Here is a 57671-nt window from a genome sequence, read left to right on the forward strand (position 1 = left end):
ACGAAGGGTATCCGTTAATGGCTTATTAAGCGCGGCGTCTCTATCGATGCCTAGAATCTGACAAGCACTGCGGTTGATAGAGCGCAGCACGCCTTGAGCATCAATACTCAGCACGCCCTCTTTAATCGTGCTCATGGTCACGTCGAGCTCACCATATAAGCGGCCAATCTCTTCTGGTTCGAATCCCAAGATAGCACGTTGGAATTTACGAGAAGCGTAGTTGGAGACAATGGCATTAGCCGCCACCACCGCGAGTGCCATTAGGATCAAGAATGCGAGAAACGGTTCAATGCGGTCTTGCAAACGCTCCAGTAAGTAGCCGACCGACACAACACCGACGATGTTGCCATCCTGATCGACGATCGCCGCTTTACCACGAACGGAATAGCCTAAAGAGCCTTGCGCCGTTGAGATATACGACTTTCCTTCCACCAGCGCTCTTTGGTTGTCACCGCCTTTCATCGGCTTGCCAATACGCTCGTCGATAGGATGAATCAATCGCACGCCATCTTTATCGCCAATCACAATGAATGCCGCGCCAATCGCTTCAGTCATTTCACGAAAACGCACTTGGTATGGCTCGGCGTTTTTCGACTCAATCATCTCTAACACGATGTGCGAAGTAGACAAGAAACGCGCGATACCCAAGGCTTTCTCGCCCATTTCCTGCTCTTGGTCGAATTTGAGGTAAGTAAAACCTGCAGCAACAAGAATGAGCAGCTCGATCAAACCCGACAGCGTCATAATAATAAGCATGCGCTTACGAAAGCTGATCGTTTTCCAACTCATTGGCATCCCTTTTCTCTACTGCTGATCCACGTCACTGTGGTAGTGCCCCTAAATTAACACCGACTTAACAACGACGCTTTTAATAAATGACAATTCTGTGAACGGACGAATTGAACTGATCAACATACGGTTAATTCGTAAACGCTTTGAATAAGTGGCGGCATTGACTCAACATCCAACAAAAATCGCGGTAAAATCTCGCCTACTCTTAAATTCCAAAAGATGACCGATGAGAAAGATCTACGTGACAGAGGGCGATAAGAACGCCAAAAAACAAAAGCTCGCCTACCCGAAGCTTGCATTGTGCGACAAGTGTGTAAAAGAATACGTCATCATCAGCGAAGGTGAACGCACTTATGAAGAGTGTGCGAAATGCGGAGCTGATGACTAACCCAGAGTCACCTCTCTAGATAGATTTGTTTCCAGTTGAGGCAAGCCTCTCTCTTGCCTCATGTTCATGCTCCTCACCACATCAAGTCTTCGACTCTTCGGCTTATTTATAGCTGCAGTGAAATATAAAAAACGCATCCTATCACCCGCTAAATAATGTTGTTATTTATTCAACATCATACATAAATTGCCATCTAAACCTTGAACGCGATCACACCAAATTTAGCGGTTTTTGAGGCGTTTTTAGACTTTCCGTCGTATAATTTTTAGTCAAGAAGCCACCGAGAGCTTTGAACAAAGAAAGCAGCTAATTGGAAGTCTATTTAACGCTCAACACTTGCGTCAGAAAATTTGAAGACACATTGATAAAAATACAAATACTGACCATAGGACAAACACTTAGACACCATCTGCACTGAGATAACTATAAACAGAGGTGCTTTTATAGTTAGAAGGAACACCAAAACATGGAACGCGATACATTTGGAATTTGCCTGAATAAGGCCATGCTGTCAGAGAATATGTATTCAACGTTTACGCACGTCAGAGCTTATGAAAAGAGTGATACGAGCTCCGCAGACCTTAAGGTGCTGTTATCATTCCCACAAATGAGCGGTAAAGACCTACTGAATACGATGCGAGGTTCTCGCCAGCTTGAGTGGAGAGCAGAATTTCACTGCCCTTCCATGAAGTGAATCACTAGAAACAACGTCATAAACGCTGCGCCCAGCTAAGCCACTCTTAATTGGGCGCAACATTTTTCCAACATTTCTTTTCTTCAAGCACTTAACACTTTCCAATGAATACTTTATATTAGAGCTAATACTCTAAAAGCACAGTAGCCACTATGAAAAAAACCGGAAAACTCTGGATTTTGGGCCTTCTCAGCAGCTCGATTTCTCTTGCTTGTCACTCGGCTCCTATCACATTTGATGATGCATGGAATTTGTTGTTAGAAAACAACTATTCCCTTAAAGCACAACGTGCCAACGTTGAAAGCTATGAATACCAACAAAGCGCGACCGATAACCTCAATTTGCCACAAGTCAGTATTGGTGCGAACTACACACGTTTAGACACCGATGTGACGGTTTCTGGTCAGCAATTGCTAGACAGTACTGGCGCGCACATTACGTTGCCTCCTCTTTTTAATGTCACTTCTACCATTACTGAGCGCGACATCTTCTCTTCTTCTATTCGCGCTATCTGGCCAATTTTTACTGGTGGACGAATCAACGCAGCACAAGCCGCAGCGGAAGGTAAAACGGATGAAGCCAAAAGCCAGCTCGCAATGGAGCAGCAAGCGCGCTTTGAAGATCTCTCTAAATACTACTTTTCTGTCGTGCTCGCCAAAGAAGTATTGGCAACGCGTCAAGCGGTAGAAAAAGGCTTAACCAAACACCGCGACTTCGCAATTAAGATGGAAGAACAAGGCCAAATTGCCCGAGTTGAGCGCCTTCAAGCTGAAGCTTCACTAGACAAAGCCAAGGTCGAGACACGTAAAGCGGCCAGTGACCTGAGTATCGCACAAGCGGCTCTTGGCAAAATCTTAGCGCAGAACGATGCCGTCGAACCTTCAGAAACCTTATTTATTAACAACAATCTACCGCCGTTGAGCGCGTTTGTTGACCAAACCCTGCTGACCTATCCAGGCTTAGATTTGTTGGATGCCAAACACAAACAAGCATCGAGCTTAATCAAAGCTGAAAAAGGCAAATACTACCCAGAAGTTTACCTGTACGGTGATTACAGCCTGTATGAAGACGACTCCCTTGCCAGCCAAATGAAACCAGATTGGTTAGTGGGTGTGGGCGTGAACATCCCACTGATCGAATCCACTGGCCGCAGCGAGAAAGTGAAAGCGGCGCAAAGCATGGTCACGCAGGTTGACGCACTCAAATCGCAAGCGAAACAAGACTTGTCACTTCTGGTACAAAAAACCTACCTAGAAGCCCAGCAAGCCATTGATGAAGTGCAAGGTCTGGATTCCAGTATTGCATTGGCCGATGAAAACCTTCGCCTACGCGAGAAAGCGTTCACTCAAGGCTTATCCTCATCTTTAGATGTGGTCGACGCGCAACTGTATGTCGCGAGTGTAGAAACACAGCAATCAGCAGCACGTTTCCGTTATCTGATTTCTTTAACCAAACTATTAGCACTGAGCAGCGAAATGAACAGCTTCGCTCAATACCAACACACTGCTTACGTTCCAGCATCCACATCCAAAGAGGCAAAATAAGTCATGGCAGCAAAATCTCTAAAACCCGCTCTACTATCACTGTGTGCTTTGGGTGTCGCTTCTTGGGTTGGTTATCAGTTCTACCAAGCGTATCAACCGGAACCAGCTCGTTTACAAGGTTTGATTGAAGCGCAGCAATACAGCATCTCTTCTAAAGTCCCAGGTCGTATTGATGAAGTCATGGTGCGCAAAGGTGATGATGTCGAAAAAGGTCAATTGATCTTTACTCTTCACAGCCCAGAAATCGAAGCAAAACTAGAACAAGCCAAGGCGGGTGAAAAAGCCGCTGGCGCCTTGGCGTTAGAAGCAGAAAAAGGCGCGCGTGAGCAACAAATCCAAGCAGCAAAAGACCAATGGTTGAAAGCGAAAGCGGCAGCGGATTTGATGGAAAAGACTTACCAACGTGTAAACAACCTATATAAAGATGGCGTAGTCGCAGAGCAAAAACGCGATGAAGCCATGACGCAATGGCAAGCTTCGAAATACACCGAAAGCGCAGCGTTCCAAATGTACAACATGGCAAAAGAAGGTGCGCGTAGCGAAACTAAAGTCGCAGCAGCAGAAAAAGCGCGCATGGCAGCAGGCGCAGTAGCCGAAGTAGAAGCGTACGCAAAAGACACACAAATCTACAGCTGGTTTGATGGTGAAGTTTCTCAAGTTCTACTGCAAAGTGGCGAACTTGCACCTCAAGGCTTCCCAGTGGTGACGGTGATTGATACTCAAGATTCTTGGGCAACACTGAACGTACGCGAAGATTTGCTCAAACACTTCACCAAAGGCACCACATTCAAAGCTTACCTACCTGCACTGGACAAAGATCTTGAGTTTAAAGTGACTCACGTTGCGGTAATGGGTGATTTTGCAACTTGGCGTGCAACAGACGCATCGAAAGGTTTTGATCTTCGTACCTTCGAAGTCGAAGCTCGCCCTACCCAACCAGAGCTTGAGCTTCGAATGGGCATGAGCGTTGTGGTTGAGCTGTAATCGCGTTGGTTTAGCACTATGACGATTCAAATCTCACAACGACAAATCCTGCGACGTGATAAATGGCTATTCTCTTGCCTGACGTGGGTGCCAATCTTATTAGCCGTCACTATGTGGGGCGTTTTCTCGGCAGGCATTGCCAGAGATCTCCCGATAGGTGTGGCTGATTTGCAGCACTCACAATTGTCGCGCAAGATGATTCAATCTCTTGATGCTTCTTCAACCCTCTCTGTTGATTACCATTACACCAGTGCAACAGAAGCGAAGAACGCGATGATTGAAGGTGACATCTACGCTTACGCCGTGATCCCGCCTCAGTTTGACCAAGACATTCTTTTGCATCGCCAACCGCAGTTATCGGTCTTCTTCAACAGCCAATACATTTTGGTCGCGAAACTGATTAACTCTGCGGTTGCGCAATCTCAAGGCTATTTTGATGCTCAGCTCGAAGCCATGGGTAACTTAGCAAAAGGCAATACCACAACGTTGGCCGCCATTGGTCAAGCAGTGCCAATTTCGACTCAGATTACAGCCTTGTTTAACCGTAACACCAACTACGCTCAGTTTTTGGTGACAGCGATTGTTCCGGCGATCTGGCAGATCTGTGTCGTGGTCAGCACTATTTTGATCCTCGCAGCGCATTTTCGTATTTATGGAAATGGCAACAACAGCTTCGCGTTCTTAGGTGACCGCCCTTTCACTCGATTAAGCAAAATCCTCGGCCAATATATACCGTTATTTATGGCACAAGGCGCACTGTTCTTAATCTGGTTTTATGTACTGCTGGATTGGCCGATGGAAGGCAGCTACTTAGTGATGCTGTTAGCGCAGTTCGTAACGACCATCGCGTGCATCATCATGGGGGCCTTGTTCTTCTTCCTATCGATGGATCCTGCACGCGCGATGAGCTTTGCTGGCGCGTTTACCGCACCTAGCTTCGCGTTTATGGGGATTACTTTCCCGGTTTCAGACATGAATGCTCTCGCTCATGCATGGAGAGGATTGCTGCCAATTACGCATTACATCGAAGTTCAAGTGGACCAAGCAAGCTACGGCGAAAGTGCGGCACAATCTATTGGCTCGCTATGGCCAATGGTTGGGTACATTATCCCGCTCTTAATGACGGCAGCTTTGATGGCAAAACATCGCAACACAGCTTTGTTAAATAGCTCGTCTTCAACAGGTAGCAAACAGGAGGCTGTATGACACTGTGGCAACTGATTAAAACAGAGCTTCGCTCAGTGATGACCAACCCTGTCGTGGTACTGACCGTCTTTGGTGGCGTGGTGTTTTATTCGTTCTTGTACCCGCTCCCGTACGCGCAACAAACGCCGAGAGAACAGCCTATTGCGATTGTGAATCTCGATGGTAGCCAAACCAGCTTGAAGCTTGAACGTATGGTAGATGCGACGCCACAAGTCAAAGTGGTGACTCGCCTACACACCATAGCCGATGCAAAACAAGCGTTCTTAAACCGCGAGATCACGGGCTTCTTGGTTATTCCAGAACACTTCTATAAAGACTTGATGCTTGGTAGCAGCCCTACTTTGGCGTATGCCGCGGATGCTTCTTACTTTTTGGTGTACGGCACTGTAGTAGAAGGCCTTGCCACCGCGGGGGGAACACTTGGCGCAGAAGTAAAAGTGAGCAAGATGGTGATTGATGGTGTGCCACTAAGTATGGCCAGCCATGATTACTCCGCGATTAAGCTGAACATGAAGCCAACCTTCAACCCAACGATGGGCTACATCGAATACGTTGTGCCAGCGGTGTTTGTGTTGATTCTTCAACAAACGTTGATCATGGCAATTGGTTTGCAGACCGGTACTCAACGCCATGGTCGCGGTTATTGGTCGCAAGTACCAACGGGCGCTTTACTGTTCGCCAGAACCTTGGTCTTCGTTGCTATTTACTACCTGCTTAGCGCTTACTATTTTGGCTTTAGCTTCGAACGCTTGAACGTCAATCATATAGCCAACGCAGGTGAGCTACTGACCTTGCTGTTGCCATTCTTACTTGGCTGTTGTGGTTTAGGTTTGTGGCTCGGTTACTTGTTACCAAGACGCGAGCTGGTGACATTGGTCGTGCTGGTTAGCTCAATGCCATTAATCTTCTTAGCAGGCTTTATTTGGCCAGTTGAGTCAATCCCTGCCCCACTGCTTTGGTTTGCAGACTTGAGCCCAAGCACTTGGGCAATCAAAGGGTTTTTAGCACTCAACCAAATGGGCGCAACGTGGCAACAAGTAGCGAAATACTGGAGTGCTCTTTGGGTTCTGACGGTACTTTGGGGCGGCGTTGCTTACTGGATCGCCAAACGCAATACCAAACCAGTAGTAACAGAAAGCTTAGGTTAACGGCTTTTCATCCAATTAAGAAAGGGGCTCACGTAGCCCCTTTTTGTTTGCGTAGATGTTCTAGTGACTGAGTTGAGCGAAAGAGTCACTGGCTCACTTATGTGCACAACGAGTTTTACAGGCTCTTAGGAGACTGCATTGCTGTACAAGTCATCACAACGAAGACAATTTATTTAAATGCACAGCAACTCATTGCTTACCAAGCAAAGCAATTACGTTAAAATGGTTTCGTATAAATCATTGAAGATCAAAAGTATGGAACATCTAGAAGAAATACAAATTAATGATATTTGGCAACACAATGTCAACCTATTGATAGGCTCAGGCGCATCATTTGGGCTTTTCCCTACTCTTGCGACCCAAATGGAAAATGAGTCCATCGAAACACTAGGTAAGTACTTCGAAGATGAAAACAAGCCCCAACTCAAGTCGCTGCTTTTCATGTACTACTACGTCAACTGCATTAAACCCGTTATATCATTCGATATTGAATACACAAAATTATGTGCAGACCTAGACTTAGAAGAAGACCTCAATAAGTTATCGGTCATCAAAAACTATCAAATATTACTTAAAACGCTCAAGACAATTGCCTCTAAAAACAAATCTCAGAAAAAAGCTAACATTTTCACCACAAACTATGATTCGTGTTTCGCCGATGCATATGAAGAACTTTTGCTTGAGGAATCAAATTTAGAGTTTGTACTGAATGACGGCACTAAAGGTTTTCGAAGAAAATTTGTTGAAGCTCGTCACTTTGACACGTCCGAAATCAAACATAGCATATTTGGCAAAAACTGTTTCAGTATCCCACAAGCCAACCTAGTTCACTTACATGGTTCAGCATTCTGGACACTCAATGACAACCGAATAGCAGTCAACTACGAAGATAAAGACTGCAAATTCGAAGATAAATTTTTTGATGGTGTCAAAAGTGAGTTGGAAGACCTAGAGGCAATTCTTAATAATAAGGAAGCCAGACGTGATGATTTTGACACAATCACATTTAATGGGACCTTTTCAGACATAGAAGATATATTCTGGGCTACTTACAAAAAACTTCCAATTGTTAACCCTACCAAATGGAAGTTTCACGAAACTGTTTTTGACGAACATTATTACCAAATGCTTCGCCTAATGAGTTATGAATTGGAAAAACAAGACTCAGCTCTAATTGTATTTGGTTTTTCATTTGCGGATGAACACATCACCAACCTAATAAAACGCTCACTTGGCAATAAATCTCTCACTATGTACCTGTGTTGTTTTGATGATCTCACTATAAACGCAATGGAAGCTCTATTCGGCAGCTTCAATAACGTTAAGCTCGTCAAACCAGATGGTTTTCTAGACTTTGATGCTTTCAATAACAAAGTATTCAAGCTTCCAAGTTAAGGGAATAACATGGCTATTTTAGTGGGTGAAGTTATTGCCGTAAAAGGCGTTAAAATATCAATTAAAGTTTTTGAAGAATCGAACAAAGATACATTATTCTACGACGGTAGAAAGTACAAAGGCGTTTCAATACGCGAGTACGTGCAGATAGAACGTGGTTTTAAAAAGATAATCTGTGTAGTTGAAGGAGAGTACTTAGATGAAAAGTGGATTGATGACGAATTCCATTATATCCGGACTGTAGATCTCAAACCCATTGGTTACTTTGAGTCAGGTCATTTTGTCGAAGGTATCAAGCACCTCCCGTTAATTAAAGACCCAGTTTTCTTACTCGAAGAAGATCGGCTCGCTGACATCTACGGCAAAGCAGGCAGTGATTTTGTAATCGGAAGTCTATTAAAAGAAGAATTTCCAGTTTCTCTGCCATGGCACAAGTTATTCAACTCTCATATTGGGATTTTTGGGAATACGGGGAGTGGTAAGTCAAACACGCTAACCAACTTATACACCACTCTTTTCGATAAGAAAATTGAACAGATAAATGGTAAAAGCCAATTTATCGTTATTGACTTCAATGGCGAATACACAAACGGACAGCTTACTACTGACCAATATAAAAACGTATACAACCTCAACTCTCGCAATGCTGAGCAAAAGTTTCCACTAGCCAAATCAGAGTTCTGGGACACTGATACTTTGAGTTTGCTCTTTCAGGCTACACAAAACACTCAAAAACCATTCATTAATCGAATCGTAAAGGGCAAACTACAATTTGATACCGAAGCTAATTTCTTAAACTACATTAAGACAACCTATGAAAAAGTGTTTACTGCATCTGCACCTCATCCTGAACTACTAGATCTCATCCGTGAAGTCACAAACACACTGGATAATGCAGCAATAAAAGACACATTGAAAACTATATCTTTCAATGGAACCACCAAAGGCTTCTATGTAGCACCTAACTCTTATTTTCGTGCTGACGGGAATTATTACGGAAACATACTAAAACATGATGTCGATGCTATAACTCTCCCTCAAGATCTAAGTGACTTAGACCAATTTAACATTCGCTGCCACATACAACTAATAAGAGACCTGATAAGCGGATATGTTCAGTTCGATTTTATTCAACCACTATTGAAGCGCATAGACTCATCACTATCGAACTTATCCAAAGTCATTCAAGTCAATGAGGCTCCAGTGGCGAACAAAACTGTCACGATTATCTCTCTAAGAAAATGTAATCAAGATATTAAGAAAGTTCTTCCTTTATTGATAGCCAAGCATTATTACAACCCGCATAAAGTAGCTGTGGCCAATCCGCCAGATAAAACTATACATCTTATAATTGATGAGGCTCATAACATACTGTCACAGCAATCCACCCGTGAGAGTGAAAGCTGGAAGGACTATAGACTTGAAACTTTTGAAGAAATCATTAAAGAAGGGCGTAAATTTGGCATGTATCTGACTCTTTCTAGCCAAAGACCAGCAGATATATCACCAACTATCGTGTCCCAAATACACAATTTTTTCATTCATCGCTTGGTCAATGATAGAGATTTGTTCTTGATTGATAACACGATTAGCACATTGGATCACATGTCTAGAAGCATGATTCCCAACTTATCTCGTGGTAGCTGTGTTATTACTGGAACTGCGTTTGATTTACCTATGGTTTTACAGGTGAGGGAATTAGCGAGAGAGAAACAACCAGATAGTGAAGATGTCGATTTAGAAGCACTATGGGCCTAAAAACAGCTAAGACTTACAGTGTCTAGCATTTGGGCCAGAAACGGTTTAGAACAACTGAACTAAACCGTTTCTATCAGGTTAGAAAAAGGTTCTTCAAACCATAAATCGTACAATGAGCCTATCTAACGAAAGCTTGGGATAATCGCTGGAATTCCCGGTAATAGGCCAACCAACGCCATTACACTTGTTAATACAATAAACATAATGCCAGGCAACACCCAACGGCTCATTTTACTGAGTTCCCCACTACGTTCTTTACAGCCGACTAAGCCTAAGTTATCTAGCAGCATGGTGAGAGACCAGCCAAACGCAGGGTTAACAAGCGCTGAAGAAAATACGACAATCGCCGCCGATTGCGTGGTTTTCCCTTCACGTGTCATTTCCATTCCAGCTTCTAGCAATGGAACAAATACCCCAACAATAAGCGCAACACAAAGCACTGGTTGCCATATAGCTAAGTCCATTGGGTAACCCCAAACCGCGGCGATAATACAGAACAGTGCTGTCAGCAAAGCGCCGGCAGGAATAGGGCGTTTAGCGATAGCCGCCGGAACGATGTAAGTCCCCCACGAAGACGTAAAGTTAGTACCACCGAGCAGAGAACCGAACGTCTGACGAATTGACGCAGTGGTCATGGTATCGTCGATGTTCATATGTACTTTTTCTGTACGTGCTGGATAGCTGATTTTTTGGAAAACTTGGTGTCCTAGAAAATCTGGCGACCACATAGCTACGGCCAAAATAGCAAAAGGCAGTACGACCATGAAGTGTTCAATCGTCGGTAAACCTAGCATCCAGCCCGTATCTTCTCCCCACCAATACATAGGGTTCATGTTGGGTAAGCCCGGCTCAGTTTGAAAAGAAAACGGTGCTCCCATGGCAAAAGCTAGCGTGCCGCCTAGCAAGCAACTAAGAGGGACGGCTAGCCAACGCTTACGAAAATGTTCCAGTAGTGCATATAAAATAATGGTGCAAAAGATCACGACAAAAGCGATGTGACTCATCCCTATTCCCTCTGCCCAAGCGAACAGTTTTTTCACTTGAGAGACGGTTCCAACAAAGCCAAGGTAGAGTAATAATCCGCCACACACGCCTTTACTAGTCAGGTTTGCCAGCATACTGCCACCTTTACTGATGGCCAACAGTATGCCAAAAGCACCGATCAGCAAGCCAAAGGCCATTGGGTGCCCACCAGCTGCAACAACGATAGGAATTAATGGAATGAGTGGGCCGTGTGTACCCGCGAGGTTTGCGGTCGGCAATAGAAAGCCTGAAAAAAGAATAATGAAAACTGAGGCGATGAGCAGTTCATAACGAACGTTTTCTAAAATAAAGCCTTCATTCAACCCTAGCGCTCCGGCAAAGGTTGCTGCGATGGCTCCCACCATAACGACTTTACCAATGGTCGCGGCCATTGCTGGAATGGCATCTTCTACCTCGAATCGGTAATCTTTGAACGGCAAATTGGGACGCCAGCGCTTAGGCGCCATGATCTGCAACTCGTGCTCTAAATACTGCTCTCGAGACTCAAATTCCGATCGTGGCTTATGTTGTTGTTCATAAGTGAGTTCAGCCTCATTTGCTTGAGGCTTATCTGTTCGTATCTGTACGGACTCTAAAGTACTGCTCATAGTGATTCCTTTCGTTCACACTCTAAGGTGTGTTTTTCCAACCAACGTTATTTACTCACCAAACGAAGATTAAGCAGTTGATTGCCTATATTCTCTTCTACAAGAACTCGATGACGGATGTTCATGAATCCTTGATTTTCAGTTGCTAGTACCTTATACCAAACGAAAAAATACAAATAGTGTCAGATAGTTAGACATTAGTCGTAGGTTGAGGGCTAACGGTATGAGCGTTGTAATGGAATTTGGTAGGAACAGTTTCACGGTCTTTGGCGAGAGCGAGCGAAAGGAGTGGTAGCGTGGTGAGCCAACCGCAACAAAAAGCGTGGGTTAGCGGCTTGTTATCCAATTAAGAAAGGGGCTCTCATGGCCCCTTTAGTCTGTTGATTCATGTATCGCAATTAGTCTAACAGCGCATCAACTGGATAACCTCTTTCGAAACACCCGCTGCTTCAATGTCTTCCAACGCACCAGCAACAAACCAATGGCGATGAAGATATAAATCGTTGGTTCTGCCACCTCTGACTTCACCGACCAATAGAAGTGAATCGGTGCCAATATCGCCGCTAAGTAAACCCAGTTATGCAGTTTTTGCCATTTAGGGCCCATTTTACGTTGTATGGATTGAGTCGAAGTTACCGCCAGAAGTAACAAGATTACCCACACTGCTGCACCAACGGTCAAATAAGGGCGCTTAACGATTTCGGAGGCAAGTAAACTCCAATCTAATCCTAAATCGAGCACAGCAAACGCAACCAAATGAAGTACCGCCCAGAAAAAGCTGTAGAGTCCGAGTAATCGTCTCAATCTCACTAACAAACCCTGCTTAGTCCAACGCGCAAGCGGAGAAACCAACAAGGTAATAAACAGCGTATTTAGCGCGCTAATCCCCGTGTAATGAATGATGCCTTGAACAGGATCACCGCCTAGGTTGTCGGTATTAATCGCAATAACCAACAGACCTAAGAAACCCAGAGAAACAAGGTGGATCAGGACTTTAAGCGCAACGATGTGTTTTGGCGTCAGCTTTCTCAATAGAACTTCCTCAGATCCATATTCTTATAGAGATGTGCCACTTCTTCTTCGTAGCCGTTGAACATCAATGTTGGCTGTCTGCGAGTGCTGAGTACACTGCCCTCCCCGATGAAACGCTCACTTGCTTGGCTCCAACGTGGATGGTCAACATTTGGGTTCACATTGGCGTAAAAACCGTATTCATTCGGCGCTAAACGATTCCACGTTGTTGGCGGCTCTCGGTCAGTTAAACGAATTCGAACAATAGACTTGATGCTTTTGAAGCCGTACTTCCACGGTACAACTAAGCGAAGTGGCGCACCGTTTTGTGGTGCCAGCGTCTTACCGTATAAGCCTACAGAAATCAGTGCGAGCGGGTTCATTGCTTCATCAAGACGAAGCCCTTCTACGTAAGGATATTCAATGCTGCTGAACGAGCCTTGAGCCGGGAACTGTTTTGGATCGTAGAGGGTTTCAAAAGCCACGTATTTCGCGCTGCTTTTTGGGTCCGCCATTTTGATGATGTCCGCTAAAGGAAAACCAATCCACGGAATGTTCATAGACCACGCTTCCACACAACGTAAGCGGTAGATACGCTCTTCTAGTGTGAATTTACTAAAGATATCGTCGTAGTCGAGCTTGATTGGGTTATTCACCAAGCCGTCGATCTCTACCGTCCATGGGTCAGACACGAACTCAGAAGAGTTTCTCGCAGGATCAGACTTATCGGTACCAAACTCATAGAAGTTATTGTATTTCAGAACCTTGCTTTCAGGAGTAAGAGAAAGATCTGCTTGGTACTGCTGTGGCTTTGCAGCGCTAAGGTCAATTCGATTGTCTGAGACTGGCTTTTCCTTTGACGAGAAGATGTCCAAAATACCCGCTTGCGCATTTGCAGCGAGCGGCATACCGACAACCGCAATGCCAAGCTTTTTCAGTATTTCGCGACGCTCTTTATAGACAGACTCTGGCGTCGCTTCGTTTTCAGATAAAGCCCAACGATGATTCTTCTTAATCCACATAATCTTCCCCGAATGTGTTCATAATTTAGTAAATAGCGAACTGGTAATACGTTGATTAAGAGAGACCGTAGCAATGGCATTTCTATTTCATACAAAACGAAAAGCCGATATTCAGGCGGGTTCGATAATCAACATCAAGGACACTTGAGAGTGAACTAACTCCTCTGCATCAAGTCCAAAGGTTTTTACCAATAACTCGTACCCTTTTATGTCTGTATTATTGCTCTCCACCGCGCTCATCTCCGCAGCCGAATCACCGTTAACCTATCAATTGGAGCAAAACACTGAACGCTCTGATGTGGTCACTGTTAGTGTCGACACGAAACAACTTGGCACATTCCATATCCTACCAGCAAGAACACTCGCAGATGGCACACAGCCTACTTTAACCTGCATTACTACGAGTGGCAGTCGTTCTGATATTAAGTACCAAACGGATATCCAATGTGACCATATCGATTGGCAATTACCGCTTGCTAAAATTGGCCATGACGGCTTTGATATCGCTGATCAAGTCGATAGTTATTCCCCAGATAAAGGATGGCGCTTTATCAGTGAATTCAACTCTCTACCACGATTTTCTAAACACAGTGATGAACCTATCCCAGCTCAAGTCTGCGCTCCAAACAACCAATGTAGCTGGATGCCAGATGAAAGCCAGCCGCCACTATTTATGATCTGGGGCTTAAAGCCTATCGAACTGGATATCAATGGTAAAACAATCACGGTCACCACAGATACTGATGAGATTTTAAAAACCATGTCAGACTGGAAACCTGCGCTTGAGTCTCAGCTGTCATACCTAATTAGTTTGTTTCCGAACAATAAAGTAGAAAAATGGGATATCGCTTTTTTTAGCCGAGATAAACAATCGGGCAGCGTCAGTGGTGCAGCAGGTAGCGATAAAATTCTTGTTAACGCCTTACTAAACAATGGTGAACTAGAAGATGATGCAATGCCGATGCTGCTTAAGATTGCAGCTCACGAGTCCATGCATTTACTCGACACAACTTCGCCAATGTGGGCATCTGAAAGTCTTGCTGAATACTATGGTATTAAGTCTTTAGGAAAGACGCGTTATGACTTTACCGATCCTCAAGCAGAATGGAATGACTTTAAGAAGCGCTTCCCCTTTGCAAGTACCGGGCTATTAGAGGCCAATGACCGCGTGTCAAAAGACCAAATGTACCAGTATTACCCCTTGTTTTACGTTAAGGGCCCTGCATTTTGGCTATTGGTTGATCAGAGTCTAATGGCTAAAGGAAAAAGTTTAGATACGCTATTACCGACTCTGACTTTCAACAAAGATGGGCACCTTTCCGAAGCTTCCATCTCTGACATTACTGATGTCATCGGTAAACAAAAGTGGCATGAACTTGCGAATCTATATTTGTAAGACGCGTTGCGTGTGAGGTTTAGTATCTATAAATAAGTAGACTAAAGAATTGAACCAGTGAGCCGCGTTTTGCCATAGGTTCAGTTCATCTCGCATGTCTGGAGTGACAATGGAATAACGATTTTAAACAGCAAATTTCTACTGCGTTCTTCTCTGATAATGATAAGATCTCCGAACCAGAATTATCGAGAACACCTATGTTTATCCATCATGTAAACGGCATTGACTGGCTGGTGATTACCGCCTTTGAAGAACTGAAGCCTCTATTTATTGAAGACGCTGGTTCGATTCCCGCTTGTTTCTCTATCACCAGTGAATTGAGCCTGATAGATCAAGCCAAGCGCACTTATGGATACTTGCCACCACTCCGCGGCGTAATCACGGATACTGGCACCTTTCAAAGCCAAGATAACGAAGAAGATTTGAATCCACAACTTGCCTGCATAGTTGAAGGGCGTGGCCGAGTGTTTATCTATCACGGTGGCTTTGTCGCTTTTGTGGATGACGAACAAACGTTTATTACCCGATTGGACTGAACATGATTCAGTGAGTTGAAATAGGCGAACTGGCATTCGTAGCTCTGATTCAGACGACAAACGTACACGAAAGGCTTTATATTGAAGCTCGTAATATAGAGCCTTAGATGCCCAATCAACGCGACTTACTTTCTTCGAACGTCGCTCTTTATGTCGTAGCTAATTTGCTTCTCTACGTTCTTTAGTTGAGTTCCTGCCTTATGAAACGCCTTTTGGATTGCTGTAGCAACATGACGTTGGCCCTCTCCGGTTAAAAAGTTTGCTCTGTCTTGGCTTGTTTCAAATACACAGATGATTTTTAAGCTCTGTGGGAAAGAAGAGTAATTGACCGTATGAGTCACCCAAAGAAAGCCTTCATAGCTTTTTAATGTATCTTCACAAACGTCGGTTAACACCTCTCTAATTTGGTTTTCGATCTTCTTATCTGACTTACGCATAAGGCAAACTTCCTATTTAACGCCTTTAAAAAGTGTTCGTTCACATTGATTGTGACTGCAGGGTACCTAAAGTAATTAAGCAGTCAAGCCAATGCAGTGGCACTTTGAAACGGTAAAGTGACACTGCACATTGGTATAACTAACATGTTTAAAAACAAGGCGTTTTCTTACTATTCTGAAAAATTAATCGTTGTTCACGTTTCAGGTCAGAATATTTATTGATACCAGTACTCAAAAAATCAAAAACGTTGAAATGATGAGTTCTACATTTTGATGAAGTGTGTTTATTCGCTCTTCTCAGAATTTTTGATTTTTTTTGCAATCCACTGGTGCATGTGAAGTCCTGTTTTACGCTTAAGTAAAAAGTCAATCCCAGCTAAAATTAATAATCCAATTATTGTTCCCATTATGCTCTCCAATTGCAGTTAAAGTTTGTAAGCCAATCGAATAAGTAAGAGGTAAACCTCAATCAACTCATTGATTTCATCATCTTTTCTATGTTGAGTCCGCCAAGTTCTTCTAGATTTGATTTAACTTCCTCATCTATCGATAACTGACACTCTACTTTCTTAAGTTCCTTCTCGAGGAATTTTTCAACCTCTCGAGACACGTTGAACATCAGCCCCTGCTCACGCGCAGATTTCCTAGCTCGTTTCAAGCGAAAATCTAAATCTGACGAGATTTTAATGTTCAGCGATACTTTGGACTTTTTCTTTTGTAATGACATGGCGCCTCTCCCAACCTGACCCGTAAAACTATAAATTTTTCTACCTTTTTTGCAAGAAAAATATCGTTTATTGTGATCTTGATAAAGATCAGAACACAAGAAAGCTCACCTGATATGGGGCAGAGATTAGCTCAATTGTACGCAAATAGTAGGGTTGTTTTATGAGCAGTTTGCTCAAGCGCTACAGGCTTTCTACTTACAAAGCTGGCTCGTGGTATGGTTCTGTATACTTGACTATCACTGCCAGTGGCAACGGGATTGGCTTTCTGTGGGAAAAATTAGATGCTTATTGTAAGCCGTAGGATCTATTTTTGTGCTGACGGCTCTAACCGTCAGCACATTAGGATTTCAATCGAACAATAGAATTAGAGAAGTAATTATTTCGATGCTATGCAGCAGCTGTGGATCATTTTATGCAATACTAACATCACTAATATTATTCTGATATCATTTCATTAGAAATAAATCTTTCTTTAATTCCGATCTCGCAGCCTATTAACAATGACTCAGATAGTTCTACATTTAAATAATATCGTTCTGGTTGACTCATCGCTTGTTGAAACGCGTTAATACATCTATTTATTCGCTCTGGCTTCGAATAAGGGCTTTCTTGCCATTCAATACGAATCCTCTGATTCGTATGCTTTTCCACCCCACTTAGGCTATGCTGGTTGGAACTTAACTTGTAGGCTGTGACTTTCTCGAAAAAGAAGATTTCATTAGCAAAACATGTATTAGTTGAAAGTAGCGCTAATAATAATAATTTATTTTTCATTATAAATTTACTCTTGGGAGATTTAAGTTAAAAACTTAGACATTAACTATAAAATTCATCACCCCATAAACATGTGGAAATGTAATTTCTTGCTCATTATAAAAAACAACGAATTTCAATCGTCGTATTTTTAGAAGGAATAACTAAAACATCTATTTTTATCTTATGCTAATGAAAAAAAGATTGAATTACTGGTACTACCAACAAATCTGACAATGATCATGTTTAACGTGGTTAGTAATTACAATTAAAACTAAAGTTCCAACTATCAATAGAATACTGGTGCGACATAGATAAAGTAATGTTTTTATCATTAAAATGCCTCCCCTCTTTAAATTATTGTATTTCATCATCCCCTAATGGATTAGGTGTATTAACTTACTGCTATCATCAACATTCACTTTGTAAGAACGCCTTATGCTTTATTGAATTACTCGATTTATAAATCAATCGTATTTTGATAATATTTCCTATTCTCATCCAAACAAACTATATGGAGAATGGTTTTGGGGCTAGATACTGCTTACATCCCTGTTGCAGAAGAGGACATAAAGTACTTCGTTGAAGACGTTTGTAACAACCCTGATTTGGTTGAACAAAGAGTGAATCAACTCACGCCTTCTGAGCAAGAAAGAAAGTTTCTCACTCATACGCTGTATAAAAACCTCTTAGCTCAGACTGAAAACGACCCATTCGACAGTCATTTTGGTTTTACTTCATGCTGTATTTTGGCGTATCTGTCTCCCTATTATTATGACAGAGGGCAATCGCTAGAAAGATTGGCAGATGAGTTCGGTGGTGAACATTCAGAGCACTTATTTTCGCTATTAAGTCGTTTCCAAACCTTCTTTTCGACCGTGCCTCACTGCGGTGATTCAGGCGGCCCTAACTACTGCTCCGGCTACTACGTAAGTAAAGAAAACATAACCCCGCTGCACGATGCGCTCATGCAATTAGATCGCGCTGTCGGCCCTTTGTTTGAAGAAGACAGTGGCCTTATTAGAGCACTCAAATACGCACAAAAGCATCAGACAGGCTTACTTGAAGCCTTCGACATACAAGTCCCATCCAGTGGTGAATTTTTCACGAGTCGTTTCAACTTGCGAGCTTGGTATCTTGACAACTTGGATGATGAAAGGATTGAAAAAGAGTGTATAGACACATCATTCACTATTGGCTTTCCTGTGCCGTCTTCCAGCATTATCGACATGTTTGATACCGGACCTTTGATATTTGACTGGGTCCGCTCTGAAAATCTGTTACCCATCTTTGAAAATGATCCTGATCCCAAGAAAGAACGAGCAGTCAGCGGCCAATTGGAGATCAGACTGATTTTTGAAGAAACGACACCACTGGTTGTAGTGCGAACGACACAAAATACACTGCTGCATGATCCAGAAAACTATGTTGAGAAAATAAGGCTGTCGTTTGAAAAGTACCTTACACAGAATGGGCTAGAGGCGAACTTTTTTGTCTCACTTCATGACTCCGAAAGCATACCAAAAGAGATCAAGTCGTCATCTGATATTGAGGTACGTTATTTTTCAAAACCAAGCTTTATCTTTAGTAGGCACCAATGGCTGTTCACTTTAGATGATGAGAAGTTAACCATGGAGTTTGGATATTCAGGCCGTATGGTGTTGTCCTTAAATGGGGAAAAGATCGATGAGTATCGACTATCGGATAAAGACATCCATAGAACGGTTTATTTCGCTGGGGGGCATTGGTACACCATTAGTGTAGATGCCACACAGTATCGTAATGGTGACTTAGATTTAAAGATTTATAAGGGTGTCCAACCAAAAGCGGAATTTAAGTGTTTCAAAGGCGCAGAGCAATATCCGCTATCTAAAAACCTCGTTTTGATGGCTGGTGAGATGGCGACGATTTTTCTTACCCTCATGACGCTGGCCGCTCGCAAACCAATTCTTATTCCTCCACTACTTTTAATCGGTTTTCTGATGTTTAAGTACAATCAACGTCATCATTACTTTCTTAAGCCCAGTTACGAGTTAGAGGAAGATTCCCAACCGTAGACTTAAAAAAGCCCACCGCGCGGTGGGCTTTGATTTATTTACTTAAATAAACATTCGAACTTTAATAATATAAAACCTATCAATCCGTTGTATTTAAAATCTAACCCTTAATTTTACACATCTCATACGAAGGCGTAGCTTTGCATTTACTACTAAAATATCCTTCAGAAGACCTACTCATGGAACCAGCATACGAAATACAAGTAGCACATAGCGATAAAAATATAACTGTTTTCATTATATATCCTAGGACTTAAATTCATTTCTCATTTTTAATTGATGATGCGAGTCACTTCGTAATTTCCATCTCGGTAAATTACGGCAAAGTTACTGAAAGATGTCCCAGTGGAAGTGTAAGGTTTAGCGGTTACGTTTCCATCAGCCGTAGCAACCGTTGCCGTCACTTTAGTAACTAAACAAAGGCCTCTTTCATCATCGGTCCATTGTTGGCCAGCGTTTGCAACATAGGTACTTTGTAAACAAACAGCAAACTCAACTCTTCCCGACACATGAAACTGAGTGGAATTAGCAACGGTTACAAATGGGTACCCCCAACTGTCCGTGTTCTCATCGTAAGATAGGTTCCCTTCTTCAGCAGACATGGCATTTGCAGACATAAGCAATGAAAAGACTGGTAATAGAGACAACAATTTTCTATTCATAATAAACTTCTTCACGTGTGTAAATTAAAACTAATTTATTAATAAATTTCGCCGACTTCCTCTGGCGGAATCTTATTTACATTATACTTCTATTAATTAAAACACTTGTAAAATTGAAACCAATATATCTTCAAACACCTCCATGGAATAAATAAAAACACGGAAAATTCAACTTTTCCGTAGATGCCAATCTTACGAAGTTTTTATCATGAACATAACTACTGACCTAATAGTCACTCGTTAATTAAAAAAATTTAAAAAGTAAATATAATGAAACTCATGATTTCTTGTGGTTTTAATGACAGATGTAATTTGATGAGTAACTGAGGGGAAAATCGACACAGATAAATTTAAAGGTAGCGGTTTCTATCTGCAATCTAGACTTATAGCTCTAAAATATGTAGTGCGTTGTGTCGTTATTTTTGAGTGATGCTTGGAACAAAGCTGCTGAGGTTTGAGGTCTAGGGGACTCAGGGAGCCCCCTACGTGATTGCTACAAGTAATAATCACTTCACATCCACGCTCAATGTGACGCCGGAAAACGCCGAATACGCGCTGATAAGAATGTAGAGGTCTTGCGATTCCATTCGCGCTTCACAACTCTCGTTGCTGTTGGCACGATAAGGTCGACAATCGTACGTTGATTTATCCGGTCGGCTCCCGGAAAGCGTATACAAATCCGCATCCCCCGCCCCACCAGACATAGACACAACGACGTCTTGTGTTCTCTCAGAAGCGGGTAAAACAAAGATCAATTGGCCATTTTTAGGCTGCTGTAAATCACTGAGCACATCACCAACTGAGATTGTTGGGTATTCCGTTGTTGGAGGCTGCTTACCCATTTTACCTTGAGGCAATTGCCCTCCAAAAACTGGCGCAATTTCTGGCCAAATTCGCTCCATCTTCACCCCTTGGTTTTCGCAACCTCCATAGTGGTGAAGTGCGACAACCTGATGGCTATCCGAGAGAAGAACCGGGGAGCCAGAAGACCCACCAATCGTGTCACAGAAATAACCGGTATCCGTCCCGGTGCCACGGCCGTTTGCACTCGCGACGTCTATCTGACAAAGCCCTGAGCCGTTTTTGTCGCTTTCTATCGCAATCTCTTTTGGATTACCTGCACCATGTTGTGGGATGTAAATACCTGAACCGTATACAGGAGGTGTATCCGTTAGTCCTAGATAACCAAACTGGGCAATGGTGTCGAAGTTGGTCACATTAAACAGAGAGTAATCAAGCGTGTAGTCAGTCTTAATCAGCTCATTACCCATGACTTTCACCACGTCATCTAAACTGCCATTACACGTCATACGTTGGTAGTTGAACCACACTTCTGTATTGCGCAACTTGCCTGACGTTGAAACGCAGTGGTTATTTGTCATCAGATGGTTTTCTGGCCCCACTCGCCAAGCTGTACAAAGACTTCGCCCGTCGATGAGCAATCGCGCGACGGCATGACTCCAACCAAACTCTGTCGGATGGCTTTCTTCCCAACAAGCGGCATCACGTCGCTCATTAACACCGCAGGTAGAAAGCGTACCTACTTGTTGCAACTTGTCTTCACTATAGCCTGCCGTGTAGTAATCAATGGCGAGACTGCCAGACTCAGAAGCACGACGCCATTCAATAGTGACAGCGTCACCAGAAATGGAACGTGCGAACAAGGGCTCATTACTACCTTCGTGATAAGTCACCTTCTCTGCTGAGTTATCAGAGCGCAATGTAACGGAATCACCAACGCCAAGATTGAACTGGGAGAAATGGACTTTGATAAAGCTCGCACCTGAATGATGGAGCTGATATTTGACGGTGTCGTGGTTCTCTTCTGTACTGGTAAATGTATAGGCATGTTCAATTTTGTCCGCCACTTGAATCAACTTTTCCTGCGAAGTCGCCAGCGAAGAAAAGAGCAGCGTCGCTAAGAACAAACCAACCTGTATCCTTGGTATTTTCATGATATTTGTCTCTTTAAGAAGTGCGAATCTGAGCCGCTCAAGTGACTTCAGGTGAAGGAACTCACTGAAAGTACGAGCATTCGTTCGAGGGAAACGATGGAAGTTCGTTGGGAACCAGCAACTCAGAACTATTTGGGATTGAGAGATAAAGCCCACCCGAGAGCGGGCTTAGTGATGAGCGTTAGTAGTTCGCCTGAATCGTCATACCGCTGTAGCTAGAGTATGCATGAATCATGATATGGTAACGTCCACTTTGAGGCGCCGTCACAGTACATGTTTCGTTGTTGCCGTATTTATATGGTCGGCAATCCCAGCTGCTGCGTGTTGGTTTCGAACCAAAGCGAACGTAGAGGTCAGCATCACCACTACCACCAATGGTTTGAACAGTTAGACGTTGGCCTGCCTCTAGGTCAGCATAGAAATAGTCCATCGCACCTGTTGCGCCGCTCAAGCCATTCACTGGAACACCAGAGGTTAGCTTGCCTTCTGGATCTGGCGTTGGATTTGGACCACCACAATCTTGACCACAGTCTGAATCCGCCAAGCTATAGAGCAGCTTGTTTACGCTTCCGCGAGTGTCTGTGACTTTTCCATTGGATGCTCGTTCAGCAATCAGTGCCTCTAGCTGGCTTGGTGATAATGCACTGTTTTCTTGAAGATATAGCGCTGCAACACCGGCTACATGTGGCGTTGCCATTGAGGTGCCACTGATGGTTTTGTAGCCACCATCATACCAAGCAGATTTGATTTGCGAGCCCGGTGCAAACACATCGACACAGCTACCCCAGTTTGAAAAACTCGAACGTGAATCTGAGCTTGTTGTCGAGCCAACGGTCACGCCAGAAGGAACGCGAGCTGGTGAATAGTTACAAGCATCCGCATTGGAGTTGCCGGCCGCCAGTAGGAAACTCACCCCTGATTGAATCGCACTTTGCACTGCGCTATCCAATGCTGTGGATTGTCCGCCTCCCAAACTCATGTTGGCAACAGAAGGTCCGGAAGCGTTAGCAGCCACCCAGTCCACCCCGGCAATGACACCGGATGTCGAACCAGAACCAGAACAGCTAAGTACTCTCACACCAACAATATTCACGTTCTTTGCCACGCCATACTGGCTGCCGCCAATGGTGCCGGCAACGTGCGTACCGTGTCCGTTACAGTCACTTGAGTCTGAATCATTATCGACAAAGTCGTAACCAGAAACCGAACGCCCACCAAACTCGACGTGTGAATTGTTCACACCTGTATCGATGACATAAGCCGTTACCCCTGTACCATCGAAGTTGGCGTTGTAGTTACTATCAAGAGGTAGGCTGCGCTGATCAATTCGATCAAGACCCCAAATCGCATTGCTTTGGTTCGCTTCTACCGAGACTATCGGTTCAAGCGTTAGCATTTTATCTTGTTCGATGTAGTCCACTCGTGGGTCAGAGCGTAACTCATCGAGTTGGTTTGTATTCAATGTTGCAACAAAGCCACTGATGGATCGGTCAAATATGGACTCCACCTGTATCGAATATAAACCGGACATACTGTCCACCGATTGTTGCGTGGACTGTTGAAGATCTAGAGAGTCGCTCGGCATCATTTGCGGCTGCTTAAAGACCACGATATAACGATCAGCGATGGCGACATCGTCCGGAGCGAGCATCAACGCTGCAGGGGCTTGTTGTAAATCAGAAGCACCTGGCAGATCCGTTGATTGAGAGTAAACGGAAGCAGAATGAAAACAGATTGCCGAGGTTATACAACAAGTAAGTAGTTTCTTTGACATAAAATGTTCCTTGAAATCATAGTGTTGTTGATTTTTACCTAGTACCAAACTGTCAACACGAAAACACAGACAATCAGCGTAATACGCTCAATACGTGCTGCAGTGACGTTACACAATTCAACCTAGAACAATGCGCAACCGGATGCGTAACTGATAATAATTCGTATACTCAGAAACATGACCAATTCCAAACCTTTCTTGAAATTGAAATGTAATAATCAACTCAGAGTTAGAGCAAACTCCCTAAAATAGAATAATTCTAAACATCGGACTTGTTGGCTGTTATATGTCCTCTACCAACGTCCTATTCGCGAGATAAAACCTCTACTTTTTCTCCAATCTAGAGACTCCATCTCTCAAATTCATTTAATTGCATAATTGACCTAAATCAACGAACCATTCGTTTATATTCTTTGCACAGTTGTAAACAAAAAGTGATCAGAACCGTGGGAGGCAAGTAAAATCAAATCGTTCAAAGTTTGTTCGCTTTTAACATCGTTTTTTGCCATAAAAACCATCGATTTTTTGCGTTTTATCGAAAAAAACGATTGCTATACCGTGACTTCCAGAGCGTACCAACACGAAGTACGCCGCCCTAGTGAGAGTGAAAAATCACTTAAAAAGGAAGTTATTATGAAAACTCTTATAGCAGTGAGCGTCTTGTCAGCGCTGTCTTTCGGTGCCTATGCAGAGCGCCAATCCTCAGAGCCCATTAAGGTGATTGAGCCTGTAGCAGGGCTTGATGCGAAAAAAGTACAACTAGGTAAAACGCTTTGGTTCGAGCCTCGTTTATCTGCCTCTAACACTATCTCTTGTAACTCTTGCCATAACATCGCAAAAGGCGGCGTCGATAACCTACCAAGCTCCATAGGTCATAAATGGGCGATTGGTCCTATCAACTCACCAACGGTGTTTAACTCGGATTTGAACTTTGTTCAGTTCTGGAATGGACGAGCCAAAGATTTGCAAGAACAGGCAGCAGGTCCAATCGAGAACCCACTCGAAATGGCCTTTAGCCACCAGCTTGCGATCGACACACTTAAGTCAATCCCTCAATACCGAGAGTGGTTTAAACAAGCCTATGGCAGTGAGACGATCACGATTGATAACGTGACTGACGCTATTGCGATCTTTGAGCAAACCTTGCGCACACCAAACGCGCCGTTCGATCTTTGGTTGAAAGGCGACGACAACGCACTAACCACAGCGCAAGTCGAGGGTTATAACCTATTCAAAGCAAAAGGTTGTACGGCATGTCACAGTGGCCCATTGGCTGGTGGGCAAATGTACCAAAAAATGGGCTTAGTGAAGCCGTTTGCAACAGACAACCCTGATGTGGGACGCAAGGCGATCACAGGTAATGACTTCGATAAGTTTGTGTTTAAAGTACCAACACTGCGTAATGTCGAACTCACCTACCCGTACTTCCACGATGGCTCTGTTTGGGATTTAGAAGAAGCAGTAGCAATGATGGCTGACCTTCAACTTGGTCAGAAGCTAACGAAAGAGGAATCGGTGAAAATCACTGAGTTCTTACGCTCGTTAACCGGCGACCAACCAGAGGTAACACTTCCTCATCTACCACCATCAACCCACGAGACGGCACGTCCAAATATCTAACTCGATCGTTCATGAATAACAAAGGAGCCATGGTTGGCTCCTTTGCTGCTTATCAAGCCGCTTCAACAAAGTTTTATCTATCGAATCTATGACTTTTTCAGTCTCACCTTCTTACTGTTATTCCTACCAATTGCATATAACCCCACATGCATAACCTCTGCTTTTATGAAGAAATACAATGTAATTGAATTTTTTGGACTAACTTACAGTAAGATATTGATTAGTAGCGTTAAGTGAGAGGTCTAAGGATAGATCAAGATGGGATTCAAAACCGTTCAAACACAATCACATTATGTCGATGGCATACTCGTCACAGCAGAATATCACCGCCTGTCGACGAGATTTACCTTGCGAATTGGCGAAGAGATCCTCTATTCAAAACGGCTTTTTATTATCGCGTTTAGAAACGCTCCAATTACCGTTAACAATCGGAGCTATCGAGTAAGGATCATTTGGTGCTTTATTTGGCGAGCAAGGTTAACGAAAGACGACACTGTGGTGATAGAAGAACTGATTGACAAACGACGTTCTAAGTCATTATTTACTCTTGTATTCTCCACTATCATGCGAAGTTTAAAATATGTATTCAGTTAAGCAGTTTCAAATAGCGATTAACCGCATTTGAAACTGCATTATCATTGGGCAAATCGATTAAGCAACATTCGCCGACTTATTTGCATCGCTGTCTTGTTCAAAGAACTCTTCATGTAGCGCACAAATCGCTTCCTTATACTCGTCGTCACTCACAACAAACTGTACGTTAACGTTTCTCATTGATGAATGGAGAGCAATGGGTGTCACATCGCGATTCATCAGTGCAAAAACGCCTTTGGCTAACGTTTTATTGGTATCGATTTGGGAGCCGATTGCAGAGATAAGAGCCACCATACGCCCTGTAATAGAGGCTTGCGGATAGCGTTTTTCTACTTTGTAACGTACTTTGTTTAGGCTATCGACACTGCCACCTAGATAATACGTTATGGAGTTCGCATTCATCTCTTTACCGATAAGGTTGACGCGTGCATCGGCAATGATTTCCATCAGTTCGTAACTGACATTGTCCACTTTTCCAACCATGGTTTGATCAAACAAGTGAAGCGCAAACACCTTCTGCTTTCCTGCGATAATTTCAATGCGGTCACTCTCAGGACGGTAATCGGCCGAGATCAGCGTCCCTTTATGCTCAGGTTCAAAGGTATTTTTGATCTGCAATTCAATACCACTTTCTCGTAAACCCGCCGCCGCATTGGGGTGAATCGCTTCCATGCCAAGATTGGCCAATTGGTCGGCAACATCGTAATTGGTAAATCCGATCGGATTAACACTGTCGACTCCCACCACTCTTGGGTCGGCAGAGCTTAAATGATATTCCTTATGAATAATCGCTAAATCCGCTTTGATTGTTGCCGCAATTCGGCTGAAAGTCATCTCACTGTAGCCACGATCATAGGTATGCATTAACCCTTCTTTGCAATACGCATAACCCGTCACGATTGGTAGCTCTTGGGTGACGTCAATATCTACAAAGGCATCAGAGATGGATTCATCCAACGTTTTGGGCTGTTGGTTATCCCAACCGGAAAGGTCGACAAATTTTGCGTTGATTCCCATATTTTTGAGCTTCAACGCGGTGTTATAAGCGCTATGTGCTTCACCAATTGAAGAGAGAAACTCGCGGATCTGCGGCAAATAGTGACGCAGAGAAAACTGTCCATATTGACAAGTTTCTAGGATGTTGGTGACACATGTTTTTGCTTCCGCAATTCGGGAACGAATGAACTTATCCGCTCTCATTCTATTCATCGGATCGGCAAAAATATGTTCGTTTGTCAGCAGCATACGGCTTTCTACGTAGGCTAAAGCGCCTTGCCACGCCTCATCTCGCTTAGCGATAAGCTGATAGACACCGGGCTTACTGGTTTTTTTGCATTCCAATAGAGCGTCGGTCATACCGCCATAAGCAGAAACAACAAAAATACGGTTATATGGGTTTTGTGGACGAAGGAGGATGTTGTCGAGCACAGCATCAAACGCTGTCATCGAAGTACCGCCGATCTTTTCTACGGTAAATGTCATGAGGGGGCCTTAATGATTGGTCATTTGAAAGAAAGGAAAAAGAAAGGGGTGAAACTTCACCCCGTTTCAAGTATTTGAAGAGAACGACTAGTCCACCAGGGGATAAACACCATTCTCATCATGCACTTCCGCCCCGGTGATCGGCGGATTGAACACGCACGCCATTACCATTTCTTTGTTTTTGTAGGCGCGTAGGTAGTGCTCGTCATGCTTGTCTAGGATATACAGCGTACCCGGTTTGATTGGGTAAGTTTCACCGCCAACGACTTCAATTTCCCCTTCTCCACTCATGCAGAATACCGACTCTAGATGGTTCTGATAATGAATGTGTGTTTCGGTGCCTTCGTATATCGTCGTGATATGGAATGAGAAGCCCATATTGTCGTCTTTCAATAACATACGGACACTTTCCCAGTTATCAGACACAACACGTCTTTCGCTATTGCGACACTCGTCGAGTGTTCTAACGATCATAATTCTTTCCTTGCTATGATGCTTGTTTGAAATATTTACTTGCGATGGCTTCTACCGAGCCCTCGAAGATATTAAGCCCTTGAGTGAGTTCGGCTTCAGAAATGGTCAATGGGCAAAAGAACTTCACCACTTCATCATTTGGACCGGCTGTTTCAATCACCATGCCATTGTCGAAACAGGTTTTTGCAATAGCTCCTGAAATCTCGCCATTCTTACACTCAATACCGATCATCATGCCGCGACCTTTACTCTGAACAAACAGTTCAGGGAATCGTTGAACGGAGCGTTGAATGACTTCTTCAACCATGTTTGAACAGCGCTTAATGTGCAGCTCAAAGCGGTCGTTCGACCAGTATGTTTCAAGTGCTTTAGCTGCTGTGACAAACGCGTGATTATTGCCGCGGAATGTGCCGTTATGTTCGCCTGGTTTCCATTTATCCAACGCAGGTTTTAGCAAAACAATTGCCATTGGCAGACCATAACCGCCGATGGATTTCGACAGCGTTACCATATCTGGTTTAATGCCCGACGGTTCAAAGCTAAAGAAAGTGCCTGTGCGGCCGCAGCCTGCTTGAATATCGTCAACAATCAATAAGATATCGTGAGCTTTGCACAGCTTACTGAGTCGTTGCAGCCACTCGTTAGAAGCCACATTCAGACCGCCCTCGCCCTGTACGGTTTCGAGTAAAACCGCCGCTGGCTTGTCCATGCCTGCAGAGTTATCAGTCAGCATGGTTTCAAACAATTTCAAACCATCAATGCCTGCATAGCCTTCAAATGGGATTCGCGTGACATTGTTTAAGCTCGATCCCGCGCCTTGGCGATGGTGTTGATTACCCGTTGCTGCAAGTGCGCCTGCAGTACAGCCATGAAAACCGTTGGTGAAAGCAACAATGCTGCTACGACCCGTTACTTTTTTTGCGAGTTTGATGGCGGCTTCAACGGCGTTGGTTCCCGTTGGGCCTGTGAACTGAACTTTGTAATCCAGTCCTCTTGGTTCAAGAATGTATTGATTTAGTGCTTCAAGAAAGGCAGCTTTGGCTTCTGAATGCATGTCCAAGCCGTGTGTAATGCCATCCATTTCAATGTACTCAAGCAGTGCTTGCTTAAATACTGGGTTGTTATGGCCGTAATTGAGAGATCCCGCTCCAGCAAGAAAGTCGAGGTAACGTTCACCTTGCTCTGTTTCTAACCAGCAACCTTTCGCGCTACGAAAAACGACCGGAAAACTGTTTGAGTATGAACGTACGTTGGATTCCTGCTTTTTAAAAATATCCATGATAAGACCGTTGTTTGATTCCTATTGGTGGGTTTATTTGAGAGGGATACGATACAAATATTCCGTATCGTGCTTGCCTTTAAAGTGTTTGTCTTCGTCCAAGAAGGTACTCACTTCGCCAGCATTGCCATTTTGCGCATCGAGCTTTTTGAATAGCGCCCAAGACGCGTCGTTTGACTTGGTGATCGTGGTTTCAATAGCGTTGATACTCTCGAGGCCTTCTCGGTCGAGTAAGTTACTGAGCATTTTGAAAGCCAACCCGTTACCTCTAAATCTTGGCGCTACGGCGACTTGCCAAATGAATAACACGTTAGTCTCACCAGGCTTCTGGTAACCAGAGATGAAACCGGCAATCTCGCCTTTGTGCTCAACTAAAACACAGGTTTTGCTGAAATGGCTAGATTGAAGGAAATTACAATATGAAGAGTTCATATCGAGCGGAGGACAATCTGCGATCAAACCATAAATATCGTCGCCATCAGACACGACAGGTTCACGAAAAATCCATTTTTTTCTTGGGTCTTCTCCAATCTCTGGATACATCACCCAAGGGGCTGAGGTAATCATGTGTAGATACATATCCTTCGTACACTAATTAAATTTCCTTTTTATTATGCACACTGATAGTGCATAAAAATCAAACAAAGCCGCTCTAAATACCTACTTATTTGATCTAAATCGCATTAAGGCCAAATGAGCATGACTTTAAAAATAGTTTGAGCTCTAATGTATTTATAGGGTAAAAAATTAATCGAAGCCAAATGAGCAAAACATCGTCAGTTTCGCACTGAGGAATTGTTTCGAGCAGGAAGAGAATGGCAGCCGATTGATGACTAAAGATGAAGAATTCAGATAAGAAAACGGCACGCCGAAGCATGCCGTTTTTTCGTTGTTACGAAGAAAGCTTAAATTACGCTTTCGCTTTCTTCATTGATTTTGATGTTGGGCGAGGCTCATCCATCAAACCTTTCACTAGAGAAACCGTTGCAACCAACAGTACGATAGTGAATGGTAGACCAGTTGTTACCGCCATCGCTTGTGCAGCCGCGAGACCACCGCCAAGCATTAGCGCGATTGCAACTAAACCTTCGAATGTACACCAGAATACACGTTGAGGTGTTGGTGCATCTACTTTACCGCCAGCTGCAATCGTATCGATCACAAGCGAACCAGAATCCGCTGATGTGATAAAGAACACCACAACCAGAATAATACCCACGATAGACGTGATCTGAGACAGTGGCATCACATCTAGCATCGCGAACAGTTTAAGTGGAAGCTCTGCGTCAAATACCGCTTGGTAACCGTCGTTCACGTATTGGCTGATCGCCGTACCACCGAATGCCGTCATCCATAGGACACACACGGTTGATGGGATCAGGATAACACACACGATGAACTCACGAACTGTGCGGCCACGAGATACACGCGCAATAAACATACCGACGAATGGTGACCATGAAATCCACCACGCCCAGTAAAACGCAGTCCAACCTTGTGAGTAGTTCACGTCTTCACGACCAAATGGCATCGATAGCGCTGGAACATTCGCAAGGTATGACATGATGTTCTCGAAGAAACCAGTCATGATAGCGACTGTCGGGCCCACGATGATCACGAACAATAGCAATAGTGCCGCTAAGCCCATGTTGATTTCAGACAGACGTTTTACACCGCTATCCAAGCCAGCGACTACCGAAATCAAAGCAAGTGCTGTGATGATCACGATAAGCACAACTTGCGTTGTCTCTGTCATAGGGATACCGAACAGAAAGTTTAGACCTGTAGCTGCTTGTGATGCGCCGTAACCAAGAGAAGTCGCAAGACCAAATACCGTCGCGACTACCGCTAAGATATCAATAATGTGACCAACCCAACCCCAAACTCGCTCGCCAAAAAGAGGATAGAAAATAGAACGCATCGTTAGAGGCAGGCCTTTGTTGAACGAGAAGATCGCCAAACCTAGAGCCAATAGTGCATAAATTGACCATGGGTGAAGTGCCCAGTGGTAAATCGTTGCTGCCATACCAAGTGCAGACGCTGCTGATGTATCACCCTCTGCTGCGCCTAGTGGAGCCCAGTCAGTACGAACACCATTCTCAACGTTCACACCGCCAAGAGCAGCACTGAAGTGAGACATAGGTTCAGATACGCCGAAAAATACCAGACCGATACCCATACCAGCAGCGAATAGCATCGCTAACCAGCCTGCGTAAGTGTAGTCCGGTGTTGCTTCTGTACCGCCGATACGAACGCGACCAAGTGGCGTTACGATCAGGATCAAACACACCACGACAAACACGTTGCCTGCAGATAGGAAGAACCAATCAAGATTTGACACTAGCCAACCACGCAAACCCGCAAAGAACGGTTCTACTTGTTGTCTGAATGTCAGTGTTAACACTACGAACAGGATGATCGACATACCTGAAATAGCAAACACACGGTTGTGAATATCAAGTCCAAAAGGACCTACTTTTAACGCGACGTTGTCCTGACCAATCTGGTAATCAGTATCGATCGGGTTCACCTTACCGTCGGGGCGTTGTATACCGCCATTGTTGTCGGTGCTCACGATTTGTCTCCTTAAAAACGTGGCTATATTTAAGTTCAAATTAAGCTTGATGTAGGAAGCCGAGTGATGACTTTCTTGTGTCACTTGCTGCAAAGCTTATGTGCGATCGTTGTGTCGCTTTTAGAAGGGTTGCTCTACTTTATAATTTTACCTTCAACCGTCCTGATATCGCATTGCATTTTGTTATCAGGACGACCAATAAAATTTATCGCCAATGCATTAACGAGGCGAATAACTCACTGCCAAATCACAGACAACGGCATGTCACCGTCAAAGTGGTATTGCAACTGCGCCTGTAACAACTCAGCGGTAGCAAGAGCATCGGTCAGCGCATGGTGTGGCTGATAAGCAGGCAAATGGTAACGCTCACGCGCATGACCGAGACGTACCGAGCCAGGCTTTTTACCTTTGAGCTTGTTCAACCAACCTTCACACTCTCGACGCTGAATGGCGTATTCGATGTCCAACGTATCAACGACTGGAAATTGAATCCCCTCTCCCAGGCTGTTTAACAATGCGTTATTGAAGAATTGACGCTCGATGTTTTTGTAGTGCACCACCACAATCTTTCCGGCTAACTCATCAAGAATGGCATCTAGAATTTGCTCAAGTTGCGGCGCATTCTTCACTTCGGAATCGGTAATGCCGTGAATCACGACAGACTCTTCATTCAATTCTCGATTTGGATTCACCACCCAATGACGAGATCCGCTGCACTGCACTCGCCCTAGTGTAAATGGCACCAAACCGATGGTGAGAATGGCGTCTTGCTCGGCGTTTAAACCCGTGGTCTCGAAATCGACGGAGACAAACGGTACCTCTTTTAATGGCGTATCACCATTCACAATAGGCGCAGAGTAATAGCGTTTTAATCGAGTATCTTTCGCTTGCTCGGCAAGTTGCTCAAAGAAGATCGGCCAATCGGGTGTCTGGCTGGTATCAAGCAAATCGCGACTGTCTTGCTTTTGTTTCGAAAACCACATCATTTGCCACTTCTCTGGTAACGGAACTTAATGTAGTTCTGAGCATTGCTTAGGATTTGGAATGCGGCTTTTAAGTTACGGCGTTCAAACTCCGACATTTCTTCTGGCTCGATGTTGTTATCCGGCTCTTCCCCATTTTCGATATCCAATGCTTGATGTCGGATTCGCACCATGTAGATCAACTCCATCGCATCTTTTAAGTCCATGCCGCGCCCCTTCGGTAAGATGCCCGCATTGTTGATATCATCTAGACGTTCAAACGAGTTTTGCGAGCGAGAGCCAATCGCCAAAGCGTGGACCCGAATCAGATCCGCCATTGGTGCGGTACCGCGACGCTTCAAGTTAATGGAATTGCGATGACGACCGTCTTTCTCCATCACGAAGTCTTTAAAGAACCCAAGTGGCGGCGTGCGACGAATCGCGTTGTAAGCCATACAAGCTAAGAAGCGGCTATTCTTCTTGGCACGGCGGACAATAAATCCACTCAACTGTTCTGCCCATTTCACACGTCCATGTACACCAAGTAAGTCGAAGAAAATACTGCTGTTCAGAAGTCGCTCTGGTGTTGGCTCATCAATCCAGTTCGCAAAGCACTCTTCCCATTCTGAACGCGTTTTGCGCCATTCTGGGTTGGTCGCCATGATGTCGCCGGTACAGTAGGTGTATCCGCATTCGGCTAATCCATCACAAATGAACTTCGCAAACTGAGCAAAGTACTCATCATGCAGTGCTGGTTCGTAACTGTTATCCAGAATCAGCGCGTTATCTTGGTCTGTGACGATAAGCTGCTCATCACGCGCCATGGAACCCATAGCCAACAAACAATAAGGGATGGGCGCAGGACCTAATTCTTGTTCTGCTAACTCTGCCAGTCTCTGTTTAAAGCTGCTGCCAATCACCGACATTGCCCGCCCAACCATGTGGGCATTTGCATCTTCACTCACCATTCTCACAAAGCAGTCTTTCACTTGTTTAGAAACCGCTTTGAGATCTTCGACTGAGTTTTGTTGGAAGATAGAGCTCACAAGCAACAAGCTGTTTTGCGACTCATAACGGACGATATCCGTCATGCTAATCACACCAATCGGCTTTTTGTCTTTTAAGATTGGCAGATGATGGACGTTGTAACGCAGCATTGTCAGCATGGCTTCAAACACGTAAGCGCTGTAATCGAGCGACACAACGTCGTAGCTCATCACTTCACTGACAGGAATATCACTGTCTCTACCCTCAGCTAAAACGCGAACACACAGATCCTTCTCGGTCAAGATACCAAGCAGTTGGTCATCGTCGTCTTCAGTAATGTCTTCTTGTGCGCGGACAATCAAAAGCGCAGTAACGCCCTCTTCCGCCATCAAGATTGCGGCCTCACGCACCGTTGCAGTGGCTTCTAACGTTACTGGCTCGCGGCTTAAGATCTTGCGCGCTTTCGCTGTAGTGAAGTCATTCCCATCTGACTGGTTTGATACCGCGGTACGCAGCCTGGCGCTGTCTTCCAATTCCATGAAATCGGCAAAGTTCTCAAACTCGTCACATAGCTCAGTGAAAATCTTCTCTGGAATGCAGTAAACCAAGGTGTCTTCGATCGCTTTAGCTGGCATGCGAACACGATTGTTCATCAACAACCCCATTTGTCCAAACAAACCACCAGCGTCGATACGGTTGTACAACTCGCCTTTGCGGCGGAAGATTTCCACCACACCACTGCGGATCATGTACAAATCACGAATGTCATCGCCTTTCTTGAGAATGTCTGTCCCTGCGCGGTAATACGAGACTTCGGCATTCATTGCGATGTTTCTCAGGTGCTCTTCCGGTAAGTCATCAAAAGGTGGGTATTGGCTAATGAAATTCAGTACTTCTAATTGCTCGGCTTCCATTGTTTATTCCATGCATTGCCTAAACTAAGGCGATAAATATCACCAAGAAAATAATCACACAATAAATAAATCGAGAGGTTAGATAAAAAGATTTGTAACCATCGAAAAGCGGAATAATGACTGATTATTATTGAAACGAGCGAGTCTAAAACCACTTGTTTTCATCTAAAAATGAACAGTAAAAAACGCTATAAATTCACAGGACAAATAACTCTTTAAAAACCAAAAGCAATCGTTTTCTTGTGATATAAATTACATATTGAACGCAAGAACAAAAATCCGTATATTGCGCCTGCCTACGCGGCACACCCTACAATGCACAACGCTATCCTGCTTCCACTGGTGCATTGATATTGGTGTTTAACTACATCCATGCAAAACACACCTTCCTCTTTTTCTCGCTTTTTTAAAGAATCGGGAGCTTTGTTACATCTATCGATCCCTATCATTCTGATGCAACTTGCCACTCAGTCAATGGGCTTTATCGATACCACAATGGCAGGCCAAGTGAGCGCTGCCGACCTCGCTGCGATCGCACTTGGCACCAGTTTATGGCTACCCGTTTCGCTTTTGCTTCGCGGCATCATCATGGCATTAACACCCGTTGTGGCTTACCACCGCGGCGCACAAAGTTTGGATAACGTGCGTATCGCGTTTATTCAGATGCTTTGGTTGTCGGCGTTCGTTAGCGCAATTTTGATTGTTTACTTGCTGCTTGGTGAAACCATTCTCGTTGGCCTAGGCGTTGCACCTGAGATCATTCCTATCGCCAGTGACTACGTTGTTGCATTGGCATTTGGTGTTCCGGGCATTGCGCTTTTCTACACCTTGAATGGCTTCTGCGAAGGGATGAACAACACTCGCGCACCCATGCTGATTTCGGTGATTGGTTTGTTGGTAAACATCCCTGTTAACTACATTCTGATTTACGGTAAATTCGGCATGCCTGCATTAGGTGCGGTTGGCTGTGGCTGGGCAACAAGCTTGGTTTACTGGTTAATGTCTGTCCTACTGTTTAGCTACATCAAACGCCATCATCATTACAAAAACATTCTGCACTTCGCTGAGTTAAAACCGATATGGCAAGAGATCAAACAGCTGTTCAAACTCGGCATGCCGATTGGTTTGAACATCGCGGTTTGCGGCAGCATCTTCGCAGTGATTGCTCTATTGATTGGCCGTATTGGTGCTGAGAACGTTGCGGCGGCGCAGATTGCACTGAACATCTCTAGCATGACGTACATGATCCCAATGAGCCTTTCATTTGGTATCACGATTCGTGTTGGTCATGCCTTGGGTGAACAAAAGCTTGAAACAGCTTCACATCGCAGCTTGGTTGGCATTATTACCGCAGCGCTATTGTCGCTGATTTCAGTCGGTTTCTTCCTGCTGTTCCCAGAATGGATCATTCGTTTGTACACCACAGATCCAGTGGTTTCAGCAACAGCGGCTACTCTGCTGATGTTTACTGCGATGTACCAATTCAGCGACGCGCTACAGACCTCTGCGAACGGCGCTCTGCGTGGCTACAAAGATACTAAGATCCCGATGATTCTGGCGATTCTAGCCTACTGGGGCTTGGCGCTTCCACTGGGTATGTTGTTGGGTATCACGGATGAAATCGTTCCTGCAATGGGCGAAGAAGGCTTCTGGATTGGTATCGTAACCGGCTTAACTACAGCAGCAATTGCAATGCTGATTCGCTTGACGCTAGTGATTAAGAAATACAATCAAACCGCAGAAGTGAATACGGCTTCGCAACCTGAGTTAGCGATTCAATAGCGACGAGAGCGTTGATCGTTTCAATTAGAAAGGCTCACTATCGCAGTGAGCCTTTTTTGGTTTCCAGCTTGCTAGCCTTGTTTACTTACCGTTGAGCCACCACCAGCATCGTTGATTCTGTAGCCAAGTTCGGCAACTTTCTGGCGGATTTCGTCAGCTTGTTGGTATTCCTTCTGCTTTTTCATTTGCAAACGCAACTCTACCAATTCCAAGATCTCGCGAGGGATTTCCTCTTCTTCTACTTTATCAAGCTCCAAACCAAACACACGGTCAAAATAGCGCGCCGTTGCCTTTTTATCTGCATCGTTTAATGCACTTCCAAGCAACTCCCACATTAGTGCAATCGCTTGTGGCATGGCTAAATCGTTGTTGATGAGTGACATAAAACGCTCAACAAACGTTTGGTCGACTTTGCCACCTTCTGGTAATGCCGACACTTTCGCTTTCAGGCGCTTTAAAGCGGTTTGTGCAGCGTCTAAGCTCTCCCAAGTAAAGCTCAAATGACTGCGATAATGACTGGTCAATACCAAGTAACGGTAAGCCAGCGGGTCATAGCCTTTCTCGATTAAGGCATCAAGACGAAGTGACGTACCGGATTTGGAGATCTTCTCTTTGTTCAATTGAAGGAAGAAGCCATGCAGCCAGTAATTCGCTTGAACGTGTCCATTCTTTGCTTGGCATTGGGCAATTTCGTTGGTGTGATGAACAGGGATATGGTCTTCCCCACCAACATGAATATCGAACACTTCCCCAAGGTACTTCTCTGCCATCGCAGAACATTCAATGTGCCACCCTGGAAAGCCAACTCCCCAAGGGCTTTCCCATTCCATTTGTCTTGGCGTGTCGCCGCTAAACTTCCAGAGTGCGAAGTCGGTTGGGCTCTTTTTCTCTGCCATTTCGACGCGAATGCCCGCTTCTAAGCCTTCGCGGTCCAGTTTGGCAAGTTTTCCGTAATCTGGAAGCTTGGCCGAATCAAAATAAACGCCATCGGAGGTTTGATAGGTGAAGCCCTTTTGCTCAAGCTCTAGGAGGAATTCAATCTGTTCTTGAATGTGATCGGTAGCGCGACAAATGATGGAAGGCTTAATGATGTTGAGGCTTTTAAGATCATCTAAAAACGCGTCTTCAAAATACTTTGCGATCTCCCAAGCAGACTTGTTCTGTTTTCTCGCGCCCTTCTCCATTTTATCTTCACCGGTATCGGCATCAGACACCAAGTGGCCAACATCCGTGATGTTCATAACGTGGTTTACGTCGTAGCCGTTGAGCTCTAACGTACGTCTTAACACATCCACAAAAAGGTAGGTTCTCAAGTTTCCTGCGTGCGCATAGTCGTACACCGTCGGACCACAAGCGTACAAACCAACCTTACCTGTTTCGATGGTATTGAACGGCTCAAGGGTGCGCCCCAGTGTATTGAATAGTTGTAATTTTGACTGACTCATATTGTTATTCCTTTAAATGCAAAAAGGCCGCGGATGAAAACATCGGCGGCCTTTAATATGTCTGTATGATCTTTTGCTAACTAATAGCTACGCGAAAGCCGCCGCACGTCTTGGGAGGTGCGACAACAACAGTTAGTCGAGATAGAAATAGCTAAATAGTTCATACCCAACACCCTAAATAAGAAATCTATAGAAATCAACCCTGTGATGACGGCTTCCGTTATTGGAATACGGAACGAAGCTCACGCACCCGGCAATTAAACCTATGTAGGACGGTACATATAAAATTAAAAAAGAGCTCAAGTGAGCTCCTTTTTAGCATTACGTTACGCGTACTAAAGCGCCTTGCCGTAAAATTTGATCAGCGATTGCTCTGCAAATACATCTAGCATCTTATTGAATCGCTTCCTCTCATCGGCTTTAACCCACCGAGACTTCACTTGCAACTCAGTTGTCACGGAAAGCTCCGTCGGGGATATCAACTTAACTTGCCTTTTTAAAACACCTAGGGGGTGACGGAGTTCTAACGTAGCTGGAACATGAGTGATCTTCCAAAGTCCGTTAGTATCGTAGTGAAATTTAGACACAATATCGACGCCTTGGAATAGAGCGGGATATATCTCATTCGACATCTTTAGCTCGTCCAATTCATTTTTAATCCAAGCATCGACTTCCTCATAGTTCAAGCCCTCACCAACAACTAGAAACGGGTCAATGACCGACTTTGAACGAACCACCGCTTTACTCGTCATTGAATCAAGATTTTCGATCTCAAACTCTGGTTTGCCAATGGACGAGACGACGTCGGCATATTGATCAGTCAGTTTTTCCAAACGTTCCTTTTCGCTCAACTCATAAAGATTAGAGCGCAGAACAGCAGCGAACTCGCCTGTATATGTGCGCTCTTGAACTTCTTTTTGACCACCAAGTTCATCAAATAAAATCTCGGTTTCCGCTGTCATCTTCCAGCGGTATGGACTTTTTTGAATCGTACCTAGTGACGCACCTTTAGACAGTGGTAAAGCGACTTTATTTTGAATCCACGAAGACGTGTATTTCCAGTTGGTTTGTGTGTCCGTAGGATCTACACAGTAATGCTCGCCTCCGTGGTCAAAGCACACAACAACATGGTTGAAAGCATTCATTGATGGAACTAAAACTCGGCTCGGGTCAGTACGCTTTGTGGAAACCAACACAAGTTCAGGGCTCAAGCCTATTTTCTCAAGTAAACCAATGAGAAGTACGGACTTGTCTTTACAGTCACCAAATCGATTCTCAATGGTTTCGGCAATGTCATGTGGTGTCATCGCATGGCCATATTCCGATCGCGATACATAGCGAATATCACGAGAAACAAAGCTCAAAATACGTTCAATTTTTTCACTGGTACTTGTTGCCCCTTTGGTCAGTTGTAAATACAACCCATCCAAACCGGTGGTGTCGTCAAACGCCTTTCTCATCGTAAAGTTGGCTTTATCCGCCACACTTTGCCATGTCCCTAAAGAACCGATAGCAATACTGTCGACACCATCACGCCATAACACTTGATAATCACCAATATAAGACGGAATGTCTTGGCCCGAACAATGCAATTGGCCAGTACTTTGCGAACACTCAACCTCTCGGCTATTTTCCTGCCAATGAATCGGTGAGTCAGAGCTCCACTCCACGTTTAGTTCATAACGTTCTATCGGGTAATTTTGCTGAGTGAATAACTCTTCAGCCCAATCAGGCTCCATCAGATCTCGTTGGCTGACTATGTCGTACTTCAGCACGGCAATACTGCCTTCTTCTAATCCAGGAATAGCCAGCGAGACTTCTTTATGACTTGAAAAAGTATTGTAGCCACCAGTATTAAGGACTTGTACGTGAGAAGGATTAATTTGCTTCACCTTACCGTCTGGTGAAACCGATGCCGCTGCTTTTATGATGACTTTCTGATAGTTAGGATCGAAATATAAGCCCATGGTGCCATAGGATTCTATATCCACAAATCGCGGGAAATAATTGACGATAGTATAGCTTTCTTTGACAGAATCTTTTTTGACATCAAAGTTCGAGCTTAAAAGTAGCTGCACCATCTCTGAATAAGACTTATCTTGAGAAATGAGAGAAAGCGACTCTTTTAACCCACCTTGAGACAGGCGCCACTCTATTTCTGACTTATCGTTACCAAGGGCGCTATTGGAAACAGACAATGTCGCAACAATAAGCGCACATAAACGGTTTATCTTCATTGTAGTGAAAACTCCCTAGCCATCGCTTCAAACTCTGGCTTTCTCGAACGATAAGTTAATCTAGGTTGAGAAAGAACACCCAATAGCTCGTAGGTTTTATCTCCGGTATTGATCAACGTGACATATCCCGACGCAGGGTCGTTAAATAGCTTTTTGTTACAAACCAGCTCGACTTTCAACGCAAACTCATTACCAACAAAGCTGCGCGATTCTTCACATTCAGACTTCCCAATCTCCTCTTTAATCCAGTCACGACGCAATGCCATATGCTCATTAAGATTTTCGATTTCTTTGTTATCGAACAAAACAAAGTATGCATCGTAGTCTTCACTTTCAAACTCAGCGAGAGCCGTACCATCACTGTAGGTGCCATTCTCGACACGTTGCCACCCCGGACCATGAAAAGTCAGCTGAAAATTATGCTCTGGCTGGGTGTAAATCGAACGGTCCGAGTAACTTTCGAGCTTTTCAACGGACATCGTGGAGCCAATTAAGAAAGCAAACATTGCCAAAATTAGCGGCGTCATGATGAGAACAACACACCACTCGAAAGCATTGTATCCGCGCTCCTTACCTGTAAATTCAACTCCAACGAGTTGACGCTTCAACTCGTTGACTCGAGAAGCAATAGCAGCAAACGATGACGCGGAGACCAACAGCATTAAGAGTTCTAGCCAAAGAGGCGTCGTCCATTTAGAGCTCATTGAAAAATAAACGTTAGCAAGCATAAAACCCGATACGCCTAACCAATAAATCGATTTTGATCTGCCCTTTTTTGCACTGCCCTCGAGATCATCAAGCGCGCGGTCTAAATTGCGGAAAGCAAAAGCCTGAGCTATGAAGAAGAGTGGCACAAAAACCCAAAGCCAAGGTTTGAAGTTTTCTTTCGAGATTTGATTGATTTCTCTTATACGACGGTAAAGCCAAAAGTTGAAGTACAAGCCAAATGTGCTGAAAGCCAAAAACCAATCGAGTATCGGTTTTCGTGGGTGGGACATTGTCACTTTGTCCGATGTTTGTTGAAGATTTGTCGGTGTGCCAACCTGTTCTTCGCAAGGAGTACTGCTTGTTTCTTGCATTTGCTAAATCCATATTTATTTTTAAGCCAAGACGTCTCACTCGTTACTTCATAACGGGTCAACGTTCAAATTACATGTAAGACATAAACTCACCGATCACTTCTCAGTGTCGGTGTTAATTAGAATCGTATTTTATAAATCAACAATATTAACAGAGATGCACTTGAATATAAATTAAGCATCAGATATCTATGAAAATTTATAACCAGCTTGAATGAACAATTCATTATAAAGATGGCCTTTTGCGAGTGAGGTAATAGATCGTAACTCTGCGACTGTCTACCCTTACCTTCCCTTACACACCCGTACCAATCATTACGATTAAATTTATAAATAAACCTTATATTTCACGTTTGTTTCACGTTTTATTTGATAAAAAACGCTGCATAACGTCTTACACATCAATAAATTAGGGATTGTTTATGAAGAAGCCCGCATTTGGGCCTTTGCAGCCTATTGCTGTATTTGCGCTATTTTCGCTCGCTTTTCTCTCTGTTTCGCGAATTTTACTGGCCATTTGGCTCGCTGACCGAATCGAATCTTTTAACGACCTCATCTATATTCTTGGTCAGGGTCTACGTGTAGACTTCGCGACTATCTGTTGGCTGTTCATTCTTCCGGGCTTACTCTCTGCTCTATTGCCCGTACAAGGTAAAATAGGTGCATGTTGGAAACTAGTTCTCCGCTGCTGGATGGTCGCTGGTTTGTGGATCTTGGTTTACATGGAGCTTGCTACTGCCCCATTTATTCAAGAGTATGACCTGCGTCCTAACCGCTTGTTTGTTGAGTACCTAATTTACCCGAAAGAAGTATTCAGTATGCTTTGGACCGGTTACAAGTTAGAGCTATTCATTGGTGCACTAGGCACTGCTATCACGCTTTTCCTTGGTTGGAAATGGAGTAAAAAACTCACCGACAATGCTCAGCAAGTAAACTGGAAATGGCGCCCGTTGATTGCAATATTGGTTGTATTGATCGGTGTCGGCGGTGCACGCTCTTCGTTAGGTCACCGTCCTCTTAACCCTGCGATGGTGGCATTTTGTAATGATCCTCTGCTTAATGACTTGGCACTTAACTCCTCTTATTCATTGCTGTTTGCTGTGAATAATATGAAATCAGAGAAAAACGCTGAGCAGTTTTATGGCAAGATGGACAACCAGAAGATGCTTGAGCTTGTTCGCTCCTCTTCAACTAAGTCTGAATTCGACCCTTCATTGCTACCAACGATGAACACCAACAAAGCCACCTATCAAGGTAAACCAAAGAACTTGGTAATTTTGCTTCAGGAAAGTTTAGGTGCTCAGTTTGTTGGTTCACTCGGTGGTCTTCCACTAACACCAAACTTCGATAAGTTAATGGCTGAAGGTTGGCAGTTCACCCAAATGTACGCGACGGGCACACGCTCTGTTCGTGGTATTGAGGCAGTGACAACCGGTTTTCCACCATCGCCTTCTCGCGCCGTGGTGAAACTCAGCAAGAGTCAGACGAACTTCTTTACGATTGCCGATCTTCTTAAAGCAAATGGCTACCACACCGAATTCATTTACGGTGGCGAAGCAAACTTTGACAATATGAAGTCGTTCTTCTTCGGCAATGGTTTCGATCAAATTATTGAAGAGAAAGACTATGAGAACCCAGAATTTGTTGGCTCTTGGGGGGTAAGTGATGAAGATCTTTACACCAAAGCAGACCAAGAATTTGAACGTTTGTCTAAAACAGACAAGCCTTTCTTTAGTCTTGTATTCAGTTCGAGCAACCACAGCCCTTACGAATATCCAGAAGGCAAGATCGAACCTTATGATTCTGAATTTATGACACGCAACAACGCAGTTAAGTATTCAGACTATGCGATTGGCACATTCTTTGACAAGGCGAAGAAATCATCTTACTGGGATGACACGATTTTCATTGTCATTGCTGATCACGATGCTCGTGTTTCTGGTGCAAACCTAGTACCGGTGAAACACTTCCACATTCCAGCGTTGATCATTGGTAAAGGTGTTGAGCCGCGTAAAGATGACCGCATTGCTAATAACTTAGATATGCCGCCGACCCTCCTTTCGTTGATTGGTGTGGATGCGACATCACCAATGATTGGTCGTGACCTTACCAAGCCTCTCGCGCGTGAAGATGAACGTGCCATGATGCAATACGACAAAAACTTTGGTTACCTAACCCGAGATAATCTTGTTGTATTCTCTCCGGGAGAAAAGGTATCGACGATGCAATACAACTTCGATAACCAAACGATGGAACCTATCGAAGTGGAGCCGGCAATTATCGAGCGAGCGAAAGCCAACGCATTGTTTGCTTCTAAGGCTTATCAGAACAACTGGTATTCTTCCAAGGCAACGAATTAGATAAAGATAAGGAGCGCACCATGCGCTCCTTTTTCATGGTCACTCCTGACATAACTTGTCATTTCTCTTAGGTAAGCTCGGTTTTCAACCCCCCAAAAGTTATGGAAACCGCGATGTTTACTATCAATTCTTTCGTCCTTTACGTCACAGATATCAACGCGAGTAAGGACTTTTATTCGCAAACTTTTCAGTGCGAGCCAAAAGTGCTTTCTCCCAGTTTTGTCGCGTTAGATTTCGCAAATAATGTCACTATCACACTTAAACAAAGTAATGCATTAGTACCTAGTAGTGATGTCACTGGAGGCGGTACAGAACTCTCAATACCAGTGGCAGACAAATCTAGGCTGGATACATTGTTTGAAGAGTGGCGAGCTCAGGGCATGCACTTTGCACAACAGCCAGAAGATTCTGTTTTTGGCTGGAACTTCGTTGCACTTGATCCTGACGGGCACCGCATTCGCGTATTTACTCACTAAAAAGGCGTAAAAAATCAGAAAAATCGTTTAATAATGTGCTTTTTAGGCATTCCCATTCAGTCGGCAATAAATTAGACTCAGTCAAACGCCCAAGAAGTTTGAATTATTGATAAAAAAGGAATGCCAATGAGCTCAAGTATGATCCTTAATGAATCGCTGATTGTAAGTGGCCGAGATATCCCACTAAAAGAATTGTTGTATGCGAAGCGTGTACTTGATAATTACATGGCTGTGGCAAAAGAAAGTAGCCCGCTCGAACTGCTGACGGAAATGAAATCGGCGGCAAAACAAGTGGAATATTTCACTACCAATGATAACCCTTGTGAAGCGCGTAACGTCATCAGTAGCATGATTGATGAGATCGACAGCGCTGAGTCGTTTGACTCGTTCAAAGCACTTGCAGGTAAGCCTTCTCAAGCATTAAACGAGCTGATTGAAGATCGCGCTCAGCTGATTAAACATGAGCGCGAATTGCTGTTGGCTTCGGGCTACGATGCCTCTCGTATCTGATCCCGCTTTCAGCGAAATATGACACATAAAAAAGGAGCTCATTGAGCTCCTTTGTTGTTTCTGAATCTGTGGAAATCGTTGCGCTATGTGTTGGCGCTACAGGCCCATGTCTTCAGTGATGTCTTTAATCTGTTTCAAGTCCATTTTGTTGACTTCAATGAGCTGGTCAACTTGGCTTAGTCGGGAATTAGCCTCATCGTGTTTATCACACGCGTCAGATTTCACATCCCAAGATTTGCCTTCCAAGAAAACGTCACACTCTTTCTTGAGCTTCTCGATCTTCGGCATTAACGCTTGACGCTCTTTCTCGAGTGACTCAAGTTCCTGTGAGATTTGCAGTTCTTTACGGAACACTTCACGTGAGCGCTCAAACATGGTCGCTTGCATGTCTGCTTGGCGATTTAGCTTGTCGTTCTCGCTTTTGGTCGTGTTCAAGGTCGCTTTCTGCTCTTTCACTTGAGATTCAAGTGACAAGTTCACTTTTTCGACTTCGGTCAGTTGCTCTTGAAGTGCTTTCAGTTCCGCTTTGTGCGCTTCTTCTTTCTCTGTCAGCAGCTTCGCAACCTTTACGTCGATCTCTTTATCTATGCCCGCTTCGCGTGTTTTCACTTGAGAGACCAAGTTAGTTTTGTCTTGTGCCAGTGCTTGGTACTTTTCTTCCAGCACTTGATAAGTGGATTCCCACTTGCTTGCTGTCATTGCTGAGCCAGCCAAGCCACCGAATGCCAAACCTAACACGGCCGCAATCGCGATATAAATGTGAGTACGCTTATCGCGTTCCTCAATAACAACTACTTCGTCTTGGTCTTCAATATTATTTTGAGAAGTCACCGTATCTTACTCCAAGGACTCTACTTGTTGGCTAGCGAGTGAGTTCCGCAATCATGATTGACGCGGTATAAATTAAGAATGCGCCGATCAAAGTAATCACGGTCGCCTTTTGGACTTTTTCGTTGGTACGATAACGAAATAGCACAAACGCTACTCCAATCAATACCGCTATGGCTAACAATCTGGTCATACCGTCTCCTTGTCCAATAATAAGAACTTATCCGATTCCATAGACAGCTTTGCAAGGAATCATTGTAACCTATTTCTACGTTGCTTACGGTCAACTTAGCGTAGATTTTGAAGCGATTGCTCCCGTTTTGATCAATTATCTGTTCTAAACTGAACAACTTATCGCCAAGCCATGCGATTCCCATCGACAAGTAGGATTCATCTCTTCCCTTCTATACAAACCAACAATAGCCAGCCCGAGAAAGCATTTGGTTAGTTAATCAGCAAACCTATGAAACTAAGACAACAAAGGCGCCATAATATGCTGAAAATAAATCTTCATTTGGTGTTGAAATGGTAACAAAACATGATAGAGTTCACACGTTAATGGTGACCAGCATCATTAACTAACCTTTACTCATTTAATTGAGTAAATGTTCCGATGAAGACTGCAGGAGAGTGGTTATTAACTAAATTTTAACATTTAGTTAGGGTAACTCGCCGAAGAATTAACTATTTCAGGTGCTACCTTGGTAGCGGGGACTGTAGTTGGAGGAACCTCTGGAGAGAACCGTTAAATCGGTCGCCGAAGGAGCAAGTCCTGCACATGTGTGTAGGGTGAAACTCTCAGGCAAAAGGACAGAGGAGTGGAAAGTAACAACCTAACTATTTGGCGTTCCCGCCTTATTTTGAATAGCGTGGCTATTAGAGATCATTGATCTCGTCCTTTCCCTCTTCTCCTTATTAGTTGTTTTATTAAGGGGAAATCATGAACGACCTACAATCTTTACTTCAAACCATTGATAACTTTGTCTGGGGTCCACCACTGCTGCTTTTGCTCGTGGGTACCGGTGTTTACTTCACTTTTAGCCTAGGCTTGATCCAATTTAAACACCTACCAACTGCGTTAGCGATGGTATTCAGTAAAGATAAGTCATCTGATAAACAGGGTGACGTTTCTAGTTTTGCAGCGCTATGTACTGCGCTGTCTGCAACCATTGGTACAGGTAACATCGTTGGTGTTGCTACCGCAATCAAACTTGGTGGTCCTGGTGCCCTATTCTGGATGTGGCTAGCTGCCCTGTTTGGAATGGCAACCAAATATGCTGAGTGTCTTCTTGCGGTGAAATACCGTCGTGTTGACGACAAAGGCCAAATGATTGGTGGTCCTATGTACTACCTGCAATATGGTGTTGGCTCGAAAGCGCTGGCTATCATGTTCGCGGTATTTGCATTGGGCGTTGCCTGTTTTGGTATCGGTACCTTCCCTCAAGTGAATGCGATTCTTGATGCAAGCGAGATTTCTCTTGGTGTAAACCGTGAACTGTCTGCTTTTGTCCTGACGCTACTAGTGGCATTCGTAACCTTAGGTGGTATCAAGTCGATTGCGAGCGTAGCGGGTAAAGTGGTTCCAGCAATGGCGCTATTTTACGTGCTGGCGTGTTTAAGTGTGATCATCATGAACGCGGACCAATTGCTGAGCGCAGTTGAGTTGGTGTTGGTGTCTGCATTCACCTCAACCGCAGCAACGGGTGGTTTCTTGGGTGCGAGCATTATGCTGGCAATCCAATCTGGTATCGCGCGTGGTGTATTCTCAAACGAATCTGGTTTGGGTAGTGCACCAATGGCAGCCGCAGCAGCGAAAACGGATTCTTGTGTTAAGCAAGGCCTGATTTCTATGACGGGTACCTTCTTCGATACCATCATCATTTGTACTATGACTGGTCTAGCTTTGATCCTTACAGGCGCTTGGCAAAGTGACTTCTCTGGTGCAGCGATGACAACGCATGCGTTTGCAGTAGGCTTAAACGCAGAAACATTCGGCCCAATGCTGGTGTCTATCGGTCTTATGTTCTTCGCGTTTACCACCATTCTTGGTTGGAACTACTATGGCGAGCGTTGTGTTGTGTTCCTATTCGGTACCAAAGCGGTGCTTCCATACAAGCTGATTTTCGTTGGTTTGGTGGCATCTGGCGCGTTCCTTCACCTCGATATGATTTGGCTACTGGCTGATATCGTAAACGGCCTGATGGCAATTCCTAACCTGATCGGTTTGATTGCTCTGCGCCATGTGGTGTTGGAAGAAACAAAACTGTTCTTCAAACCGTCATCTCAATCGGATGATTTTGATGCAGTGAAAGCATAAGCCAAGCTAGAAACTTTAAGCCCGCTGAATTCAGCGGGCTTTTTCTTGGCTTGAATTCCATCTTTTTCTAACCTCCAATTCCCTTTCCCCATTTAATTTTCCATTCGCTTAATAACCCTGAAGATATTACAAATTAACAAGTCTTATGACGATATATGAAAACAATTATTTCACCATAAGCCGTTCTATAAATTAGTAGATACTAAACCATTATGTCATTAACGAAATAGGTGAGATTCATCTGAAAGTTTTTCAATTCGTTTAAGTTTGGTACTACACGAGATTGATGTTTAGCGACTATTGTGCTTTATTTTATAAAATGAAAATTAGGTATTAACTAATTCATATTTAAATGTGACTTTTGTGACGCCTATTCACACAAAGTAAAGTGTAATGTTCTTTTTCGTTTCCCCTTGCTTATTATAAAAACAAAAACTGTCGTATGAACTTATATAACCCTATTAAAAACACGCTTTCTAATGGTGAAAAAACAATAAAGATTGGGTACCGAGAATCGCAGATTCTTACCCTTTTACTGGAACGCTCCCCAGAGGTTGTGAAAAAACAAGACATTGTTCAATTCGCTTGGGGAAATGAGTACATCGGTGAAACTTCGCTAGCCAAAAGTATCAGCGTACTCAGACAAAGCTTTATCAAAATCGGTATCAAAGACTCCCCTATTCTCACGGTTCCAAAGGTCGGATATCGCTTGGTGGAGGACGTCTTGTTGAATGAGTGTCTCGTCACCATCAACGCCCCAAAAGAGGAAATAGTTCCAGCTAAACCAGAAGAAACCTCTCAGCCCGCGTATGCCGCTAAGCAAAAGCCGGGCTATCGAAACCTAGTTTGTTATGTTGTGTCACTGAGTTTCTTGTTTGCCGCCGTTCTAATGGTAGCAAGTAAATATCACAGCTCTTATAGCCACCCTCAGTTCAGTAAGTTGCTCAATGAACATACCGTGGGCTCGCTTGAAGTCTATATGTCTCCTAGCACCTCATTATCACTCCGAGTTCAAGAGTTACTCGCAGAGAACCAATGCCAATGTGTTGTTTATATTGAAGAAAACAACGGCTTTTCTGGGCTCTCATGGCTTAATAAGAAAACGCGAAAGTCAATCAATGTGTTTTACACACCAGACCAGTTTGAGCAAGCCTCAAAGACCATTGCTCAGTTTGTTGCGGAGGAGAGACGATGAAACCCTATATCGCTGTTGCCCTGTCTTGCCTATTGTTCCTTGGGGCTTGGAATCTACCTTGTCGCCATAACGCCGAGGATAATCGTTATCACCACAGTATTGTTGATATTCTGCCTGATGATCACATCCTACGCATTGATGGGTTAACTCGAGTTAATCACCGTACCATTACACACATTGCCTCACTACAAGATGAGTCCATGTCTAACCCGATCATCCTGAGCTTCAAAGGCACGTCCCGACCGTACTCTGACGTAAACCTATCGATATCGGGCAAAATGAATTTGTTATCCGTACAAGAGATACGTCCAGCCATTAACGACTCGTTCCTCTCGCCCTATCTCGTTTTAAATGATGACCCCATCTATTTCGACTTCGAGATAATTCACCAGAACGAGGTTTTCTCACTCATTAGAGATAAACAAACAGGCCGGACAAAACTTCTTGCTAAAAGATAAATGGCTATCTGAACTTTTCGTTACGACCGCAAATTCCTCATGGATGAGGTATGTTTAATTATCATTATTCTCTGCTTTTTATCTAATTTATCATTATAAAAAATAGCACTTACTAATATTCATTACCCTTACTCATAACGTGTCTATATTTTATTGCGCCGATACAGATTAGGAATTACTGATATAAACATCAAATTTTACTCCGTTAAAAACGTATAAACTTTCTCCTTATCATTATTTTAGTAAAACCATTCAGCTTAAAAGCATAAATTAATAACGTTCTAAACCAACTTGGTGAGGAATCTATTTCCTTATTAATGAAAAGCAATCGATTTCAACAACCAGCTAGTGACAATAAAAACAATATAAGCAGCTGAATAAATGGGTAATAAGATTTCAATTATTTTCAGTATTATCAAACCTATCAACATGAAAAGGTGGTTATGACCGCAACAAGAGCGGCTTATAAAACAATATAAAAATGCAATCATGAGGGAACGTTCATGCGAAACATCAACATCAGCCTTTTGTCAGCAGCTATCCTATCTACATTCGCAACTGGCGCACAGGCGAAAATTTACCCCGACCAAATCGTTCTTGATCAGCTCGGCGAAGATGTCTGCCGTTCAGGCTATCGCCCACTTGATCGATATGAAGCGGAAGAACAAAAAAGTGCACTTCTCGCCCGCATGGGACAGTGGCAAATTACCGGCCTAAAAGGTGATTGGGTGATCATGGGACCGGGTTACAATGGTTTGATTAAGCGTGACTTACCGAACGGTAAGACCTTTTGTTACCCTGATGAAACGCAGTCTGAAATCCCAAATTATTCTGCCATTGCCGTTCCTGAAGGTGGCGAGATCGATGTCCAATACGAATTGGTGACCGACCGTTCTTACTTCGTTCGTCCACTCAGTTACCTAGCCCACTATCTTGGCTACGCATGGGTTGGTGGTAACAATAGCCAATACGTGGGTGAAGACATGAAGATCGATCGCGTCGGTGACGGTTGGGTCATTCAAGGCAACAACAGCGGCTCTTGTAGTGGCTACCGTTGTGGCGAAAAAACAAAAATCACTGTGAATAACTTCGCCTATACCCTAAACGATAAGAATTTTTGGCATGGCGAAGTAATTGAGTCTGAGCGCGAACTGGTCGATACCGTTTGGGCGACAGCGAGAAACTACAGTAATACCCCGCAACAAATTGTTGTCGACTTAAAACTCACAGAATCGACAAACTGGTCAAAAACCAATAGCTATGGCTTTGCTCAACAGGTCAAAACCGAGAACGAATTTAAGTGGCCTTTGGTTGGTAAAACCAAGTTAAGCATCACCTTCGATGCTAACCAGAGCTTTTCTAACTCTAACGGTGCATCCACCAGCAAAGACGTGACCTTACAAGCTCGACCTATGGTGCCTGCGAACTCTGAACTGCCAGTGCGCATTGAGCTGTATCGTTCAACCATTTCCTACCCTTACCGATTCAACGCAGACATTAGTTACGATGTAAACTTTAATGGTTTCTTGCGCTGGAGTGGTAATGCTTGGCATACCCACCCTGACAATCGCCCGTACAGAAGCCACACGTTCACCATGGGCAGAGGCAGCGAGCAATCTGCGGATATCCGTTATCAGTGGGATCACCGCTACATTCCGGGCGAAGTAAAATGGTGGGATTGGAGTTGGGCAATCCGTGAAGCAGGATTAGGCAGCATGCAATATGCGACGGGCGCAAGCTTACGTCCATTCCACTCTTATGTATCTGGTGATTTCTACGCGGAATCACAATACGCAGGTACGATAGAAATTGGTCAGCCAAGCCCACTTGGTTTACGTGCTCGCTCTACGGATTCCCTGTCTGGAGGTACAACACAACGCGTTGGCGATGTCGAAGTCACCACAAACTTCGATGCTAGCAAGCTAAGCGCTCTTGGTTTTGAAGGTGCTCAGATGAGCATACAAGCAGCAGACTAAGTTAAATAACGATAATAATAAATCCCCTAATCCTTGCCCGTGACTCCCCCTTCACGGGCTTTTTTTGTGCGCTTAAGCCATTACTGAGATAAGTGTCATTAATAAATCATTTTATGGAATGCTAACCAATTAAGTTAACAATTTGGACATAATGCTTCGATTTATCATTGTTGGGGAAAAAGTTTGCTTTCATTTGCCAAACCACGTCAGACTAGTATTGCTTATTCAAAAGCAAAAAAGATCATCGTATTGAACCTAAAAGGTGGCGTGGGCAAGTCGACATTCTCCGCCAGTTTAGCAAGCAAACTCATCAATAATGGCCATACTGTAGAGCTGGTAGATTTCGATAAGCAACAATCTACCAATCGCTGGGCTGAAGGTATTGATACATTACCTAATCAAAGCTACAACCCTTCCCTTCGCAGCCTCTCAAACATTGCAGTCACGTTGAAGGTAAGCACCTCCACGGATTATGTGGTGATCGACTCTCCCGCAAATTTTTCGGAGAGCGACTTAGTGCGTTATCTGCGATACGTTGATTACATTGTGATTCCCATGCAGCCTTCACCCATCGATCTTCATGCCTCTTTGCCGTTTATCAATACGCTGATCGAAAAACATATCTTTAAGTCACGTCAAATTAAGATCGGATTTGTGATTAATCGTTGTGTTCATCAAGATGAGCGCCTCGACCGAGTCATGCGCCTTTTACGTTTTTTCCGTCAGTTCAAGGCGTTGGGTATAATGAGCGAATCTGAGGTGTACCAACAACCTTTCATGGACAAGCAACTTGTAGACGCAAGCGATGTCGACCCAAAGCTGTGGGATAACGTCATTAAATGGTTAGATTAGTCTTTAGGTCCCGACGAATCAGAGTCAGCATAGTATTGAAAACTCTGCCTTGAGAATTTAATGCTATGCTTTTGATTACCCCTCCTCTGCTTGTTCTTCAGAAACATCAATCTTTCCAGCTAAAGTGACACTCTCATCAGGCTAACCCTCTGACACTAAGAGGAATTATTTTTCAATTTTTTTCAGTGTTTTTCGACTTGTTTTATATGAAAGAGTACGCCCGCTTTTAGGTCAAAAAACCATAAAGCACCCACTCAATCATTAAAATAAAGGACATTGTATATATGCCTAACGTCAGTACGCAGCTCAGTATGACGCTTGCACTTTCTTTCTTATCGACGATTGCACACGGTAAAATCTATTCTGATCAACTTGTTATCGACAAGTTGGAAAATCACCAATGTCGCGCAGGTTATCGCTTGATCACGCATTATGAGGCGCTCGAGCACAGAGATTCCATTTTGTCTCGGATGCAAACATGGGACATCGTCGGGCTACAAAATGGCTGGGCAATCATGGGCGAAGGCTATCATGGGGAGATCAAGTCTGAACAAGCGAGTGATAAAACATGGTGCCACCCTATCCATCCAAATGCGGGACTCCCTCGTAACGTCTCAATGCCCATCACCGAGGGTAGTACCACTGAAATTGAACATAACCTTGTGGCAAGTGATGAGAACTTTGTTCGTCCTATCAGTTATCTCGCCCATACCCTTGGTTACGCATGGCTTAGCGGGAACCAAGGAAAGTTTGTGGGTGATGACATGGTCGTCAACCGCGTGAATGGTCGCTGGGAAATACAAGGCAATAGTGACGGCTCATGCAATGGTGACCGATGCGATGAAAAAACCAAAATTACCATTCAAGATTTCGCTTATCATCTCAACCCAAAACATTTTTCACATAGCGATGTCTCTGAGTCAACCAAGGAAAAACTGACAACGATCACCGCGTACGCAATCAATACGCAGGACAGGCCTAAACACATTAACGTTCAGTTTGATGTCGACCAATCAACAAGTTGGTATAAAACTGACCATTCCGTATTTGCCCAAAGTGTTTACATTGATGATGCATTCCAATGGCCAAAAATTGGGAATACTCACCCTAATGTATCGGTCGATGCCAATCAGTTATTCTCGGACTTCAACAGTGGCACAAGTACCAGTTCAGCAAATCGAGAAGCGAACCTTACGATTCCCGCTCACTCAATTTTACCAATTCAAATCGAGTTGTATCGCTCTCACATTTCGTACCCATTTCGTATTCGCACAGATATCAGTTATCGCGTGAGGTTCGATGGTTTTTTACGTCATAGTGGCAATGCTTGGCACACTCATCCAGAAAATAGACCGACCACTTCTCATACGTTCACCATGGGAAGAGCAAGCGAACTCAGCGAAAACATCCGTTATCAATGGGACCATCGATACATTCCTGGGGAGACCAAATGGTGGGATTGGAGTTGGGCAATTCATACCCATGGCTTAGCCTTGATGCAATATGCGGCTGGAGAGAGCTTACGCCCATACCATTCTCACGTCTCCGGAACTTTCGCAGCTGAATCACAATATGCCGGGATGATAGACGTCGGCCAAGAATTAACCGTCGATGCTCCTCTGAATTGGGCTGAAGGTTCAACCCCGCAGCAAATTCAAGTAGGCAATGTTACTGTTTTAACAGACTTCGACGCTAGATCTTTAGAGCAACTTGGTTTCCATTCCGCTCGCCTACTCATTCAACCTCTAGACTAAAAAACATGAAAAAAGAGACAGGCTAAGTAGCTTGTCTCTTTTCTTTGTATTCAACGTCAAATAGAAGCTCAGCATCTAGGGTTTAATCTCTTAGCCATTGATGCTCTTCGCCCTCACCTTGCTTATTAAAGAATGCAGAGTGTTGTTGCTTAAACTGATCTGCCTTGATTTCCGAAATCGGCCATTGGCTGAAGTCCTCTCTAATAAAATGGTCATCAATGCCAAATTCTAAACTTCTTAGCTTGTTACCTACGAAGCGATAAATGTAGCTCTCTCCTGAACCTTCACACACCATAGGGACATGAGACATAGGCTGACCGTTGACAGAGACCGAAACCCATTTACTGCTTTCTGGTTCACACAGCTCCTGATTAACGACATCAATCTCGAACTTATTGTCTAGCGTGGTACCGACAAACACCGCCGTTGACTCTTGCAAATAAACGCGTCGTAGCAACAGCTGTTTTGTGTCCTGCGTTCGCGTGGCTTGAATGCCATTTGAAAACGGCTCAAAATAAGACCAATGCCAATCCCATCTCATTCCTTTTTCAGCGAAGTTCAGTTGAGGTACCGTCTTCCAAGCAACAACGCCAAGCATAAGAGCGATAAAGATAAATAAGGCAATGACAATTCGGATAAGAACACGCATTAGGCTGGTTTTTCTACAAGTAGTTTAATACCCAGCGCCACGAGTACAGCCCCCGTAGCCCCCTCCATCCACTTCATGAAACTTGCGTTTTTCAGCAATGTTTTTGCTGAGTTCAATGCGCCAGCTAAGCCACATTGCCACACCATCGCAATGATGAAATGAATCGATGCCATCAGCATAGATTGCAGCAGTGGAGAACCTTCAGGATTTACAAACTGGGGCAAAAATGCGAGATAAAATACCGCCGTTTTCGGGTTTAAAACGTTAGAAAGGAAGCCTTCACGGAATGCACGTTTACCACTGTATGCTTGATGCGCTTGCTCAGAGACAGCAATACCACTGCTTGACTTCATCAATGCGCGCAAGCTGCTTAGCCCCAGCCAAATCAAGTAAGCGGCGCCTACCATTTTGACCATCTGAAACAACTCGGCAGATTGAGCCAGAACGGCAGAAATACCGATCGCTGAAAACAGTGCATGAACAAATAGCCCAAAGCAAATTCCCAGGCTAGTTGTACAGCCGTCCTTAAGGCCTGAACGGCTTGTATTACGAATCACCAATGCGGTATCCAATCCAGGGGTAAGCGTCAAAATCGTAATGGCAATCAAAAATGCCTCAAAATTCAAAATATCCATATTTTTGTAATAAGTGATTAAGTATTCCACATCAATACCGTCAAAACATTTAATGCGCAAGCAACTTTTGTGATCTAAGTCGTTGAAAGTCACACTGTGTCGAGATGAGGACTCGCTCAAACCGTAGAGAGTTTGAACAAAAGGTCTGTCATGTTAAAGCGATGAACTCAAGCACATTGAGTATCTTTGTCAACTCATCACACCGCTAAGCTCCTCTCGCTTATCTATACAAGTGCCTGAATTTGTGCACAATAGACCTGCATTATTTGTTAATAAATAGTAAATTAGACACACTTCTCTATCGACATTGTCTTGATGCTGCCTTTTTCTCTGCATCGGTGTCGAGAGATACGAACGTCAAGTTCAAGGACCCCGTTTGGGGCGTTTAAGGAAAGAACATAACAAAGAGTAGTCACATGAGCGCATTTCAAAAACTCGTCGAACATTCCAAAAAAGTCTCTAACTTTGGCCATCTATCTGCAATCGTAGGTTGGGACCAAGCCTCTGTGATGCCATCTGGCGGTGCAGAAGCACGTTCAAACGCCATGGCAGAACTAGAGGTTCACATTCACTCTCTTATGACTCAGCCTCATTTGGGCGATCTGTTTGCACAAGCAGAAGAAGAGTCACTATCAACCCAAGATCAAGCCGTGTTACGTGAAATGAAGCGCGATTGGCAGCAAGCGAACCTGCTTCCTGAATCTTTGGTGCAAGCGCAATCTCTAGCAGGTTCTAAATGTGAACATGCATGGCGCACCCAACGTGGTAACGACGACTGGGCGGGCTTCGAAAAAAACTGGGCTGAAGTGGTAAAACTTTCTCAGGAAGAAGCGCAAATTCGTGCAGAAGCCGCTGGTACATCGCCATATGATGCAATGCTAGAACTGTACGAACCAGGCACAACATCGGCATCTCTAGATGCGCTATTCGCAGATGTAAAAACGTGGCTCCCATCCATGATTGATGACGCCATTGAAAAGCAAAAAAGCAATAACATTCTGCTGCCAAACGGCCATTACCCTGCTGAGAAGCAAAAAGCGTTAGGCCTAGAAGTCATGAAGCTGCTTCAATTCGACTTTGAACACGGTCGCCTCGATGAAAGTGTCCACCCATTCTGTGGCGGCGTACCAACAGATGTCCGTATTACCACTCGCTACGATGAAAAAGAGTTCGTGCAATCTTTGATGGGCATCGTGCATGAAACGGGGCACGCTCGTTACGAGCAGGGTTTGCCAAAATCGCTGGCTGGTACAATGGCTGGTCAAGCTCGTTCAATGGGCATTCATGAATCTCAATCTCTGTTCTTCGAAATGCAAGTTGGTCGTAGCCAAGCGTTTGTAGAGCACTTAGCTCGCCTGGCATCTAACCACTTTGAAGGTCCAGAGTTTGCACAAGACAATTTGTCGAAGATTTACACTCATGTAGAGAAAGGCTTCATCCGTGTAGACGCTGACGAACTGACATACCCTGCTCACGTTATCCTACGTTACGAGATTGAACGCGACCTAATGAACGGCGTGATCAAGCACACTGACGTTCCAGAGTTGTGGAACGAAAAGATGAAAGCGTACTTGGGTCTTTCAACTGAAGGTAACTTCAAAAATGGTTGTATGCAGGATATCCACTGGACAGATGGTGCCTTCGGCTACTTCCCGTCATACACGTTAGGTGCGATGTATGCAGCGCAGTTTATGGCAGCGATGAAGCAAACGGTTGACGTAGACGGCGCAATTCGTTCCGGTGACCTATCACCAATCTTCACTTGGCTATCAGACAACATCTGGAGTAAAGGTAGCTTGTTCTCGACCGATGATTTGGTAACACAAGCAACGGGTGAAGTGCTAAACGCAAAACACTTTAAAGCGCACTTAGAAAACCGTTACTTAAAGTAAATAGATTAGCTGAGTAATTAAATTGGCTAAATCGCCAAATCGAAAAGGCTGGTTTAATACCAGCCTTTTTTATTTACGTTAACGGGCAATATTTAGAGCGTCTCTAAAGCGTCGTAGGAACCGTAATTACGCTTGGTGGCGTTTCACGGTAGTTTTCATGTTTTGCATGAAGTTTTTGAAGTGTGGCATAAAGTCGGCAAACAACGGATGCTTGCGATCTTTCATCATCACTGGACCAAGCAGACGCAGTGCGACACCAACGCGAGTAGCTTCTGCTGGCTCTAAACCACTACCCTGTTTAATTTTCTCGACGATGTTCAACATATCTTCACGATCTTGAACTTCAAAGCTTAACGTTCTTGCTTCACGACCTTCTTCGACATTCACTTCTTCAATGGTAATGCGGTAGCAGTTGTCTTTTCTCATCTCATGTCTCCAAACAATATTCATTCACCTTTTAGAAAGCAC

Annotated in this window: 49 protein-coding genes and 1 riboswitch (1 of these 50 only partly in view); of the genes, 23 read left to right on the forward strand and 26 right to left on the reverse strand. The window is 44.1% G+C overall.

Annotated features, from left to right (window positions below; genetic code table 11):
- A protein-coding gene (locus KIO97_RS12125; protein ID WP_285382697.1) for a sensor histidine kinase crosses the window boundary here: on the reverse strand, window positions 1-789 show its start. 831 nt of this gene lie to the left of the window's left edge; the window shows 789 of its 1620 coding nt (coding positions 1-789); the start codon lies at window positions 787-789; its stop codon lies beyond the left edge, outside the window.
- 229 nt (window positions 790-1018) lie between these two features.
- On the opposite strand from KIO97_RS12125, the gene KIO97_RS12130 reads away from it, so the two are divergent.
- The 8 genes from KIO97_RS12130 to KIO97_RS12165 all read left to right on the forward strand — a co-directional run bounded on the left by KIO97_RS12130 (window position 1019) and on the right by KIO97_RS12165 (window position 9909).
- Window positions 1019-1180: a hypothetical protein gene (locus KIO97_RS12130; RefSeq protein ID WP_047479682.1), complete on the forward strand. Its 162-nt coding sequence runs from the start codon at window positions 1019-1021 to the stop codon at window positions 1178-1180.
- Window positions 1181-1646: 466 nt separating this feature from the next.
- Window positions 1647-1874 (forward strand): hypothetical protein, encoded by a 228-nt coding sequence (locus tag KIO97_RS12135; RefSeq protein WP_012128083.1) that lies wholly within the window; start codon window positions 1647-1649, stop codon window positions 1872-1874.
- Window positions 1875-2026: 152 nt separating this feature from the next.
- Window positions 2027-3418 carry a TolC family protein gene (locus KIO97_RS12140; RefSeq protein ID WP_005433753.1) on the forward strand — a complete coding sequence of 464 codons (1392 nt, stop codon included), beginning with the start codon at window positions 2027-2029 and terminating at the stop codon, window positions 3416-3418.
- A 3-nt stretch (window positions 3419-3421) separates the two neighbouring features.
- The gene (locus KIO97_RS12145) at window positions 3422-4402 is read left to right on the forward strand and encodes an HlyD family secretion protein (RefSeq protein ID WP_285382700.1); all 981 of its coding nucleotides are present in this window, start codon (window positions 3422-3424) and stop codon (window positions 4400-4402) included.
- An 18-nt stretch (window positions 4403-4420) separates the two neighbouring features.
- Window positions 4421-5608: an ABC transporter permease gene (locus KIO97_RS12150; protein ID WP_285382702.1), complete on the forward strand. Its 1188-nt coding sequence runs from the start codon at window positions 4421-4423 to the stop codon at window positions 5606-5608.
- A complete protein-coding gene (locus KIO97_RS12155; protein ID WP_285382704.1) occupies window positions 5605-6756 on the forward strand; it encodes an ABC transporter permease in 1152 nt (383 codons plus the stop codon). The genes KIO97_RS12150 and KIO97_RS12155 overlap by 4 nt, the downstream gene beginning before the upstream one ends.
- A gap of 255 nt (window positions 6757-7011) precedes the next feature.
- Complete coding sequence (locus KIO97_RS12160; RefSeq protein ID WP_285382706.1) at window positions 7012-8151, forward strand: SIR2 family protein; 1140 nt, start codon at window positions 7012-7014, stop codon at window positions 8149-8151.
- Window positions 8152-8160: 9 nt separating this feature from the next.
- Entirely contained in the window at window positions 8161-9909 is a 1749-nt protein-coding gene (locus KIO97_RS12165) for an ATP-binding protein (protein WP_285382708.1), read from the forward strand.
- A gap of 122 nt (window positions 9910-10031) precedes the next feature.
- Here KIO97_RS12165 and KIO97_RS12170 read toward each other — a convergent pair whose 3' ends face one another.
- From KIO97_RS12170 to msrP, 3 genes are all read right to left on the reverse strand, one after another.
- A complete protein-coding gene (locus KIO97_RS12170; protein WP_285382710.1) occupies window positions 10032-11540 on the reverse strand; it encodes a DUF3360 domain-containing protein in 1509 nt (502 codons plus the stop codon).
- A 414-nt stretch (window positions 11541-11954) separates the two neighbouring features.
- The gene (msrQ, locus tag KIO97_RS12175) at window positions 11955-12572 is read right to left on the reverse strand and encodes a protein-methionine-sulfoxide reductase heme-binding subunit MsrQ (RefSeq protein WP_285382712.1); all 618 of its coding nucleotides are present in this window, start codon (window positions 12570-12572) and stop codon (window positions 11955-11957) included.
- Window positions 12569-13573 (reverse strand): protein-methionine-sulfoxide reductase catalytic subunit MsrP, encoded by a 1005-nt coding sequence (msrP, locus tag KIO97_RS12180; protein ID WP_077200698.1) that lies wholly within the window; start codon window positions 13571-13573, stop codon window positions 12569-12571. Before msrP ends, msrQ begins: the two co-directional genes overlap by 4 nt.
- Before the next feature lie 208 nt (window positions 13574-13781).
- Between msrP and KIO97_RS12185 the strand changes: the two genes are divergently transcribed.
- The gene (locus KIO97_RS12185) at window positions 13782-14969 is read left to right on the forward strand and encodes a hypothetical protein (protein ID WP_285382714.1); all 1188 of its coding nucleotides are present in this window, start codon (window positions 13782-13784) and stop codon (window positions 14967-14969) included.
- A gap of 197 nt (window positions 14970-15166) precedes the next feature.
- On the forward strand, window positions 15167-15505 hold the full coding sequence (locus tag KIO97_RS12190; protein ID WP_005433823.1) for a hypothetical protein: 339 nt from the start codon (window positions 15167-15169) through the stop codon (window positions 15503-15505).
- Between the two features lie 125 nt (window positions 15506-15630).
- Here KIO97_RS12190 and KIO97_RS12195 read toward each other — a convergent pair whose 3' ends face one another.
- The 4 genes from KIO97_RS12195 to KIO97_RS12210 all read right to left on the reverse strand — a co-directional run bounded on the left by KIO97_RS12195 (window position 15631) and on the right by KIO97_RS12210 (window position 17444).
- Window positions 15631-15942: a Fis family transcriptional regulator gene (locus KIO97_RS12195; RefSeq protein WP_122019693.1), complete on the reverse strand. Its 312-nt coding sequence runs from the start codon at window positions 15940-15942 to the stop codon at window positions 15631-15633.
- Window positions 15943-16226: 284 nt separating this feature from the next.
- Window positions 16227-16349, reverse strand: coding sequence for a hypothetical protein (locus KIO97_RS12200; RefSeq protein WP_005433922.1), 123 nt, complete (start codon window positions 16347-16349; stop codon window positions 16227-16229).
- 62 nt (window positions 16350-16411) lie between these two features.
- On the reverse strand, window positions 16412-16669 hold the full coding sequence (locus KIO97_RS12205; RefSeq protein ID WP_285382717.1) for a hypothetical protein: 258 nt from the start codon (window positions 16667-16669) through the stop codon (window positions 16412-16414).
- A gap of 436 nt (window positions 16670-17105) precedes the next feature.
- Window positions 17106-17444, reverse strand: a complete 339-nt coding sequence (locus tag KIO97_RS12210) for a hypothetical protein (RefSeq protein WP_285382718.1) — start codon at window positions 17442-17444, stop codon at window positions 17106-17108.
- A 500-nt stretch (window positions 17445-17944) separates the two neighbouring features.
- Between KIO97_RS12210 and KIO97_RS12215 the strand changes: the two genes are divergently transcribed.
- On the forward strand, window positions 17945-19480 hold the full coding sequence (locus KIO97_RS12215) for a hypothetical protein (RefSeq protein ID WP_285382720.1): 1536 nt from the start codon (window positions 17945-17947) through the stop codon (window positions 19478-19480).
- Between the two features lie 272 nt (window positions 19481-19752).
- Here KIO97_RS12215 and KIO97_RS12220 read toward each other — a convergent pair whose 3' ends face one another.
- The 3 genes from KIO97_RS12220 to KIO97_RS12230 form a co-directional block, all read right to left on the reverse strand.
- On the reverse strand, window positions 19753-20142 hold the full coding sequence (locus KIO97_RS12220) for a hypothetical protein (protein ID WP_052298130.1): 390 nt from the start codon (window positions 20140-20142) through the stop codon (window positions 19753-19755).
- A gap of 506 nt (window positions 20143-20648) precedes the next feature.
- Entirely contained in the window at window positions 20649-22097 is a 1449-nt protein-coding gene (locus KIO97_RS12225) for a serine protease (RefSeq protein ID WP_285382724.1), read from the reverse strand.
- Window positions 22098-22278: 181 nt separating this feature from the next.
- Window positions 22279-23871: a S8 family peptidase gene (locus KIO97_RS12230; protein WP_103410908.1), complete on the reverse strand. Its 1593-nt coding sequence runs from the start codon at window positions 23869-23871 to the stop codon at window positions 22279-22281.
- 633 nt (window positions 23872-24504) lie between these two features.
- On the opposite strand from KIO97_RS12230, the gene KIO97_RS12235 reads away from it, so the two are divergent.
- On the forward strand, window positions 24505-25491 hold the full coding sequence (locus tag KIO97_RS12235; protein ID WP_285382726.1) for a cytochrome-c peroxidase: 987 nt from the start codon (window positions 24505-24507) through the stop codon (window positions 25489-25491).
- Window positions 25492-26142: 651 nt separating this feature from the next.
- On the opposite strand, the gene KIO97_RS12240 is transcribed toward KIO97_RS12235, so the two are convergent.
- The 7 genes from KIO97_RS12240 to KIO97_RS12270 all read right to left on the reverse strand — a co-directional run bounded on the left by KIO97_RS12240 (window position 26143) and on the right by KIO97_RS12270 (window position 34758).
- Window positions 26143-27567 carry an aspartate kinase gene (locus KIO97_RS12240; protein ID WP_285382728.1) on the reverse strand — a complete coding sequence of 475 codons (1425 nt, stop codon included), beginning with the start codon at window positions 27565-27567 and terminating at the stop codon, window positions 26143-26145.
- Window positions 27568-27654: 87 nt separating this feature from the next.
- A complete protein-coding gene (locus KIO97_RS12245) occupies window positions 27655-28041 on the reverse strand; it encodes an ectoine synthase (RefSeq protein ID WP_005393369.1) in 387 nt (128 codons plus the stop codon).
- A 13-nt stretch (window positions 28042-28054) separates the two neighbouring features.
- On the reverse strand, window positions 28055-29320 hold the full coding sequence (ectB, locus tag KIO97_RS12250; RefSeq protein ID WP_285382730.1) for a diaminobutyrate--2-oxoglutarate transaminase: 1266 nt from the start codon (window positions 29318-29320) through the stop codon (window positions 28055-28057).
- A 33-nt stretch (window positions 29321-29353) separates the two neighbouring features.
- Window positions 29354-29887, reverse strand: a complete 534-nt coding sequence (gene ectA, locus KIO97_RS12255) for a diaminobutyrate acetyltransferase (protein WP_285382731.1) — start codon at window positions 29885-29887, stop codon at window positions 29354-29356.
- A 343-nt stretch (window positions 29888-30230) separates the two neighbouring features.
- Window positions 30231-31895 carry a BCCT family transporter gene (locus KIO97_RS12260; protein WP_285382732.1) on the reverse strand — a complete coding sequence of 555 codons (1665 nt, stop codon included), beginning with the start codon at window positions 31893-31895 and terminating at the stop codon, window positions 30231-30233.
- A gap of 236 nt (window positions 31896-32131) precedes the next feature.
- Window positions 32132-32881, reverse strand: coding sequence for a 3'-5' exonuclease (locus KIO97_RS12265; protein ID WP_285382733.1), 750 nt, complete (start codon window positions 32879-32881; stop codon window positions 32132-32134).
- Entirely contained in the window at window positions 32878-34758 is a 1881-nt protein-coding gene (locus KIO97_RS12270; protein ID WP_285382734.1) for a DUF294 nucleotidyltransferase-like domain-containing protein, read from the reverse strand. Before KIO97_RS12270 ends, KIO97_RS12265 begins: the two co-directional genes overlap by 4 nt.
- A gap of 372 nt (window positions 34759-35130) precedes the next feature.
- On the opposite strand from KIO97_RS12270, the gene KIO97_RS12275 reads away from it, so the two are divergent.
- Window positions 35131-36540, forward strand: coding sequence for an MATE family efflux transporter (locus KIO97_RS12275; RefSeq protein ID WP_285382735.1), 1410 nt, complete (start codon window positions 35131-35133; stop codon window positions 36538-36540).
- A gap of 71 nt (window positions 36541-36611) precedes the next feature.
- On the opposite strand, the gene cysS is transcribed toward KIO97_RS12275, so the two are convergent.
- From cysS to KIO97_RS12290, 3 genes are all read right to left on the reverse strand, one after another.
- Window positions 36612-37985 (reverse strand): cysteine--tRNA ligase, encoded by a 1374-nt coding sequence (cysS, locus tag KIO97_RS12280; RefSeq protein WP_285382736.1) that lies wholly within the window; start codon window positions 37983-37985, stop codon window positions 36612-36614.
- 335 nt (window positions 37986-38320) lie between these two features.
- Window positions 38321-40222, reverse strand: a complete 1902-nt coding sequence (locus KIO97_RS12285) for a DUF3857 domain-containing protein (RefSeq protein ID WP_285382737.1) — start codon at window positions 40220-40222, stop codon at window positions 38321-38323.
- Window positions 40219-41301 (reverse strand): hypothetical protein, encoded by a 1083-nt coding sequence (locus KIO97_RS12290; protein ID WP_285382738.1) that lies wholly within the window; start codon window positions 41299-41301, stop codon window positions 40219-40221. Before KIO97_RS12290 ends, KIO97_RS12285 begins: the two co-directional genes overlap by 4 nt.
- Window positions 41302-41723: 422 nt before the next feature.
- On the opposite strand from KIO97_RS12290, the gene KIO97_RS12295 reads away from it, so the two are divergent.
- The 3 genes from KIO97_RS12295 (at window position 41724) to KIO97_RS12305 (ending at window position 44647) form a co-directional block, all read left to right on the forward strand.
- Entirely contained in the window at window positions 41724-43661 is a 1938-nt protein-coding gene (locus tag KIO97_RS12295) for an LTA synthase family protein (RefSeq protein ID WP_285382739.1), read from the forward strand.
- A gap of 113 nt (window positions 43662-43774) precedes the next feature.
- On the forward strand, window positions 43775-44137 hold the full coding sequence (locus KIO97_RS12300; RefSeq protein WP_010648583.1) for a VOC family protein: 363 nt from the start codon (window positions 43775-43777) through the stop codon (window positions 44135-44137).
- Window positions 44138-44263: 126 nt separating this feature from the next.
- A complete protein-coding gene (locus tag KIO97_RS12305; protein ID WP_005433654.1) occupies window positions 44264-44647 on the forward strand; it encodes a hypothetical protein in 384 nt (127 codons plus the stop codon).
- 96 nt (window positions 44648-44743) lie between these two features.
- On the opposite strand, the gene KIO97_RS12310 is transcribed toward KIO97_RS12305, so the two are convergent.
- Both KIO97_RS12310 and KIO97_RS12315 read right to left on the reverse strand, forming a co-directional pair.
- A complete protein-coding gene (locus KIO97_RS12310) occupies window positions 44744-45478 on the reverse strand; it encodes a chromosome partitioning protein ParA (RefSeq protein ID WP_045381158.1) in 735 nt (244 codons plus the stop codon).
- 31 nt (window positions 45479-45509) lie between these two features.
- Window positions 45510-45668, reverse strand: a complete 159-nt coding sequence (locus KIO97_RS12315) for a hypothetical protein (RefSeq protein WP_005434065.1) — start codon at window positions 45666-45668, stop codon at window positions 45510-45512.
- A gap of 529 nt (window positions 45669-46197) precedes the next feature.
- Window positions 46198-46299: riboswitch (glycine riboswitch) on the forward strand.
- A 116-nt stretch (window positions 46300-46415) separates the two neighbouring features.
- On the opposite strand from KIO97_RS12315, the gene KIO97_RS12320 reads away from it, so the two are divergent.
- The 6 genes from KIO97_RS12320 to KIO97_RS12345 all read left to right on the forward strand — a co-directional run bounded on the left by KIO97_RS12320 (window position 46416) and on the right by KIO97_RS12345 (window position 54027).
- Window positions 46416-47792 (forward strand): sodium:alanine symporter family protein, encoded by a 1377-nt coding sequence (locus KIO97_RS12320; RefSeq protein ID WP_005433933.1) that lies wholly within the window; start codon window positions 46416-46418, stop codon window positions 47790-47792.
- A gap of 442 nt (window positions 47793-48234) precedes the next feature.
- A complete protein-coding gene (locus KIO97_RS12325; RefSeq protein ID WP_122019707.1) occupies window positions 48235-48987 on the forward strand; it encodes a transcriptional regulator in 753 nt (250 codons plus the stop codon).
- Complete coding sequence (locus KIO97_RS12330) at window positions 48984-49445, forward strand: hypothetical protein (protein WP_005433926.1); 462 nt, start codon at window positions 48984-48986, stop codon at window positions 49443-49445. Before KIO97_RS12325 ends, KIO97_RS12330 begins: the two co-directional genes overlap by 4 nt.
- A 503-nt stretch (window positions 49446-49948) precedes the next feature.
- Complete coding sequence (locus KIO97_RS12335) at window positions 49949-51421, forward strand: aerolysin family beta-barrel pore-forming toxin (RefSeq protein WP_285382740.1); 1473 nt, start codon at window positions 49949-49951, stop codon at window positions 51419-51421.
- Between the two features lie 183 nt (window positions 51422-51604).
- Window positions 51605-52273 carry a ParA family protein gene (locus KIO97_RS12340; RefSeq protein ID WP_285382741.1) on the forward strand — a complete coding sequence of 223 codons (669 nt, stop codon included), beginning with the start codon at window positions 51605-51607 and terminating at the stop codon, window positions 52271-52273.
- Between the two features lie 284 nt (window positions 52274-52557).
- Window positions 52558-54027 carry an aerolysin family beta-barrel pore-forming toxin gene (locus tag KIO97_RS12345; protein ID WP_285382742.1) on the forward strand — a complete coding sequence of 490 codons (1470 nt, stop codon included), beginning with the start codon at window positions 52558-52560 and terminating at the stop codon, window positions 54025-54027.
- 82 nt (window positions 54028-54109) lie between these two features.
- Here the strand turns inward: KIO97_RS12345 and KIO97_RS12350 are convergent, their stop codons facing one another.
- Together KIO97_RS12350 and KIO97_RS12355 are read right to left on the reverse strand one after the other, a co-directional pair.
- Window positions 54110-54676, reverse strand: a complete 567-nt coding sequence (locus KIO97_RS12350; protein WP_012128115.1) for a hypothetical protein — start codon at window positions 54674-54676, stop codon at window positions 54110-54112.
- Complete coding sequence (locus tag KIO97_RS12355; protein WP_012128116.1) at window positions 54676-55311, reverse strand: LysE family translocator; 636 nt, start codon at window positions 55309-55311, stop codon at window positions 54676-54678. The genes KIO97_RS12350 and KIO97_RS12355 overlap by 1 nt, the downstream gene beginning before the upstream one ends.
- A 416-nt stretch (window positions 55312-55727) precedes the next feature.
- Here KIO97_RS12355 and KIO97_RS12360 point away from each other — a divergent pair, with 416 nt between their 5' ends.
- Window positions 55728-57203, forward strand: coding sequence for a carboxypeptidase M32 (locus KIO97_RS12360; protein ID WP_285382743.1), 1476 nt, complete (start codon window positions 55728-55730; stop codon window positions 57201-57203).
- A gap of 126 nt (window positions 57204-57329) precedes the next feature.
- Here the strand turns inward: KIO97_RS12360 and KIO97_RS12365 are convergent, their stop codons facing one another.
- A complete protein-coding gene (locus KIO97_RS12365; RefSeq protein WP_005433869.1) occupies window positions 57330-57629 on the reverse strand; it encodes a DUF3861 domain-containing protein in 300 nt (99 codons plus the stop codon).
- Between the last annotated feature and the right edge of the window lie 42 nt (window positions 57630-57671).

The organism is Vibrio sp. B181a, from assembly GCF_030248375.1.
GTDB classification, from domain to species: Bacteria; Pseudomonadota; Gammaproteobacteria; order Enterobacterales; family Vibrionaceae; genus Vibrio; species Vibrio campbellii.

Excerpts from the sequence above, each read along its gene's own strand:
- KIO97_RS12130 (WP_047479682.1), top strand. The coding sequence starts at position 1,019 with ATGAGAAAGATCTACGTGACAGAGGGCGATAAGAACGCCAAAAAACAA.
- KIO97_RS12135 (WP_012128083.1), top strand. The coding sequence starts at position 1,647 with ATGGAACGCGATACATTTGGAATTTGCCTGAATAAGGCCATGCTGTCA.
- KIO97_RS12140 (WP_005433753.1), top strand. The coding sequence starts at position 2,027 with ATGAAAAAAACCGGAAAACTCTGGATTTTGGGCCTTCTCAGCAGCTCG.
- KIO97_RS12145 (WP_285382700.1), top strand. The coding sequence starts at position 3,422 with ATGGCAGCAAAATCTCTAAAACCCGCTCTACTATCACTGTGTGCTTTG.
- KIO97_RS12150 (WP_285382702.1), top strand. The coding sequence starts at position 4,421 with ATGACGATTCAAATCTCACAACGACAAATCCTGCGACGTGATAAATGG.
- KIO97_RS12155 (WP_285382704.1), top strand. The coding sequence starts at position 5,605 with ATGACACTGTGGCAACTGATTAAAACAGAGCTTCGCTCAGTGATGACC.
- KIO97_RS12160 (WP_285382706.1), top strand. The coding sequence starts at position 7,012 with ATGGAACATCTAGAAGAAATACAAATTAATGATATTTGGCAACACAAT.
- KIO97_RS12165 (WP_285382708.1), top strand. The coding sequence starts at position 8,161 with ATGGCTATTTTAGTGGGTGAAGTTATTGCCGTAAAAGGCGTTAAAATA.
- KIO97_RS12170 (WP_285382710.1), bottom strand. The coding sequence starts at position 11,540 with ATGAGCAGTACTTTAGAGTCCGTACAGATACGAACAGATAAGCCTCAA.
- msrP (WP_077200698.1), bottom strand. The coding sequence starts at position 13,573 with ATGTGGATTAAGAAGAATCATCGTTGGGCTTTATCTGAAAACGAAGCG.
- KIO97_RS12185 (WP_285382714.1), top strand. The coding sequence starts at position 13,782 with ATGTCTGTATTATTGCTCTCCACCGCGCTCATCTCCGCAGCCGAATCA.
- KIO97_RS12190 (WP_005433823.1), top strand. The coding sequence starts at position 15,167 with ATGTTTATCCATCATGTAAACGGCATTGACTGGCTGGTGATTACCGCC.
- KIO97_RS12195 (WP_122019693.1), bottom strand. The coding sequence starts at position 15,942 with ATGCGTAAGTCAGATAAGAAGATCGAAAACCAAATTAGAGAGGTGTTA.
- KIO97_RS12200 (WP_005433922.1), bottom strand. The coding sequence starts at position 16,349 with ATGGGAACAATAATTGGATTATTAATTTTAGCTGGGATTGACTTTTTA.
- KIO97_RS12205 (WP_285382717.1), bottom strand. The coding sequence starts at position 16,669 with ATGTCATTACAAAAGAAAAAGTCCAAAGTATCGCTGAACATTAAAATC.
- KIO97_RS12210 (WP_285382718.1), bottom strand. The coding sequence starts at position 17,444 with ATGAAAAATAAATTATTATTATTAGCGCTACTTTCAACTAATACATGT.
- KIO97_RS12215 (WP_285382720.1), top strand. The coding sequence starts at position 17,945 with ATGGTTTTGGGGCTAGATACTGCTTACATCCCTGTTGCAGAAGAGGAC.
- KIO97_RS12220 (WP_052298130.1), bottom strand. The coding sequence starts at position 20,142 with ATGAATAGAAAATTGTTGTCTCTATTACCAGTCTTTTCATTGCTTATG.
- KIO97_RS12225 (WP_285382724.1), bottom strand. The coding sequence starts at position 22,097 with ATGAAAATACCAAGGATACAGGTTGGTTTGTTCTTAGCGACGCTGCTC.
- KIO97_RS12230 (WP_103410908.1), bottom strand. The coding sequence starts at position 23,871 with ATGTCAAAGAAACTACTTACTTGTTGTATAACCTCGGCAATCTGTTTT.
- KIO97_RS12235 (WP_285382726.1), top strand. The coding sequence starts at position 24,505 with ATGAAAACTCTTATAGCAGTGAGCGTCTTGTCAGCGCTGTCTTTCGGT.
- KIO97_RS12240 (WP_285382728.1), bottom strand. The coding sequence starts at position 27,567 with ATGACATTTACCGTAGAAAAGATCGGCGGTACTTCGATGACAGCGTTT.
- KIO97_RS12245 (WP_005393369.1), bottom strand. The coding sequence starts at position 28,041 with ATGATCGTTAGAACACTCGACGAGTGTCGCAATAGCGAAAGACGTGTT.
- ectB (WP_285382730.1), bottom strand. The coding sequence starts at position 29,320 with ATGGATATTTTTAAAAAGCAGGAATCCAACGTACGTTCATACTCAAAC.
- ectA (WP_285382731.1), bottom strand. The coding sequence starts at position 29,887 with ATGATTACCTCAGCCCCTTGGGTGATGTATCCAGAGATTGGAGAAGAC.
- KIO97_RS12265 (WP_285382733.1), bottom strand. The coding sequence starts at position 32,881 with ATGATGTGGTTTTCGAAACAAAAGCAAGACAGTCGCGATTTGCTTGAT.
- KIO97_RS12270 (WP_285382734.1), bottom strand. The coding sequence starts at position 34,758 with ATGGAAGCCGAGCAATTAGAAGTACTGAATTTCATTAGCCAATACCCA.
- KIO97_RS12275 (WP_285382735.1), top strand. The coding sequence starts at position 35,131 with ATGCAAAACACACCTTCCTCTTTTTCTCGCTTTTTTAAAGAATCGGGA.
- cysS (WP_285382736.1), bottom strand. The coding sequence starts at position 37,985 with ATGAGTCAGTCAAAATTACAACTATTCAATACACTGGGGCGCACCCTT.
- KIO97_RS12285 (WP_285382737.1), bottom strand. The coding sequence starts at position 40,222 with ATGAAGATAAACCGTTTATGTGCGCTTATTGTTGCGACATTGTCTGTT.
- KIO97_RS12290 (WP_285382738.1), bottom strand. The coding sequence starts at position 41,301 with ATGCAAGAAACAAGCAGTACTCCTTGCGAAGAACAGGTTGGCACACCG.
- KIO97_RS12295 (WP_285382739.1), top strand. The coding sequence starts at position 41,724 with ATGAAGAAGCCCGCATTTGGGCCTTTGCAGCCTATTGCTGTATTTGCG.
- KIO97_RS12300 (WP_010648583.1), top strand. The coding sequence starts at position 43,775 with ATGTTTACTATCAATTCTTTCGTCCTTTACGTCACAGATATCAACGCG.
- KIO97_RS12305 (WP_005433654.1), top strand. The coding sequence starts at position 44,264 with ATGAGCTCAAGTATGATCCTTAATGAATCGCTGATTGTAAGTGGCCGA.
- KIO97_RS12315 (WP_005434065.1), bottom strand. The coding sequence starts at position 45,668 with ATGACCAGATTGTTAGCCATAGCGGTATTGATTGGAGTAGCGTTTGTG.
- KIO97_RS12320 (WP_005433933.1), top strand. The coding sequence starts at position 46,416 with ATGAACGACCTACAATCTTTACTTCAAACCATTGATAACTTTGTCTGG.
- KIO97_RS12325 (WP_122019707.1), top strand. The coding sequence starts at position 48,235 with ATGAACTTATATAACCCTATTAAAAACACGCTTTCTAATGGTGAAAAA.
- KIO97_RS12330 (WP_005433926.1), top strand. The coding sequence starts at position 48,984 with ATGAAACCCTATATCGCTGTTGCCCTGTCTTGCCTATTGTTCCTTGGG.
- KIO97_RS12335 (WP_285382740.1), top strand. The coding sequence starts at position 49,949 with ATGCGAAACATCAACATCAGCCTTTTGTCAGCAGCTATCCTATCTACA.
- KIO97_RS12345 (WP_285382742.1), top strand. The coding sequence starts at position 52,558 with ATGCCTAACGTCAGTACGCAGCTCAGTATGACGCTTGCACTTTCTTTC.
- KIO97_RS12350 (WP_012128115.1), bottom strand. The coding sequence starts at position 54,676 with ATGCGTGTTCTTATCCGAATTGTCATTGCCTTATTTATCTTTATCGCT.
- KIO97_RS12355 (WP_012128116.1), bottom strand. The coding sequence starts at position 55,311 with ATGGATATTTTGAATTTTGAGGCATTTTTGATTGCCATTACGATTTTG.
- KIO97_RS12360 (WP_285382743.1), top strand. The coding sequence starts at position 55,728 with ATGAGCGCATTTCAAAAACTCGTCGAACATTCCAAAAAAGTCTCTAAC.
- KIO97_RS12365 (WP_005433869.1), bottom strand. The coding sequence starts at position 57,629 with ATGAGAAAAGACAACTGCTACCGCATTACCATTGAAGAAGTGAATGTC.